This is a genomic window from Sphingobium sp. GW456-12-10-14-TSB1, from assembly GCF_059424385.1.
Genome location: NZ_JBWKZI010000005.1, coordinates 1 through 57671, shown reverse-complemented (window position 1 = coordinate 57671; position 57671 = coordinate 1). Strand labels below are relative to the sequence as shown.

46 protein-coding genes and 3 pseudogenes (1 of these 49 running past the window's edge) are annotated in these 57671 nt (G+C 59.3%); 25 read left to right on the top strand and 24 right to left on the bottom strand.

The genetic code is table 11. From position 1 onward, the window contains the following. Positions 1-155: part of a tetratricopeptide repeat protein coding region (locus AC07X9_RS24165; RefSeq protein WP_495198010.1), annotated on the bottom strand (this coding region is incomplete at its 3' end). The annotated region extends 123 nt beyond the left edge of the window; the window shows 155 of its 278 annotated nt. Between the two features lie 454 nt (positions 156-609). On the opposite strand from AC07X9_RS24165, the gene AC07X9_RS24160 reads away from it, so the two are divergent. Next, a protein-coding gene (locus AC07X9_RS24160; RefSeq protein ID WP_140159657.1) for an IS5 family transposase occupies positions 610-1411 on the top strand; the annotation gives its coding sequence in 2 pieces (ribosomal slippage) (positions 610-798 and positions 800-1411; 801 coding nt in all). 57 nt (positions 1412-1468) lie between these two features. On the opposite strand, the gene AC07X9_RS24155 is transcribed toward AC07X9_RS24160, so the two are convergent. After that, positions 1469-2395 (bottom strand): hypothetical protein, encoded by a 927-nt coding sequence (locus AC07X9_RS24155; RefSeq protein WP_140159658.1) that lies wholly within the window; start codon positions 2393-2395, stop codon positions 1469-1471. A 129-nt stretch (positions 2396-2524) separates the two neighbouring features. Between AC07X9_RS24155 and AC07X9_RS24150 the strand changes: the two genes are divergently transcribed. Then, positions 2525-3802, top strand: a complete 1278-nt coding sequence (locus tag AC07X9_RS24150; protein ID WP_495198009.1) for a hypothetical protein — start codon at positions 2525-2527, stop codon at positions 3800-3802. 80 nt (positions 3803-3882) lie between these two features. Here the strand turns inward: AC07X9_RS24150 and AC07X9_RS24145 are convergent, their stop codons facing one another. Continuing rightward, on the bottom strand, positions 3883-5265 hold the full coding sequence (locus AC07X9_RS24145; RefSeq protein ID WP_140159652.1) for a DUF6492 family protein: 1383 nt from the start codon (positions 5263-5265) through the stop codon (positions 3883-3885). Positions 5266-5531: 266 nt separating this feature from the next. On the opposite strand from AC07X9_RS24145, the gene rfbC reads away from it, so the two are divergent. The 5 genes from rfbC to AC07X9_RS24120 are packed head-to-tail and all read left to right on the top strand — an operon-like array spanning position 5532 to position 9814. Continuing rightward, complete coding sequence (gene rfbC, locus AC07X9_RS24140; RefSeq protein ID WP_495198008.1) at positions 5532-6110, top strand: dTDP-4-dehydrorhamnose 3,5-epimerase; 579 nt, start codon at positions 5532-5534, stop codon at positions 6108-6110. 13 nt (positions 6111-6123) lie between these two features. Next, positions 6124-7179, top strand: coding sequence for a dTDP-glucose 4,6-dehydratase (rfbB, locus tag AC07X9_RS24135; RefSeq protein WP_086486462.1), 1056 nt, complete (start codon positions 6124-6126; stop codon positions 7177-7179). Beyond that, a complete protein-coding gene (rfbD, locus tag AC07X9_RS24130; RefSeq protein ID WP_086486463.1) occupies positions 7176-8078 on the top strand; it encodes a dTDP-4-dehydrorhamnose reductase in 903 nt (300 codons plus the stop codon). Before rfbB ends, rfbD begins: the two co-directional genes overlap by 4 nt. A 4-nt stretch (positions 8079-8082) precedes the next feature. Further along, positions 8083-8958, top strand: coding sequence for a glucose-1-phosphate thymidylyltransferase RfbA (gene rfbA / locus AC07X9_RS24125; protein ID WP_086486464.1), 876 nt, complete (start codon positions 8083-8085; stop codon positions 8956-8958). Between the two features lie 37 nt (positions 8959-8995). Continuing rightward, the gene (locus AC07X9_RS24120) at positions 8996-9814 is read left to right on the top strand and encodes a class I mannose-6-phosphate isomerase (protein ID WP_086486465.1); all 819 of its coding nucleotides are present in this window, start codon (positions 8996-8998) and stop codon (positions 9812-9814) included. A 155-nt stretch (positions 9815-9969) separates the two neighbouring features. Here the strand turns inward: AC07X9_RS24120 and AC07X9_RS24115 are convergent, their stop codons facing one another. The 4 genes from AC07X9_RS24115 to AC07X9_RS24100 all read right to left on the bottom strand — a co-directional run bounded on the left by AC07X9_RS24115 (position 9970) and on the right by AC07X9_RS24100 (position 13676). Next, a complete protein-coding gene (locus tag AC07X9_RS24115; RefSeq protein WP_086486466.1) occupies positions 9970-11463 on the bottom strand; it encodes a phosphomannomutase in 1494 nt (497 codons plus the stop codon). Positions 11464-11497: 34 nt separating this feature from the next. Next, positions 11498-12583: a mannose-1-phosphate guanylyltransferase/mannose-6-phosphate isomerase gene (locus AC07X9_RS24110; RefSeq protein WP_086486467.1), complete on the bottom strand. Its 1086-nt coding sequence runs from the start codon at positions 12581-12583 to the stop codon at positions 11498-11500. A gap of 182 nt (positions 12584-12765) precedes the next feature. Continuing rightward, the gene (locus tag AC07X9_RS24105) at positions 12766-13245 is read right to left on the bottom strand and encodes an RES family NAD+ phosphorylase (protein ID WP_086486468.1); all 480 of its coding nucleotides are present in this window, start codon (positions 13243-13245) and stop codon (positions 12766-12768) included. Next, positions 13242-13676, bottom strand: coding sequence for an Xre family toxin-antitoxin system antitoxin (locus tag AC07X9_RS24100; RefSeq protein ID WP_086486469.1), 435 nt, complete (start codon positions 13674-13676; stop codon positions 13242-13244). The genes AC07X9_RS24105 and AC07X9_RS24100 overlap by 4 nt, the downstream gene beginning before the upstream one ends. Before the next feature lie 297 nt (positions 13677-13973). Here AC07X9_RS24100 and AC07X9_RS24095 point away from each other — a divergent pair, with 297 nt between their 5' ends. After that, entirely contained in the window at positions 13974-14786 is an 813-nt protein-coding gene (locus AC07X9_RS24095) for an IS5 family transposase (protein ID WP_086485423.1), read from the top strand. Positions 14787-14795: 9 nt separating this feature from the next. Here AC07X9_RS24095 and AC07X9_RS24090 read toward each other — a convergent pair. Both AC07X9_RS24090 and AC07X9_RS24085 read right to left on the bottom strand, forming a co-directional pair. Continuing rightward, positions 14796-14930, bottom strand: a pseudogene (locus AC07X9_RS24090) (conjugal transfer protein TraD); the annotation flags it as partial. A 37-nt stretch (positions 14931-14967) separates the two neighbouring features. Next, positions 14968-15270, bottom strand: a complete 303-nt coding sequence (locus tag AC07X9_RS24085; protein ID WP_086486494.1) for a conjugal transfer protein TraD — start codon at positions 15268-15270, stop codon at positions 14968-14970. A 176-nt stretch (positions 15271-15446) separates the two neighbouring features. On the opposite strand from AC07X9_RS24085, the gene traA reads away from it, so the two are divergent. The 3 genes from traA to AC07X9_RS24070 all read left to right on the top strand — a co-directional run bounded on the left by traA (position 15447) and on the right by AC07X9_RS24070 (position 20396). Continuing rightward, positions 15447-18602, top strand: coding sequence for a Ti-type conjugative transfer relaxase TraA (traA, locus tag AC07X9_RS24080; protein WP_086486470.1), 3156 nt, complete (start codon positions 15447-15449; stop codon positions 18600-18602). Positions 18603-18615: 13 nt separating this feature from the next. Then, positions 18616-19326 (top strand): DUF6118 family protein, encoded by a 711-nt coding sequence (locus tag AC07X9_RS24075; RefSeq protein WP_086486471.1) that lies wholly within the window; start codon positions 18616-18618, stop codon positions 19324-19326. A 257-nt stretch (positions 19327-19583) separates the two neighbouring features. Next, entirely contained in the window at positions 19584-20396 is an 813-nt protein-coding gene (locus AC07X9_RS24070; RefSeq protein WP_086486472.1) for a phosphotransferase family protein, read from the top strand. Between the two features lie 143 nt (positions 20397-20539). Here the strand turns inward: AC07X9_RS24070 and AC07X9_RS24065 are convergent, their stop codons facing one another. Further along, positions 20540-21499, bottom strand: a complete 960-nt coding sequence (locus AC07X9_RS24065) for a tyrosine-type recombinase/integrase (protein ID WP_441347674.1) — start codon at positions 21497-21499, stop codon at positions 20540-20542. A gap of 586 nt (positions 21500-22085) precedes the next feature. Here AC07X9_RS24065 and AC07X9_RS24060 point away from each other — a divergent pair. The 6 genes and pseudogenes from AC07X9_RS24060 (at position 22086) to AC07X9_RS24035 (ending at position 30354) form a co-directional block, all read left to right on the top strand. Beyond that, on the top strand, positions 22086-22874 hold the full coding sequence (locus tag AC07X9_RS24060; RefSeq protein ID WP_176342174.1) for a hypothetical protein: 789 nt from the start codon (positions 22086-22088) through the stop codon (positions 22872-22874). A gap of 171 nt (positions 22875-23045) precedes the next feature. Next, positions 23046-24120: pseudogene (locus AC07X9_RS24055) on the top strand (IS5 family transposase). Between the two features lie 73 nt (positions 24121-24193). Next, entirely contained in the window at positions 24194-25252 is a 1059-nt protein-coding gene (locus AC07X9_RS24050) for a GDP-L-fucose synthase family protein (RefSeq protein ID WP_369596880.1), read from the top strand. A 108-nt stretch (positions 25253-25360) separates the two neighbouring features. Next, on the top strand, positions 25361-25945 hold the full coding sequence (locus AC07X9_RS24045; protein WP_254908190.1) for an NUDIX domain-containing protein: 585 nt from the start codon (positions 25361-25363) through the stop codon (positions 25943-25945). A 157-nt stretch (positions 25946-26102) separates the two neighbouring features. Continuing rightward, on the top strand, positions 26103-27767 hold the full coding sequence (locus tag AC07X9_RS24040) for a glycosyltransferase family 4 protein (protein ID WP_086486475.1): 1665 nt from the start codon (positions 26103-26105) through the stop codon (positions 27765-27767). Between the two features lie 43 nt (positions 27768-27810). Beyond that, complete coding sequence (locus AC07X9_RS24035; RefSeq protein ID WP_086486476.1) at positions 27811-30354, top strand: glycosyltransferase; 2544 nt, start codon at positions 27811-27813, stop codon at positions 30352-30354. Between the two features lie 133 nt (positions 30355-30487). Here the strand turns inward: AC07X9_RS24035 and AC07X9_RS24030 are convergent. Both AC07X9_RS24030 and AC07X9_RS24025 read right to left on the bottom strand, forming a co-directional pair. After that, positions 30488-30678, bottom strand: a pseudogene (locus AC07X9_RS24030) (integrase core domain-containing protein); the annotation flags it as partial. A gap of 41 nt (positions 30679-30719) precedes the next feature. Further along, positions 30720-32975, bottom strand: a complete 2256-nt coding sequence (locus AC07X9_RS24025; RefSeq protein WP_495198007.1) for a coiled-coil domain-containing protein — start codon at positions 32973-32975, stop codon at positions 30720-30722. A 383-nt stretch (positions 32976-33358) separates the two neighbouring features. On the opposite strand from AC07X9_RS24025, the gene AC07X9_RS24020 reads away from it, so the two are divergent. Beyond that, the gene (locus tag AC07X9_RS24020; protein WP_254908191.1) at positions 33359-34174 is read left to right on the top strand and encodes an ABC transporter permease; all 816 of its coding nucleotides are present in this window, start codon (positions 33359-33361) and stop codon (positions 34172-34174) included. 775 nt (positions 34175-34949) lie between these two features. Here AC07X9_RS24020 and AC07X9_RS24015 read toward each other — a convergent pair. Both AC07X9_RS24015 and AC07X9_RS24010 read right to left on the bottom strand, forming a co-directional pair. Next, positions 34950-35507: a hypothetical protein gene (locus AC07X9_RS24015; RefSeq protein ID WP_004213004.1), complete on the bottom strand. Its 558-nt coding sequence runs from the start codon at positions 35505-35507 to the stop codon at positions 34950-34952. Then, entirely contained in the window at positions 35504-36133 is a 630-nt protein-coding gene (locus AC07X9_RS24010; RefSeq protein WP_004213007.1) for a recombinase family protein, read from the bottom strand. The genes AC07X9_RS24015 and AC07X9_RS24010 overlap by 4 nt, the downstream gene beginning before the upstream one ends. A gap of 94 nt (positions 36134-36227) precedes the next feature. Between AC07X9_RS24010 and AC07X9_RS24005 the strand changes: the two genes are divergently transcribed. From AC07X9_RS24005 to AC07X9_RS23995, 3 genes are all read left to right on the top strand, one after another. Next, the gene (locus AC07X9_RS24005; protein ID WP_086486001.1) at positions 36228-39125 is read left to right on the top strand and encodes a Tn3 family transposase; all 2898 of its coding nucleotides are present in this window, start codon (positions 36228-36230) and stop codon (positions 39123-39125) included. A 122-nt stretch (positions 39126-39247) separates the two neighbouring features. After that, the gene (locus tag AC07X9_RS24000) at positions 39248-40150 is read left to right on the top strand and encodes a replication initiator protein A (protein WP_086486478.1); all 903 of its coding nucleotides are present in this window, start codon (positions 39248-39250) and stop codon (positions 40148-40150) included. Between the two features lie 504 nt (positions 40151-40654). Further along, positions 40655-41509, top strand: a complete 855-nt coding sequence (locus tag AC07X9_RS23995; RefSeq protein ID WP_086486479.1) for a helix-turn-helix domain-containing protein — start codon at positions 40655-40657, stop codon at positions 41507-41509. A 475-nt stretch (positions 41510-41984) separates the two neighbouring features. On the opposite strand, the gene AC07X9_RS23990 is transcribed toward AC07X9_RS23995, so the two are convergent. The 5 genes from AC07X9_RS23990 to gmd all read right to left on the bottom strand — a co-directional run bounded on the left by AC07X9_RS23990 (position 41985) and on the right by gmd (position 45857). Further along, positions 41985-42350 carry a hypothetical protein gene (locus tag AC07X9_RS23990; RefSeq protein ID WP_086486480.1) on the bottom strand — a complete coding sequence of 122 codons (366 nt, stop codon included), beginning with the start codon at positions 42348-42350 and terminating at the stop codon, positions 41985-41987. Further along, positions 42347-43045 carry a nucleotide-binding protein gene (locus AC07X9_RS23985; RefSeq protein ID WP_086486481.1) on the bottom strand — a complete coding sequence of 233 codons (699 nt, stop codon included), beginning with the start codon at positions 43043-43045 and terminating at the stop codon, positions 42347-42349. Before AC07X9_RS23985 ends, AC07X9_RS23990 begins: the two co-directional genes overlap by 4 nt. Positions 43046-43240: 195 nt before the next feature. Continuing rightward, a complete protein-coding gene (locus AC07X9_RS23980) occupies positions 43241-43900 on the bottom strand; it encodes an ABC transporter ATP-binding protein (protein ID WP_086486482.1) in 660 nt (219 codons plus the stop codon). 71 nt (positions 43901-43971) lie between these two features. Then, on the bottom strand, positions 43972-44808 hold the full coding sequence (locus AC07X9_RS23975; protein WP_176342175.1) for a GDP-mannose 4,6-dehydratase: 837 nt from the start codon (positions 44806-44808) through the stop codon (positions 43972-43974). A gap of 11 nt (positions 44809-44819) precedes the next feature. Then, complete coding sequence (gene gmd, locus AC07X9_RS23970) at positions 44820-45857, bottom strand: GDP-mannose 4,6-dehydratase (RefSeq protein WP_086486484.1); 1038 nt, start codon at positions 45855-45857, stop codon at positions 44820-44822. Positions 45858-46096: 239 nt separating this feature from the next. Between gmd and AC07X9_RS23965 the strand changes: the two genes are divergently transcribed. From AC07X9_RS23965 to AC07X9_RS23955, 3 genes are all read left to right on the top strand, one after another. Continuing rightward, a protein-coding gene (locus AC07X9_RS23965) for an IS5 family transposase (RefSeq protein ID WP_140159655.1) occupies positions 46097-46854 on the top strand; the annotation gives its coding sequence in 2 pieces (ribosomal slippage) (positions 46097-46436 and positions 46436-46854; 759 coding nt in all). A 24-nt stretch (positions 46855-46878) separates the two neighbouring features. Continuing rightward, positions 46879-47130, top strand: coding sequence for a hypothetical protein (locus AC07X9_RS23960; protein WP_086486485.1), 252 nt, complete (start codon positions 46879-46881; stop codon positions 47128-47130). Positions 47131-47391: 261 nt separating this feature from the next. Further along, positions 47392-49536: a glycosyltransferase family 4 protein gene (locus AC07X9_RS23955; RefSeq protein WP_086486486.1), complete on the top strand. Its 2145-nt coding sequence runs from the start codon at positions 47392-47394 to the stop codon at positions 49534-49536. Positions 49537-49556: 20 nt separating this feature from the next. On the opposite strand, the gene AC07X9_RS23950 is transcribed toward AC07X9_RS23955, so the two are convergent. Beyond that, complete coding sequence (locus AC07X9_RS23950) at positions 49557-50468, bottom strand: FkbM family methyltransferase (RefSeq protein ID WP_086486487.1); 912 nt, start codon at positions 50466-50468, stop codon at positions 49557-49559. A 377-nt stretch (positions 50469-50845) separates the two neighbouring features. Between AC07X9_RS23950 and AC07X9_RS23945 the strand changes: the two genes are divergently transcribed. Beyond that, positions 50846-51976: a KpsE/RkpR family capsule polysaccharide export protein gene (locus AC07X9_RS23945; protein ID WP_176342176.1), complete on the top strand. Its 1131-nt coding sequence runs from the start codon at positions 50846-50848 to the stop codon at positions 51974-51976. A gap of 46 nt (positions 51977-52022) precedes the next feature. On the opposite strand, the gene AC07X9_RS23940 is transcribed toward AC07X9_RS23945, so the two are convergent. The 4 genes from AC07X9_RS23940 to AC07X9_RS23925 form a co-directional block, all read right to left on the bottom strand. Then, positions 52023-53108 (bottom strand): polysaccharide biosynthesis/export family protein, encoded by a 1086-nt coding sequence (locus AC07X9_RS23940; protein ID WP_254908192.1) that lies wholly within the window; start codon positions 53106-53108, stop codon positions 52023-52025. A gap of 200 nt (positions 53109-53308) precedes the next feature. Beyond that, positions 53309-54619 carry a glycosyltransferase family 4 protein gene (locus AC07X9_RS23935; protein WP_086486489.1) on the bottom strand — a complete coding sequence of 437 codons (1311 nt, stop codon included), beginning with the start codon at positions 54617-54619 and terminating at the stop codon, positions 53309-53311. Next, a complete protein-coding gene (locus tag AC07X9_RS23930) occupies positions 54616-55761 on the bottom strand; it encodes a glycosyltransferase family 4 protein (protein WP_086486490.1) in 1146 nt (381 codons plus the stop codon). Before AC07X9_RS23930 ends, AC07X9_RS23935 begins: the two co-directional genes overlap by 4 nt. A gap of 34 nt (positions 55762-55795) precedes the next feature. Continuing rightward, a partial coding sequence (locus tag AC07X9_RS23925) for a glycosyltransferase family 4 protein (protein WP_495198006.1) occupies positions 55796-57671 on the bottom strand: 1876 nt, incomplete at its 5' end.

Below are 57671 nucleotides of genomic sequence, written 5' to 3'. Positions count from 1 at the left end.
CCCAGCTGGACCCAGATGGCCTGATCCCCGCTATTCTCTTCGAGATGCTTGGTGTAGGCGCTGACCGCATTGGGCCAGTCCCCTGCGTCGCGATACTGGTTGCCCTTGCGGCGATAGTTCACTTTTTGTTTGTCGTTCAGAAACTTGGAAAGCATTCTGTGCTCCATACAAGACCTGGAAAGATCATGTCTTTGATCACCCCACCCAAGGCTGGCCCAAGTCACCCGCAAAGCTGGGGTGGCTGGTCATGCATGGGACTGTGGCAGCGATTATCGCAGTGGGATGGTTTTTGCCAGTCATAGTCGGGATAATACAGATCGCACCTGATGCGCAGGCGGTGCCGTCTTCTTGTGCGCGGATTGGTGAATTGCCGCAACGGACCGCGATTTGGGGCCGGTGCTTCAGGCCTGTTTCAACGCCACGCCCGACGGCGGGACGGTGGCAATTGTGCCTGGGTGGTATCGGATCGCAACGCCCCTTCGCATAAACCGTCCCATGACCGTGCGGACGCAGGGGGTTTGGCGCAGCCGCGCCCTCCTGCGCCACGGACGAACGCCGCTGCGCATCGCTGCATCTTGCCATCCCCCCTGATCGCAGGCGGGGGCCGTCATGCCGTTCGACATCGACAGCAATGCCGTTCATCTCGACGGGCTGGTCTTTGTAGGGACTAGGCACAGCAATCCGGCGCCGCCTGCCTCGCGCGTGGGCCGGCCGCGCAAGTGGCCGATGCGGAGGATTGTCGAGGCGATCCTGTATCTGCTGCGTGGCGGCCTGCCCTGGCGTATGCTCCCGCCATGCTTTCCCGCCTATTTCGACGGTGCGACGCTGGTTCTACCTGTGGCGGGACGATCGCCTGTGGCTGGCGATCAACCATACCCTGCTGATGGGGGCTCGTGCAGCGCAGGGTCGCGAGGCCTCGCCCAGTGCCGGTGTGATCGACAGCCAGAGCGTGAAAACCACGGAAAGCGGCGGCCCTCGGGGCTATGATGCGGGCAAGAAGATCAAGGGGCGCAAGCGCCACATCCTCACCGACACCCAGGGCAATCTCGTCCACGCCATGATCCATACCGCCGACATCCAGGATCGCGACGGAGCGCCGCTGGTCTTGGCCGAGATCGTACATCGCTTCCCGTGGTTGCGGCATGTGTTCGCCGATGGCGGCTATGCCGGCAACAAGCTCAAGGATGCCCTGCGCCGCATAAGCACGTGGACCATCGGCATCATCAAGCGATCCGACGCAGCTCAAGGCTTCGAGGTTCTCCCCCGGCGCTGGGTCGTCGAGCGCACGCTGGCTTGGCTGAACCGAAACCGGCGCCTTGCCAAAGACTTCGAGCAGACCATCGCCTCAGCCACCGCTTGGCTCTTCATCGCATCAATCCAACTCTTCATCCGCCGCGTCGCAAGATCATGAAATCTCGCCGGATAATTTCGAATCAGGCTCTATGACACGTGAAGCTGTATTGCGCCGTCAGCTCGCAATCGGCACCCTGTCTAAATAGTCAGCGAAATTTGCTGCCTCATGAGAGGCAACGAAGGGCCGAAGATTGCTGCTGGCTATGGCTGACCGTCCGAAGTGATCGAGCACCCGCTGTGCTTCGCGAGCGTTGGACTCTTCATACTCTGCAAATTCTGAAACCTGCCATTTTCTGTCATCCCCCAAGTGATAGGTCGCATGAGCTCCGGTGACCATGAGAAATCGTTGACATGTACTCACCAAATTAAAAAGAAGACTGCGCATGACGAGACCTGCGCCGCAGCAGCTATTGGTCTTGACAAATCTGGAGTAAAGACTTACAGGGAAGATGAAGCAGTCAAAACCTGGATGCGGTTTACCAGCATCGACAGAATAAAGTGCTCGGTTTCTGCGATCATGTTGATCTACTTCTATTGTGCGGCGGTTGACGGTAGCAACGTCATATCCCATCCCAATGATCTCCGCGGCAAACCGATAAAAGTTCGGTTGAACATGAATGTCGGAATTGGTCAGGATAACAAATTCCTCAGCAGCATTCTTTTCGAGAGGTGCGGACAAGCCCAAATCGATGATGTCGTAGAGTAAGGGCAAGGGGCGCCGTTTGGAGACATCTATGATATCGCAAGCGTACCGGGTCAGCGGTGGGCCGAGCGTGATATGCTCTGGTACGAGATGGGCGTCGTCCGGGTAGGTTATGGCTACACAGGCTACGTCTAGCGCTGATTTGCAAAGGATTACCGCGTCATTGACGGTATCGAACGTGACAAACTGTAGCGCTGTGTTCTCAGGCAGTTCTTTGTCATCATAGACATGAATGATGTGACGAAACCTTAAATTTTTCGCAATTGGATCAAACCTGGGAATCGAGCTCAGAGGCTGATCTGGACCTTGCCTAAAAACATTGGGAGATATCCAAGTCATTAATTCCCTCTCCGTAACGGCCTACCGTTGACAAGCGAAGATGTACGCCATCATTGAAGAAGCAATTATCGCGGGGAACGGCAAGTCCCTCACTTGCGTATAGCCTTAATCAGGCGAGGCGGATATAGGATGAAAGCATTGGTCATAGCGGGTGTTGCAGCACTAGGTGCGGCAGCGGCGGTGACGATGGCTCCATCAAGCGAAAATCCCCTAGCGCCACAACGGGCCGCGTCAACTTCGCAAGCGGGTAAGCCTGGCATGCCAAGAAAATTGTCAATAGATGCGGCCGAGCCGCTTGCCGAACCAGCCTGCAACGCGACATCCTTTGCACAATTGCCCGGCAACCCCAGCATGTTCATCGGCCGGAGGCTGGTGACGATCGAAGGCAAGCTGGCAGGCGTGTCCGGCGCAAACGACTGTAGCGGCGGCGATCCGGCGAACGAGGCGAAGGGGCGTCCATTCAACCGCTGGGGTCTGGTGCTTGACCGCTTCGACTGGAAGACACATCGCTTCATCAGCGCCACGGCGCTTCTCGACACCTCGATCGATCCCCGCACCGGCCAGACTCATGCGCTAGTAACAGGCGGTCCCATGCGCGGCCTTCGCATTCGTTCAGCCTATGATCCGACCGTCGCGTTGCATGATAACACCACCTATGTCGCCTTTGAATGCACCGTAGAGAACGGTAGCAAATTCAATGTCGATCAAACATCGTCCTGTATCAGCGTCTACGACCCCAACACCGGCAAACTAGACATGGATCGTACGCTGGTCATTCTCGGAGGTATTCAAAAGGGGGCCATCGGCGAAGTGGCAGCGGTGCCCCGACTACTGGCCTTCAAAGGACGCCTATATCTTTATTGGTCGGCGCTGAAGGTGGGAAAAGCCGTCATAAACAGCTCAGCGGTCCGCGGCGCTGAACTGACTGTGGTGAACGGGATTCCTCAAATTAAGGGAGCCGTAGGGATGGTCCGCCCGTTCGATCCATTGTCTACCGAGGTGTGGACACTTGGCCGGGACAAGATGAGCAACCAGATCGCCAATCTCATGGGCTTCTGGGTCGATGGCGACTCCATAATTGCGTTCGCCGCCCTTGGCGGGAGAGGCTGTAACGATCCTCTTGGCAAGGTTCGTGGCTGCTATCGCCTCGCTGCAAAGCGTAGTTCCGCTCCACTAGGCCAAAACACATTCGGCGGAGGTGATGATGTCGATCTTGGCCTGCCCACCAATCCTCAGGAATATGCCGCGCTGGTTGTCGATCCCCAAGGTCGTCGCTGGTTGATGGGGCATTTCATCCGCCCACCCAGCAATGGCTTTGCCGATCGCATCCCGGCGCCGCCGGCTGCTTATTGGCGGACGAATAAACGTCAATCGGCATTGGTGTTGGTGCCCATAAAGGGGTCTTAACACGAGTTACAATGAAGCATCACGGCGCGCCAATATTCGCCGCCCGTGCATTTTCTGCGCCTCCCCGCTAATGTGGCTGTTCACGTCGCTAAGCAAGCTAGGTAGGTCTGCATCGGCTGCAGGTCGTCGCAAGCCGGTTTCTGGAAAAGATAGCCGAAAAAGCCGTCGTCTCCGGTCGGCGGCGGTTCATTAAATAGGTGGTCTGCCTCGACGATCGGGCGGAATATGCAGGGTTCGATCGGTTTGAACAGATCGGGATGGCAGTAGGTGACGAACGCCCCATACCAAGCAAATTCATAAGGGCACAGATTGATCAGGCCAACGAAATTGCCATAGCCAAAATCGGCGGCCTTCGCTTCCAGAGCATGGCAGATATCGACATCGAATATGCCGTTGCAACCGATATAATGATATTTGAGCGGCTCGCGCCGAGATGTGAAATGCGCATCAATGGCGTCGAATGCCACGCTGGCGGAAACAAGTTCGCCCTGTAGCCAGCATTGTTCTCCGGTATTGCTGAAATGGCGCTCTATCTCATCTCGGTCCTGCGGGCGGGCGGTCGTGCACAGGATGCCGTCACGGAACATCGCCGTAGTGAAATCGAAAGGCCGCGTGAAGAACTGAGCCGAATCGCAGGTCAGATACTGACGGCAGAGGCCGAGCCTGGAAAAGGCCAGCTTGACGACCTGCTGGACCTGCCAGCCCGTGAACCCAGCGGGCGTTATATTGTCGCTTTTTGCCAACACCCAGTCCTCGTATAGGGTAATCGGCAATCTATCGATGAAACCAATGGCATGGGCGCTGGCAAAAAGCCTGTCGAACAGCCCTTGATCGTCCTTGGGGATAACAAGGTAGAAGGGAATGTCGGGCTTCACATGGGACAGGCATGAACCAAAAAGGACAACCGACCAGTGCGCATCGCTGGCATAGCTCTTGTTCAGCAGAGCATAGTCTTTGTCTGCGTCGCGTTCCTGGATATGAACACCCTGGAAGGCGAGCCGCGTGTCCGCCGCGACGGCCAGTCGGATTTCGAGATCATTAACATCCTCCGGCAGATGGAGCGAAAAAATGCTGATGATGCCGGGTCCGGCCTGGGTTGTGATGTCGCTCTTCGCCAATTGGCGTGCGCCGCTATCGCAGGCCACATCGACAAAGGCGAGCATGCCGCCATCGTCCACCTCGCCTAATATGGCGATGGTGTAGGTGCCGGCCTTTAACGGACGATAGGGGCCGCAAACCAGGAAACCGGGCCGGTCGATCGTTCGAATCCGCTGATCCTGGCGCTCTCCGTTCAATATGTAGCCGACATAGTCATCGATCGTCAGCACCATGCTGTGAAGAGGGCGCCTCGGAGACTTCGGATTTGGCATGATCATATTTTGAGGGGGCTGTCCTCGAGAATGACGCATTGTTGTCGCCCAGGCTTTCGTTATTGCGGATAGTCTCGCGAAAACCTGTGCCATCCGTCTTTCAACCAGCCAGGGACGCAATCATGCTTGCAATGCCGAAGAAAGGCGAATGTGACAACCATTATTGAGGCGGGAAGCCATGGGGGCGAGATAGTCGGCTGAGCTGTTCCACCGCGAAAATCCTGACCCTGTGGCGCAAAAGCGGGATATCATGGGATCGTCATCGTTGGCAGACCCGGCAGAGAGCCACAACGCTTGGCTGCGTACGGTCTTTCCGGTAATTTGAACGGTGGGCGTCCAAGCTGGGGATGCTTGCGATAATGCACTATGATATGTCACCACTCAGACTAATAAAGCCCATGCGGCATATGGATGCGCGTGGGTGGTTCACAGAAGTTTATTCCGAACCGGCTTTTGCCGCTTTGGGCATCGAATGTCGGTTTATTCAGGATAACCACTCCTTGTCCGCCCCGCGTTTCACTTTACGGGGCTTGCATTTCCAGACGCCACCTCGCGGTCAGGACAAGCTGGTGCGCTGCATCCGCGGTCGTATTTTCGATGTGGCCGTGGATATCCGCAAAGGGTCGCCGACCTATGGGCAATGGGCCGGCACCGAGCTGTCCGCTGAAAACGGCTTTCAGCTTTTCATCCCGATCGGCTTTGCCCATGGATTTCTGACGCTCGAGCCGGATTGTGAAGTGAGCTATAAATGTTCCGATACTTATGCACCGGATTATGATGGGGGCGTTCGCTGGGATGATCCGGCGATCAGTATCGCGTGGCCAATACCTGACGGCATAGTGCCGGAATTGTCCTCCAGAGATGTGATGCATCCTCTACTGGCCGATCTTGACAGCCCCTTCGCTTATGACGGCCATCCACTCCTGTCGCTTGATTGAGGAATGTAGACCCATGCGCGTGATCGTCACCGGCGGCGCCGGCTTCATCGGCTCGGCCCTCGTCCGCTATCTGGTGCTGCGAAAGGACTATGATGTCCTCACCATCGACGCGCTCACCTATGCCGGCTGCGAGGCGTCTCTCCAGGAAGTCGAAGGGCGCAACAACCATCGCTTCCTGCACGGCAATATCTACGACCGCGCCGCGATGGACCAAGCCATCGCCGAGTTCCGGCCCGACCGCATCATGCATCTCGCCGCCGAAAGCCATGTCGATCGCTCGATCACCGGCGCGGCCGACTTCATCCAGACCAATGTGGTGGGCAGCTTCACCCTGCTGGAGGCCGCCCGCGGCTACTGGAATGGCCTGGACCCACAAGCTAAGGCCGCCTTCCGCTTCCTCCATGTCTCGACCGACGAAGTCTATGGCTCGCTGGGTGACGAAGGCCTGTTCGACGAAACCAGGCCCTACGATCCTTCCTCGCCCTATTCGGCGTCCAAGGCCGCGTCCGACCATCTGGCGAAAGCTTGGCAGCGCACCTATGGCCTGCCGGTGGTAGTGTCGAACTGCTCGAACAATTACGGTCCCTATCACTTCCCCGAAAAGCTCATTCCGCTGACCATTCTTAACGCGCTCGAAGGGCGCAAGCTGCCGGTCTATGGCAAGGGTGAGAATATTCGCGACTGGCTCTATGTTGACGATCATGCCCGTGCGCTCGACCTCATCATCGAAAAGGGCGAACCGGGCAAAACCTACAATGTGGGCGGCCGCAACGAGCGCAAAAATATCGACGTGGTCAAGCGCATCTGCGCCGTGCTCGACGAACTGCGCCCTGCGGACAAGCCGCGTGCCGATCTGATTACATATGTCACCGACCGCCCTGGTCACGATGTGCGCTATGCGATCGACGCCACCAAGCTGGAAAATGAGCTGGGCTGGCGGGCGCAGGAGAATTTCGACACGGGCATCGAAAAGACGGTGCGCTGGTATCTCGACAATGAATGGTGGTGGCGTCCGCTGCGCGACCAGTATGACGGCCAGCGCTTGGGCCTCGAGAAAGCCAAGGCATGAGAATCGCTGTCACCGGGACGGCGGGGCAGGTCGTCACCAGCCTCCTTGAACGGGGTAAGGCCGCCGGGCATGAGGTGATCGCGATCGGCCGCCCTGACCTCGATCTGGCCGATCCCGCCTCAGTCATCCGCGCGCTGGAGGCGACGAAGCCCGACGTGATCGTCTCGGCCGCCGCCTATACTGCGGTAGACAAGGCGGAGACGGAACGCGATTTCGCTTTTGCCGTCAACGGTGCCGGCGCCGGCGCGGTCGCACAGACGGCCAAGAAGCTCGGCGTCCCCGTCATCCACATCTCGACCGACTACGTGTTCGACGGGACGCTGGACCGTCCCTATGTCGAAACGGATCCCACCGGCCCCACCGGCGTCTATGGCGCCTCGAAACTGGCGGGTGAGCGGGCGGTGCTGGCCGCGAGCGACAACAGCGCGGTGCTGCGCGTCGCTTGGGTCTACAGCCCGTTCGGCGGCAATTTTGTCAAGACGATGTTACGCTTGGCGGCCGACCGCGACGAGCTGGACGTGGTCGGCGATCAGGTCGGCAATCCCACCAGCGCGCTGGCGATCGCGGATGCTATCCTACAGGTCGCTACCAACATGGTATCCGACAGTAGCCTAGAGCGGCGCGGCGTCTTCCACATGACCGCGTCGGGCGAGGCGAGCTGGGCCGATTTTGCGCAAGCGATCTTCGCCGCATCGGCGGCGCGCGGCGGTCCGTCGGCATCGGTGCGGCATATCGGCACCGCCGATTATTCCACACCCGCCACTCGGCCCGCCAATTCTCGCCTCGACTGCACGCGGATCGCCCAGGCCCATGGCGTGACGCTGCCCGACTGGCGCACGTCGCTCGATGAAGTGATGGACCGGCTGCAGCCGGCGGCCAACGGTTATTGGGAACTTTGAAGCTATGAAGGGTATCATTCTTGCCGGGGGCAGCGGCACGCGTCTCTATCCCATGACGCTGTCGACCTCCAAGCAGCTCATGCCGGTCTATGACAAGCCGATGATCTATTATCCGCTGACCACGCTGATGCTGGCGGGCATCCGCGAGGTGCTCATCATTTCGACCCCGCGCGACCTGCCGGCCTTCCAGTCGCTGCTGGGCGATGGCTCGGCCTGGGGCATGACCTTGGACTATGCGGTGCAGCCCAGCCCCGACGGCTTGGCGCAGGCCTATATCATTGGTGCCGATTTCGTCGCGGGCCAGCAGTCGGCCCTCATCCTTGGCGACAATATCTATCACGGCCACGGCCTGCCCGAGATCCTCGCCAGCGCGTCGTCGCGCAAGGAAGGGGCGAGCGTCTTCGCCTATCATGTCAACGATCCCGAACGCTATGGCGTGGTCAGCTTCGACGAAGCGATGAAGGCTGAAACCATCGAGGAAAAGCCCGAGCAGCCAAAGTCCAACTGGGCGGTCACAGGCCTCTATTTCTACGATGAAAAGGTCGTCGATATCGCTGCCAACATGAAGCCCTCGGCCCGTGGGGAGCTGGAGATCACCGACGTCAACCGCGTCTATCTGGAACGCGGCGACTTGCATGTTGAAATCATGGGTCGAGGCTATGCCTGGCTCGACACCGGTACGCCCGACAGCCTGCTTGACGCCGCCGAATTCGTCCGCGTTCTCGAAAAGCGCCAAGGCCTCAAGGTCGCCGCACCCGAAGAAATCGCCTTCCGCCAGGGCTTCATCGACGCCAACGGCCTCGAACAGGCGATCGGCAAGCTCGGCAAGTCCGACTATGGCCGCTATCTTCATGGGATTATGTTGACAGCGGTAAAGTGACTCGAAAGAGAATCCGTGCCTGAAATATCGGGATACTCTGTCGATGCAAAAGCTTGTTCCCCATTATGTCGAAAAGCCATGGGGCCGAACCGACCTTCCGCCGATCTTCGCGGCCGCTGGCGCAGGCCGCCAGATCGGCGAAGTCTGGTTTGAAAGCGGCGACGGTCGCGACCTGCCCTTGCTGGTCAAATATATCTTCACCAGCGAACGGCTTTCGATCCAGGTGCATCCCGACGATGCGCAAGCCTGTAACAAGGGGCTGGCGCGCGGCAAGGAGGAAATTTGGTATATCCTCGATTGCAAACCTGGCGCGACGCTGGGCATCGGCCTCACTGCGACCATGACCCCGGATCAGTTCCGCGCCGCCGCGCAGGATGGATCGCTCGAACAGTGGATTGACTGGAAGCCGGTCAAGCCGGGCGACTGCTACTTCATCCCGGCGGGCACTGTCCATGCGATCGGAGCTGGCATCACGCTCGCTGAGATTCAGCAGAATGCCGACGTCACCTACCGCCTTTATGATTATGGCCGCCCACGCGAACTGCATCTCGACGATGGCGTCGCGGTCAGCCGCCTCACGCCCTATGAGCGCGCCCTGATCCAGGCGCGGCCTGGCGCTGAAACCCGCCTCATTGGCGAGGACGAAGCCCCCTTCTCGCTCGACCTCGTCCACTGGAGCGAAGACCAGAGCCTCAGGGTGCCAGAAGGCAAGCAGATGTGGTTTACACCCCTCAGTGGTGTGGGCCAGGCGAATGGGCTGGTTTGGGGAAGGGGGGATTGCCTGCTGCTGGAGGGGAATTGCGATTTCACGATCGCGCAGGGACCGGTTTCTGCCCTGCTCGCCATTCCGCGCTAGCGACGTGCACGGCAAGTCCCTAAAGGGGAATAGAATAGTGTGCGATCATCCCAAATCGCATGCGTGCGAACTTGATATTTGTAATGGCTTGCAAAGCGCAATGTTGCGAATAACTGCCTCACTCGCTGTTGCTTTCGCCGTCCGCGCCGCACCGGTCAGCCCGGAATAGGATAATCTCGCACCAGCACTAGCGCCTGCCCGTTGAGCACCGCCGCCCGTTCCGCGCTGTCGCTTTCGGTGTAGCAGCGCAGTTCCGGCGCATTGCCGCTAGGCCGTAAGTGTATGATGTCGCCGCCGTCAAAATGGATGCGCAGCCCGTCGGTTCGGTCGATCCTGTCCGCCTCGCCCGCGATGTCCCCGAACATCGCTGTCAGCCGCGCGAGGACATCGGCCTCGTTGCCCTGTTCCAGATGGGCAATCAGTGCCTGGCTCTGCGCCGTGGGATAGGCCTGCAACCGCTCGCTGAACGTATAGCGTTCGGGCAACTGCGCCAAGAGGGCGGAGAGCGCCACCCCTTGCCGTCTCGCGTCGATCAGCGTCGCGAGGATCGGCAACACCGCATCCCGGGTTGGCAGCGCGCCCAGCGTCCCACCCGCCGCCACCACCGGCGTCGCCAGCAGGAAGCCGCCATTGGCCTCATAGCCGCACACGCTCTTCTGCCCCTCGGCTGCGAGCGCATTCATCGCTTCGATGACGAAGGGCGATCCGATCCGGGTGCGGCGCACCGCGTTGAACAGACCCGATAACTCGACCGCGCTGTTGCAGCTCACCGGCGTCGCCACCGCGCCGATACCCAGCGCCCGCGCGCACAATATGCCCAGCACGTCGCCGCGCATCCAGGCGCCGCTTTCATCGGCCAGCAGCGGGCGGTCGGAATCTCCATCGGTCGATAGGATCGCGTCGAGCTTCAGGTCCACCGCCCATCGCCGCGCGAGTTGCTGGTCCTCGGGCCGGACGGCTTCGGTGTCGACGGGGATGAATTTGTTCGAACGGCCCAGCGACACCGCTTCCCCGCCCAGCGCTTCGACCAGAGCGATCAATATGTCGCGCCCCACTGCCGAATGTTCGTAGACGCCTAGCCTCATGCCTGAAAGTGCCTGGCTTCCGAACGCATCGACATAGCGCGCAATATAGGGCGTCGCGGCATCAACTAGCGGCGCGTTAGGCGCGGTGGGCGCCAGCATCCCCTCGCCATCGAACAGGTCGGGCAGATCGACGATTTGCGCACGGATGCCCTGTTCGTCGGCCTTCAGTACCTCGCCATCGGTGCGGTTGAACTTGATGCCGTTTCGGTCGTCGGGGATATGGCTGCCCGTCACCATCAGCGACGGAATGCCCCGACCGAAGCCATAGGCGGCTGCCGCAGGCGACGGCACGAAGCCGCAATTATCCACCGCGCCGCCCATATGTTCGATCGCCGTGGCGCAAGCCGCCATGATCCGGGGACTCGACGGCCGCAGGTCGCCGGCGATGGCGACATGGGTTCCCGGGCCGAACTGGCCGATGACGGCAAGATGCTGTAGAAAGGCCTGCGTGTAGGCAAAGCATACCCGATCCGTCATCGCCGTAACAAGGCCGCGCGCGCCACTGGTGCCGAACGCGACGCCGGACTGCGCCATGAGGTCGGCGATGGAAACTGTCTGGGTCATGGCAATCCGCTGCAATGGGAGAAAGACGGTTGGGTCAGCTGGCGGCTTTGGCGGCGTCGAGGGCCTTGAGAGCCTCCGTCACCTTGCGGACCTTCTGAGATTCGCCTCTTTTCAGGATCATGATGTCGCCCTGTGCTACGACGACGATCAGATCATCGACATCGACCAGCGTGACGCGTGGCCCATCGCTATGGACCAAGCAGTTGCGCGCGCCGAGCAGCAGCGCGTCGCCGCGCACGGCATTTTCATCGGTGCAGCGGGTACTGACGGCGTGCAGGGAATCCCAGCTCCCGACATCCGACCAGCCCATACTGACCGGCACGCAGGCCACCTGTGTTTCCCTTTCCATGATCGCATAGTCGACCGAATCCGACGGGCAGGCGTGGAAGGCCATAGCGTCTGGAAAGATATGCGCCCCGTCCCGCTTCGCCTGCGCCATTGCGGTCTTGACGGCCTTCAGCATGTCGGGCTGGTGCGTCTCCATCGCGGCCAGATAGGCATCGGCGCGGAACAGGAAGATGCCTGCATTCCAGGCATGATTGCCCTCGTTCAGCATTCGTTCCGCATTGGCGACGTCAGGCTTTTCGACGAAGCGCGCGACGGCATGCACACCATCGCCGCACAGATTGCCCATCTGGATATAGCCATAGCCGGTTTCCGGCCCGTCGGGTGTGATCCCGAATGTCACCAGCCAGCCCTGCGCGACCAGCGGCAGAGCGCGGGCGATTGCTTCATGAAAAGCGGGCAGGTCGGCGATGACATGATCGCTCGGCATCACCAGCAGTGCATCATCGTTCTGCGCTTCTAGGGCGGCGAGCGCGATGGCGGGCGCGGTATTGCGACCGATCGGTTCCAGGATGACCCGATAATCGGCGATGCCGCTCTTTTGCAGTTGCCCGTCGATGATGCCGGCGTGAAGCGCGTTGGACACCAGGATCGGACGACCGACCAATGCGTCCTCAAACCCTCGCGTCCGCACCGCTGTTAGCTGTAACATGGTTTCATCCGCCGTCAGAGGCAGCAGCTGTTTGGGACACTCAGGCCTGGAAACCGGCCAAAGGCGTGTGCCCGATCCACCGGACAGGATGACGGGGACGATATTCACGGAATCGCTGGACATATCTCGCCTGAAATTTGAGAGCCAATTTTCTGTATGCGGTGCGCCCCCGCAATAGTCTCGAACGTCATGGGCAAAAACAGAAAGCTTGCCAAGTCTTTAAAAAAGACATGTCGCAGAACGGTTACAAGGTGAGATGGACCTGCTTTTCGGGCGTTAAAGCTTCATCGCACAGCCCTTCGCTCTCATCCATAAAGCCGCTCGTCCCACCAGACCGGTTCGGGCAACTCATGGATGATGCCGGCAGCGTCGGGATGCAACGGGTTGATCAGAATGTTACGCTCCACCCGCGCCACCATCGACGGCACGATCAGAATGGCGCTGCGCTGTTCCGCATACCAGGCCTGCCCGAACGCCTTGCACAGCCCTTCATCCTTTCCGTCCCAGCCCGGATGGGCGGCGGTCTGAAAGATTTCATAGCGTATACCATTGGGGATGGTGATGCGGATATGATGCTGGTTGGGCGGCAGCACGCTGCCCGCATGGACCAGCTTTTCCAGCATCGCCGTCGAATAATGTTCGGACGTGTAGATGATGGGGCTGAGCGACGTGTTCCACCGGCCCGGATACAGCCGCGCTCCTTCACTGTCGTAGATGGGGTGGACGCCATCGGGATCGCCGATGCGGTAGGCGGTTAGGATCCTATCCGTCCGACTGCCGGTCACACGCCCCCGCCATAAGCGGCGCGGCCAAGCAGATTGATGACGAGGTCTGCGCCCGGACTGGTCGCCAGCGCCACGTCGAGCGGGGCTTTCCCGTCCAGCATCGGATGCGGGCGGCCGAGAAACTCGCGTGCGCGCTCCGGCTCGCGATAGATGTCGAGCGCGAAGCTGAACACCTTAGCTAGGCGGGCGAGCCGGTCCCCCTCCTCGCTCGTCAGCCGCTGGGTGGCGGACTTGCGCCGACGTTCCAGCGTCGCCTTGGGAATGAGGCGAAATTTGAAGCGCGCGTCGCCCGGTGCTACGCTGTCGGCCAAGCGATCAAGCGCCGCGACGGGCAGCCCCTTCTCGATCGAGGATGGCAGCATCAGGCGTGAAGAATGGACCCCGGGCTTGACGCCGAGCAGCGTTTCGATGCTGTTAGGCTGCATCGCCATTTGCACTCCTGTTTCAAATGAGGAAAATATAAGCATCATATGATGCTAAAGCAAGTGGAGCAAGCAAGATTGGATCACGGCGCTGCTCAGCGTCAGCCGGCAGAGCAGCCCTTTCGGCTTTTTAGTCCGGCTTGCGCCTCGGTCCCTTCCGCTTCCGCGTCGAACGCGTGTTTGCCGCGCCGCTTCCAAAGCGCGAGTATATTGCCGTCCTCGCGCGCCTTAGAGGCCGTTTCGAAAGGGGTTGAGCAGCTGAGGCACATGTGATTCCGGGAGTTTGCAGACATCTCGGAGGCAGGTATGTGGACCCCAGCCACCCGCGCGCAGCATACGCGGGTCTCGAAGCGATACCAGACGGATTTGATCGACGCGGAGTGGCAGTTGATCGCAGTTTTTCTGCCGATGCCCGGTTCGACCGGACGACGGCGCGGATGGCCGATGCGTGAGATCGTGAACGCCATTTTCTATGTTCTGCGCGGCGGGATCGCATGGCGCTTGCTGCCGAAAGACTTTCCGCCATGGCAGACGGTCTATCGCTGGTTTGCCCGTTTGCGGGACGAGGCCGTGTTCGAGCGGATAAACCACGCGCTGGTGATGGCGGATCGTCAACGCGTGGGGCGCGAAGCCAGCCCGAGCGCGGCCATCATCGACAGCCAGAGCGTCAAAACTACGGAAAGCGGCGGCCCACGGGGCTACGACGCCGGCAAGAAGATCAAGGGCCGCAAGCGCCATGCCTTGGTCGATACCGATGGCAGGGCGCTGCTGGTCGAACCCCACACCGCCGATGTGCAGGATCGTGATGGCGGCGGCGCAGTGCTGCAAATCTCCCGCAGCCTGTTCCCGTTCATCGAGAAGGTCTGGGCCGATGGTGGCTACAACCATGAGCGCGTCACCCAGGCCACCAATATCAAGGTCGAGATCGTCAACAAGATCACCGGTCAGACCGGCTTTGTCGTCCTGCCACGACGCTGGGTCGTCGAACGCTTCTTCGCATGGATCAACCGAAATCGCCGCCTGGCCAAGGATGTCGAGGCTACGCTGAAATCCGCAGCGGCCTTCCTCTACGCCGCCGCCGCACTGCTCATGATCCGCAGACTGGCACGGTCAGCATGAGTTTCGAAACCGACTCTTAGCCGCCAAATCGAGCATTGCGCCGTACAGGGTAGCGCGATCATCGTCGGTGAGATCGACGAGGCCGGTTTTCTGGATGAGACCGCCCAGCTCGATCAGGTGGCGGGTGCGTTCGCGGCGAGCCAAGACCCATCCTCTCGTATCTCTGCGGCGCTGTCCGGCCTCAGCCCTGTGAACCGCCTGTGTCAGCTTCGCCTGCGCCACCATCGTTGCTCGCAGCGCTACGGCCGCCCTTGCGCCCACGCCGTTGAAAGAAGGCACCGCCCTTCGCGCGCCATGCCTCCTTTCCTTCCGCGTTCGCTTCGACGGCGGCGACGAGCGCGCCTGCCAGTGTCTCAATGTCGAGGGCATCGGCGCCGGTCGCCGTGACCAGCTCACCGAGTTGCTGGACCTTCTTCGCCTTGATCGACTTGGCCTTGTCGTTCAGCGCTCGCAGCTCGGCGTCATAGTCGCGCGTCTTTCGCATCATCCTCTCCCTCGCGCCCGCCCAAACAGATGCCCCAGCGTAACACGATCGCGCTTGCAAGACAGCGGTTCCATTCAGAAATGCGGCGAAGTCAATCACGCGAACGACAGAAAGTGTGAGTGCGCGCTTATACGTCGTTGCCGACATGCACTCAGAAAGGCATTATAGCGGCCGTCATGGCGATCTACCATTTCTCGGCCAAGGTCATCAGCCGCGTTAACGGATCGAGCGCGGTTGCGTCGGCCGCCTATCGTTCGGCATCCGAGCTGTACGATGACCGGCTCGGACGTACCCAAGATTTCTCGAATAAGGCCGGAGTCGTTCATTCCGAAATCATGCTGCCTGCGGGCGCACCGGAGCGTTTAAACGATCGCACGACCCTGTGGAACGAGGTCGAGGCCGACGAAAAGCGTAAGGACGCCCAGTTGGCGCGCGAAGTCGAGTTCTCGATTCCGCGCGAGATGAACCAGCAACAGGGAGTTAGTCTCGCCCGCGATTTCGTCGAAAAGCAGTTTGTCGAACGCGGGATGGTCGCGGACCTCAATGTGCATTGGGACATGGGCAAGGACGGGCAACCGAAACCCCATGCCCATGTCATGCTGTCGATGCGCGAGATCGGCCTGGAGGGCTTCGGCCAGAAGGTGCGCGAGTGGAACAGCACGGCGCTGTTGCAGGAGTGGCGCGAGGCATGGGCCGATCATGTCAACGAGCGCCTGGCCGAGCTGGATATAGACGCCCGCATAGATCATCGCACGTTGGAGGCGCAGGGCATCGACCTTGAGCCGCAGCACAAGATCGGGCCGATGGGGGTGCGGCGCGAGCTAGAAGGCGAGGATCATCGCCGCGCCGACGATCATCTTCGCATCGCGCGCGAGAATGGCGAGAAGATCATCGCCAATCCGCAAATCGCGCTCGACGCGATCACCCGGCAGCAGGCCACGTTCACGCGGCGCGACCTGGCGCAGTTCGCGTTCCGGCACAGCGACGGCAAGGACCAGTTTACCCGAGTGATGAGCGCGGTGCGGACCTCGCCCGAGCTGGTGGCGCTGGGGAAGGACGGGAAGGGCGAGGACCGCTTTACCTCGCGCGACATGATCGACACGGAGCAGCGGTTGGAGCGCGCCGGCGATCGGCTTGCCGATCGGGCCGGGCGTGGTCTCTCGGCGGCGTCTCAAATGGGGGGGCGAGACACCGCCGAGAGTGGAAGCCTTGCGCTGGGAAGCCAGCAGAAGGACGCGCTGGCGCATATCACCGGCCAGAACGACCTGGCAATCGTGGTCGGCTATGCCGGCACCGGCAAATCGACCATGTTGGGCGTTGCGCGCGACGATTGGGAGCGGGCGGGCTATCAGGTGCGCGGCGCGGCCCTGTCGGGGATCGCGGCTGAGGGGCTTGAGGGCGGTTCCGGCATCGCCTCGCGCACGATCGCCAGCATGGAATATCAGTGGGGGCAGGGCCGTGAGCTGCTGACCAATCGCGACGTGCTGGTGATCGACGAGGCCGGCATGATCGGCACGCGCCAGATGGAGCGCGTGCTGTCGGAGGCCGAGAGGGCAGGGGCCAAGGTGGTCCTCGTCGGCGATGCCGAGCAGTTGCAGGCGATCGAGGCCGGCGCTGCGTTCCGCGCGCTTGCCGAGCGCCACGGCGCGGCCGAGATCAACGAGGTTCGCCGGCAGCATGAGGACTGGCAGAAGGACGCCACGCGCGCGCTGGCGACGGGCCGGACCGGCGAGGCGATCCATGCCTATGCCGAGCATGGCATGGTCCACGCGGCCGAGACGCGCGAACAGGCGCGGGCAGAGCTGGTGGAGGGCTGGGATCGCGCTCGCGTCGCTGACCCCAACAAGACGCGGATCATCCTCACCCATACCAATGCCGAGGTGCGCGACCTGAACCTGGCCGCGCGCGATCGGCTGCGCGGCACGGCCGAGCTGGGGCCGGACGTGCGCGTGTCGGCCGAGCGGGGCGCGCGCGAGTTCGCGACCGGCGACCGCATCATGTTCCTGAAAAACGAGCGCGGGTTAGGGGTGAAGAACGGCACGCTGGGGAAGGTCGAGCGCGTGTCGCCCGACAGCATGACCGTCCGCCTCGACGATGGCCGCAGCGTCGCGTTCGACCTGAAAGATTATGCCCATGTCGATCATGGCTATGCCGCAACCATCCATAAATCGCAGGGCGTGACGGTCGATCAGGGGCATGTGCTGGCGACGCCGGGGATGGACCGCCATTCGGCCTATGTGGCGCTGTCGCGGCACCGCGACGGGGTGCAGCTCCATTACGGCCGCGACGACTTCGCCGATCAGCGCCAGCTCTCCCGCACGATGTCGCGCGAGCGGGCGAAGGATATGGCGTCCGACTATCCGATGTATCGGGATCGTGACGACCATGATTTTGAGAGGCGCGCGCAGTCGTTCGCCGATCGGCGCGGGCTATCGGGCGAGATTTGCTTGGCGGATGCGCCCGAGCGCAAGGGCGTGGAGATCCTCGCGCCCCGCGCGGGAACCATGCGTCCTGCAGGCGACCATGATCGCGCGCCTGGTGATGCTGGCGACCGCATCGGCGCCGCGGCGAAGGCCGGGGCCGAGCGTCAGCCGCGGCGTGGTATGTTCGAGGGCTTGAAGCTGTCGGCCGAGCCGGCGAAGGCGACCGAATCCGCGCAGGGCGCGAAGGAAAAGGCGGCTCCCAAGCGGGGCATGTTCGATGGGCTTAAACTGTCGTCGCGTACGCCGACACCGGAGAAGGAAGCCCCCGCTCGCGCCGATCAGGGCCATACCCATGATTTCCGGCGCGCAGTCGAGCGCGCCTCGCGTTCGGCCGAGACGGTGTTGCAGGCGCGCGCGTCGGGCGGGCCTGTTCTCGAGCATCAGAAGGTCGCGCTCGAGCGCGCGACCGAGGCGCTGGACCAGATCAGGCCGGGAGCCTCGCGCGATATGGCGTCGGCGATGGAGCGCGATCCCGGCTTGTTGCGCGAGGCGGCGGCGGGGCGCAGCGGCCCGATGGTCGCGGCGATCGGCGAGGAGGCGCGCGTGCGGGCCGATCCTAACCTGCGCGCCGATCGGTTCGTGGAGCGCTGGCAGGGGCTGAAACAGGAGCGCGACCGCCTTTATCGCGCCGGCGACATGGCGGGCCGCGAGAAGGCGGGCAAGGACATGGTGGGCATGGCGAAAAGCCTTGAGCGCGATCCTCAGGTGGAATCGATCCTGCGCGGTCGCACCCGCGAGCTGGGGCTAGAGATCGGCATGAACCGGAGCCGCGACGTGAGCGGCGGCGAGCTGGGCCGCCAGTTGACGCAGGAACTTGGCATCAGCCGCGACCGGGGCATGAGCCGTTAGGAAAGGGACACGCATGGATGAGGACGACGGGCAAGGTGAGGATGGCGCGGCGCGGGCGTTCGCCCAGCTCGGCCGCGAAGTGTCGTTGTTGCGCGCCGCCGTCGAAGGTCTGACCGCCGCCCGCGAGAATATCGACATTCCCGATTACGAGCCGACGCTTAAGCGCACCGAAAATGTGCTGGGAGTGCTGGCCCAGCAGATCGCGGCAATGCGGAAAAGTCCTGCCTTGGCGATGGACCCGGCGCATATGGCGGGCGAAATCGCATCGGCCGCAACGGGCGCGCGCCGCGAGGATCAGCGCCTTATCGCCGAGGCGCGCACGGCGTTGGACCAGACCGCGCGCGAGATCGGGAACCGGCTCGCGTCAGCGCGGCGGGGCGACGAGCAAAATCGCCGGCTCTATCTGTTCGGCGGCAGTGGCGTGGTGCTGGGGCTGGTGCTTTACGCCGCCTTTGCGGGTTGGCTCGCACGAGCAACGCCGGATAGCTGGCGCTGGCCCGAATACATGGCGACACGAACGCTGGGTGCGGCGACGCAATGGGATGCGGGGCAGCGTTTGATGCAGAGCGGCGCGCCTGAGAGCTGGGGATTGATCCTCGCGTCCAACCCGCTCGCCGAAGGCAACCGCGAAGCCATCCAGCGGTGCCGCGAGGCGGCCGAGAAAGCGAAAAAGCCGGTGCGCTGCACGATCGAGGTGAAGGGTGGTGATCCCGTTGCGCCATAGCCCATCAATAATCGATCGGAGTGTGTCGGTTTTTCCAGCTTGTTAGGCAGCAGTCATTTGCTCGCAACGAGGTTAGGATGACCGGGGCACCTATATGATATCTCGCCAATGGGGCTTGAGATGATCCACTGCCACCGTTCAGCGGAAGTGAGGTATGCGGCAAGCGAAAGAAAGCAGGAAGGGTAAGGCAATTTGTCGTGCCGAGTAACAATGCATCGAGACTGTTTGAGGCGGGCCTGCTCTGTTAACAAAATAGGATGAACGATCAGGCCTCTCAGCTGTCCTTCCTCGCCAGCGGTACGAGTGCAGATTTGTTCGACATTGGCGGGGATCAGGTGGTCAAGCTGTTCCGCGACAGCGTCTCGGACGAGATGATCGCACGCGAAGCTTTGACATCCGCCCAAGCGGCAGCCAGCGGCGTGCCGACCGCAGCGGCGATCGGACGAACGACATGGGACGGGCGTCGGGCCATCATTTATCCACGGCTGCACGGTCCGACATTGATGGACTGGATCCGTTGTAATCCGATAAGGGCTGGATGGGCGCTCGACCGCATGGGTGCGTTGCACGGCGCGATGCACCGGGTGCGAGGCGGGACATTGCGATCACTTAAACAGGTGCTGGCGACGGATATTACCTATGGCCCTGCATCACATGCGCTGCAACGGTCAGCTATCGCCTATCTTGACCGCCTGCCGTATGGCGATGCGCTGACTCATGGCGACTTTCATCTCGGCAATGTTATGATGACCTCAGGGGGCCTAGTAGTGATCGACTGGTCGAAGGCCGCAGTGGGCCATCCGGCGGCGGACGCGGTGCGATCCGAGATGCTGATGCGCTTTGGCATCGGGCCTAATGATTGGGTGACGAGACTGTGGCGAGACTGGGCGGCGGCTCGATTGCGGAGGAGCTATGCGGCGGCGTCCGGCGTGACCGCTAGCGACATTTCTCAATGGCGGCCCATAGTCGCGCTAGCTTGGCTGCGCGCCCGAGACGCTGGACGGACGCCGGCATTCATGCGCTATCTAGCCAAGGCTCTGGCACAGGCAGGGTTGCCATCGCTTCGTTAACGAAGGCAGGCTGGGGTGCGGCGGCGGGCCGAGCACTTTTTTCCGTCTCGCCTGAGCGATCCGGTGGCTTTGCAGGAAGGCATAGGTGTCACCCGGCTTACCTCAAGGTATTGCTGGGATTGAGGAACTTCTAGATCGGGCGCTCAAATCCGTACCCGCTCTACTTCGGCAAGGCTGATCTCGTCGCGCCGCCGGTCATAGAGCTGGGTCGTACGGGTCGAGCTGTGATTGGCCATAGCGGCGGCGTTTTCGAGGCTCCCGCCATTCTTTAGATAGGTAGTGATGCCGGTCGCACGGAAACTATGGTTGCCGATCTGCGTCCCGATCCCGACGTTGCGGGCGCGGCGGCGGACCATGGCATGGACTTCGGCCTGCCGCAGCGGGGTGGCGCTGAGCGCTTTCGTGCCACGCGCGATCGTGCGGAACAGCGGTCCCCTGCCCTCGTTGATTCCGCACGTCTCTATATAAGAGAGCAGATAGTCTTCGAGGATGTGGTGGCAGGGCATCTCATGCCGCTTGCCGCCCTTTTCATGCAGGCGCAGCCAGAGCCGTCGCCCCTGCACGAATACATCGTCCCGTTTCATCGCGAGCGCCGCGCCCACCCGTGCGAAGCTGTAGATCATGATCCCGATCAGCGCCCGGTCGCGCAGCCCGGCCGGCGTCGAAATGTCGATGGCGTCGAGCAGCGCGCGTGCCTCCTGCGCCTCCAACACCGGTGTTCGGCCTCTCCGCGCGCTATGCGCCGGGCCGCGGACACTGGCGGCGGGGTTGGTCGCGATCACCTGCCCCGTCACCAGCCAGTCGAACAAATGGCGGATCGCGGCCAGGCGCTGCTTGACACTGGGCGGTGCCAGCGATTGCCCCAGCTTCTCCACCCAGGCGGCGACATGTATGGGCACGATTTCTTCCAGGTGGCGTACGCCATGGCTGTGGCACCAGCCTAGAAAGTCCCGCGCCGCCTTCGCATAGGCGCGCCTGGTATTGGCATTGCGGATATTGGCGGCGAAAAATTCAAGGAAGCGAATATGCACATGCGGCTGCGCCTCCGCGACGATCGGCGGTAGGGCGAGCGCAGGCGGTGACAATAACGGCAGCATAAGGATCGGACCTAGACAGAATATGTGATAATGTCCTTTATCACACATTACAAGGAGTAACGACATCTTGAAGTCTGCCCGGGCAGACTTTTTTGAAAAAGAGCCTGCCGATTGGAAAAAAGAATGAGGGAGACGTGAGAGAGGGATAGGCGTGACGCTAGGGATATACATGGAACGCCCGGCGGTATCATTTCATTGCCGCGCGACAGTCGTGATGGATGAGTAGCTCGAAATCAGCGATCGCTGTCTGTTGCAACGTCCCCGTCATTATGAAGCTGGCAATTTGAGGCTGTCTCCGTCCTGAGCAGGTCGCGGACCTGCCTGGAATGCAGAGAGGGTCGGATCTTCCCGGCGGCTTTTTTTGGAGGCTCATGGATCGCCCCTGCTCAAGGCAGATTGACAGGTTTAAGCTCATTAGGTCATGTGGCGGGCTACAGGTGTCAAGGCATAGCACCGAATATATTTCGTAATCATTGCAAATAATCATCAAATATAAATTCGGATGAATTACATGCATACAGATTCATGGTCCGTATATTTACATGGAAATAGCTACGTCTCGACTGAAAAAGGATCGAAGCCGATTCGTGCCTTGTCTAGGAACGATATCATAATTTGCAATGGAAATAGAATTATTGTTTCAGGAAACAATCAAGTTGCAAAAAATCCTGGAATAAAATCTATGGCAGTTGTAGAATTAACCAAAAACTCGGTTGATGAAAATTGCCCAGACGAAACTATATCTATTCCCAGCGAATCTATTTTAGAATTAAAGGGTGTAAAACTTAAAGCAGGCCAGATTGTTAATTCAGCAACGATTTCTCAGAAATTCGTTGATTGTATAAACGTTTATAAGGTCGATCTTGTAGGAGTCAGAGACCTATCTATTGGGGGAATAAAAATTTATTTACATGGATTTAATAAAGAATTATTCGAAAAAAATAATATTGATATTCTTAAGATAAGACAAAATAATGTGCGGCGAGCATTGCATGACGGGTGGAGTTATATAGAGGACAAATCTATCCAAGTTGCAATAGAAGATGCAATTATTTCTCCTTCTGCAGGGGACAATATTTATGAGCTTAATCATCCGCAGAAAATATTCAGGATATTTTCCAGATCTGGGATTGTCACGGAGCAGCATCCTGAAAGTGAGGATGTTCGACGGCTTGGAGTGGCCATATCCGGAGTTCGCGCTGATGAAAAATATATAGCAATCGATTCCAAATGTTTTCGCTCGGGTTTTTACGATATCGAACATTCCGAGGATGGGCCATTCAGGTGGTCAGATGGAAACTCTGTATTGGAAATGCCATTTTACATAAGGAAACTACAGTTAATTGTTAAGTCTGGACTTCCTATACTAGAAAAGAATTAAATATTAATATGTAAAATTTAGGGTATATATCGAGACACATTTTTGATATCATTCCACTTCAGTGGGGCGCTTTAATTTGAGCCGGGGCTCATGGAAGCTGGGCGCCTCCATTTACCGCTCGCCAAATTCGCTAAGGGATGATTCACTGGCTCCGGGCAGTGGGAGCGAACGATGCGGCAATCGGGGCTTTTCGGGTTATCGGACCACATGAAGCGGCTCTCGGCGGACGGCGATCCGCTGGAGGTGTTGGCGCGGGTGGTGGATTTCGACGCGTTCCGTCCGACGCTGGTTGCCGCGCTTGCCTATTCGGACGGTGCCAAGGGCGGTCGCCCACCCTATGATCCAGTTGTGATGCTGAAGGTGCTGGTGCTGGCGGCACAGCACAACGTCTCCGATGCTCGCATGGAATGGCTGATCCGCGACCGGCTGAGTTGGCTGCGTTTCCTGGGTTTTGACCTTGACGCGGCGACGCGGATGCGAACACGATCCGCATGTTCCGTGAGAGGCTGACCTCCGCCGGCGCGCTCGACACGCTGTTCACCGATTTTGACCGCCAGTTGAAGGCGCGCGGCTACCTGCCGATGGCGGGCAGATCGTTGATGCCACGCTGGTGGCAGCCCCAAAGCAGCGGAACACCGAGGCCGAGAAGGCGGCGGTGAAGGAGGGCAAGAGCGCCGCCGAGATCTGGGCGGACGAGCCTGCCAAGGCGCGGCAGAAGGACACGGACGCACGCTGGACGCTCAAGTTCGCTAAGGCTCGTCCGACCGCCAATGGCAGGCCGCAGCCGGACATCGCGATCCCGAGCTTCGGCTACAAGAGCAGCATCTCGATCTGCAAGGCCTTTGGTTTTATCCGCAAGGGCAAGACGACGGACGGCTCGCGCTACGACGGGCGCATGCTGCGCGAGGTGGTCACCAACGACAATACAGCCTCGGATGTCTGGGCTGATACGGCCTATCGGAGCCAGAGCAACGAACGCTGGTTGAAGTCCCAGGGCCGGGTCAGCCGTATCCATCGCCGCAAGCCCAAGGGCCGCCCGATGCCCGAGAATGTTCGGCGCGGCAACGCTACCAGATCCAAGGTCCGCGCCCGGGTCGAGCATGTGTTCGCGCATCAAAAGGCGGTCATGGGCCTGTTCGTCCGCACCATCGGCCTGGCCCGCGCCGAAACAAAGATCACGCTCGCCAACCTGGCGTTCAACATGCACCGCCTGATCTTCCACGAGACACGGGCAGCAACAGGATAACTGTGTCCCCGATTACCAGAAAACCCCGGAAATTCGCCAAATCGAGAGGAAAAAAGCCCAAATCGCGCCGTGCATGGCCCTCGAACCCATCAATCCGTTCAAACCAGCGGGTAAATGGAGGTGCCCAGATTTCATTGACCCCTCTGGTAATGATGATAATGACAGGCTGCGTTTTGGGGCACAATCGGAACATTGCATGGGACATAAGATCTGGGTTGCCGGACATCGCGGAATGGTTGGGAGTGCCGTTGTCCGTGCGCTGGAGTTCCAGGGCCGGGAAGTTCTGACGGTTGATCGGCGGGACGTCGACTTAGGTGATCAGGCGGCGGTCCATGAATGGGTTGGTCGCTATAAGCCTTCTTCGATCATCTTCTGCGCGGCAAAGGTCGGCGGCATCATGGCCAACGACACGCAGCCTGTGGATTTTCTGTATGAAAATCTTCTGATTCAGAACAATACGATTCACGCCGCCCACCAAGCTGGCGTCGACCGCCTTGTCTTTTTGGGCTCGTCCTGCATTTACCCAAAGTTTGCCGAGCAGCCTATTCAGGAAACCAGCCTCCTGACAGGGGCGCTGGAACCGACCAACGAATGGTACGCGATTGCGAAAATAGCAGGCATAAAATTGTGCCAAGCCTATATGCGGCAGTATAATCGCAGTTATGTTTCTATTATGCCATGCAATCTTTATGGTCCTGGTGATAATTTTGATCTCAGGAGCAGCCATGTTCTGCCGGCGCTCGTCAGGAAAATATTAGCGGCCAAGGCAAGCGGGCTGAAGAATGTCGAAATCTGGGGTTCGGGCACGCCTCTTCGTGAGTTCATGCATGTTGATGACCTCGCATCAGGGATTATTTTTTGCCACGATAATTATTTTGGCTACGAGCATATCAACTGTGGAAGTGAAGCGGAGGTTTCGATCAAGGAACTGGCCGAAACCATTGCCGATGTTGTAGGCTATGATGGTCAGTTTATCTTCGACGCAAGCAAGCCGGATGGCACGCCCCGGAAAGTAATGGATTCTAGTAAAATCCGCGAATTGGGCTGGGCTAATAAAATCGACTTGCGGGACGGTATCCGCTCGACCGTCACCTGGTTTCTTGAAAATCATCCTGACGCTCCGGTCGTGTGATAGTGGCCAGACCGGGTTGTACGACTTGACCGGTTAAGTGGGCTCAGGCGAGCCGGATATTAATGGGTGCGATGCATCTTCCTGTGCTCTGACGTCTTTGGACAAGCCATGATGGAAAATCCGTCAGCCGCAATAATTGTCACGGCGCAATCCGTTTTGACGGGCTGGGTAAATGTCAGCCGTGTTGAAGTCCGTATGCCGGACGGCGCAACGGTCGAACGCCATGTGGAAGATCATGGTGATGGGGCGGTCGTTCTCCCCTATGATCCCGAGCGCCGGATGGCATTGCTGGTCACGCAACCCAGAGCGGCTGTCCTTCTGGCTGGAGGCACTGCGCCTGTTGAGGCGATTGCAGGACGACTAGACGGGGAAACTCCCGAAGCCTGTGCCTTGAAGGAGGCGTGGGAAGAAGGCGGCGTCACACTCAAATCGCTCGAATTTGTCGTGCATTTATGGTCGATGCCCTCGATTTCGACCGAGCGACTTCATCTGTTTCTCGCCCCCTACGGCCTCAGCACGCGCGTCGGTAGTGGAGGTGGATGCCTTCATGAGCATGAAAATATCAGTGTCCACGAGATTCCGTTGATCGATCTTGCTAGAGACGCATCCAATGGTCGCATATTGGATGCCAAAACGTTGATCCTTATCCTTTCGTTAAAAGATAGGTATCCGCATTTATTCACGACCAGCTAAAATTTGAAAACTGGTAATAATATTAGAGCGAGGCAATACTACAGTGTCATATAATCAAACTCGTGATGATGCGACATATGTTAGGCCTCGTGTTCTGCTGAATATTGTTCGCTTACTGCCAGAGGGCAAGGGAGCGGGTGGAGCTGGCAGGCTGGTGATGGCGCTGCTTACGCATCTGGCCGAGTATGTCGACCTGCGCGTCGCCATTGCACCGCATTCGGAATATTTGCTGCCCCGGTTTCCCGATCTTGCATTCGTCATCGTGTCGAACGACTCCAATGCCCAGCTTGAGGAGCATCTGGAATGGTGCGAATGTTATATCGATCCGCTTAATGGTCTAAGGCCAATGCATATTGATCCGAAAATCGCCGTGATCAGTATGGTGCTTGATCTTCAACATATGGAAATGCCGTGGTTTTTCTCTGAATCAGAGATAAAATCACGTATCGCAGAATATAGTTATGCGATTAATCGATCCGATCAATTGGTCGCCATTTCGGAATATGAACGAAATAATTTTCACAAATTTTATGGTGTCGACCGTGTAACCGTAATGCATCTTGCCGGCTTCATGGCTGAGGACAGCGGTGTATCGCGAGACGAGGTAACTGCCTGGGAAATCGAGAAGGATAACCCCTATCTGATTTATCCAGCCGTACCTTGGCAACATAAAAACCATGAAATCCTGATTCAGGCGGTGGGTGTGCTGAACCGTCGCGGGGTGAAGGTTCCAGTCGTCTTGACAAACACCGGCGGCCGTACGGACATGAAGAAGAAGCTGGCGGATGTCGCGGCGGCGCATGGGGTTAGAGACCTTGTCACGTTACAGGCCTATCTGCCTGAATCCGAGCTTTTTGCGCTCTTCACGCGCAGCACGGCTATGGTGTTCCCCACACTTTATGAGGGGTTCGGCATTCCTCTGGTAGACGCGATGGCGCTGGGCGTGCCGGTGCTCACCACCAGAACCTCGGCCGTTCCCGAAATATGCGGAGAGGCGGCGTCCTATTTTTCGAACGCCAACAATGTACTTGCGATTGCCGACGAACTGGAAGCTTTCTGGACAGACCCCAAGCGGTGGTCTGAGCAACGCCAACGGGGATTTGACCAAGCTGACCGCTTTTCTTCCAAAAAGATGGCGATCAGCCTGTTGGAGGCGATTCACGCCGCGCTTGCGCGGAAGAAAACAGATGATCAGATGCTGGCGCGCCAAGGCAAATTTTTATCACCGCGCTACAATCCTCTCTCCGTGCTGATCCTGTATGGTGATCTTTCACAGGAGGATCGTGTATGGCTATATTCATTGCCTGATCTTCATGCCTGGCATGTCAGCAAATTCGGGCATGATGCAGACATCACCGTCGCCCTCGATTTATCATTATTGACTGATGATGCGTTAAAGCCGCTGTTCAAAAAGCTTCCCAAAGTCATACTTTATAACGCAAGCGATATGAAATCAATAAGCCATGCGGTTCTGGATTTCAGTACGCGATATGATCAATCGGAAATGCAGATTGTCGTTAAATTTGATAAAGAAAGACTGAACAAATATAGCGCCCCTCGCGTAAATTTGGCGGTTCTGTGCATCGGCCTTCATGCCGATGCTGGATATGCGGTTTTCGACGACAGGATCGAAGATTGCATTCTCGATGATGTTCCGTCCGAAAGCCGGGGCGTCTATCTGTACGATTCCATGTATCGGTATGGCACGGTGATATTTGATACATTTATTAGAAGATCGCACAGCGCTGAATTGAAGAACGGATCGTCCCAATATCTTTCCAGACTGTGCACAGAGCTACGGCGCCTGCGCGTCCCGGCCTGATGCTTTTGCTCCTGGGAACTGATTTAGATCGGCGGATATTTTCATGGACAATTTGATGCAGTTACCCATTTCCTCATCCTCCGATCAACAATCTTTTCCGGTAGTCGGGATTGTAACGCCCGTGCGCAATCGACGGGAATGGACGCTGGGCTTTGCGAATATGGTAGCGCGGCAGGATTATCCGATCTTCAATCTGTACATCGTAGATTCGCATTCCACCGACGGTACACCAGAAGCGCTAGCTGATCTTAATCTACCTTTTTTACGTGTCATTTCCGCGCCCGATTCTAGCTATTGGAGCGGAGCCACCAATTTCGGTGTCAAACAGGCCCTGCTGGATGGCTGTGAATATATTCTCACGATAAATGACGACGCGATAATCATGGATGATTATCTTTCGCGCCTGATTGCGTCTGTCGTGAAAACCGACGCGAAGATTATCGGTAGTGTCGTGGCCTATGTCGACAATCCGGGGCGGCTATGGGGCGTGGGTGCTCATAATGGCTGGAATGATGGCGCATTCCTGCAACTGTCTATGGCCGGTCTATGGGATGACGCCGTGCCGTTTACAAGCGACAGCGCCCTGTTGCCGGTTAACTACCTATGTGGCAATGGCAGCCTCTTCCATCGCACCGTTTTCGAACAGATCGGTCTGTATGACGATAGATGGACCCCCCATTATCACGGCGATAGCGAACTGACCATGCGCGCGGAGCGGGCTGGTATTGCGCGCTGGGTGTCGCCGGCGGCCCGTGTCTATAACCGCTTTTCCGAGGTTGCCGATGGCGGTTTTGCGAAGAGGAATCTTCGGTTCTTTTCGCTCAAATCCGCAAATTACGCCAAGGCTACACTTTATGTACTCGATAAATACTGTCCGCCCGACCTTAAGATAAAGGCATTGGTGCGATATTATGCAAAGTACATACATCAGCAAGATTGGCGGCAATGGTCAAAAATGCTGCGTGTCGCCGCATTCATGTCGACCGATCAAGAACGTAGGTCGGCGTCTTTAAGCCATTTTCTACCCTCCACCGACCAGCATCTCAGCATCATTGCCGACCTAGAGATATTACTCAGCCTTCCAGACAGGGAATTTGTGGTGATGGCATATGCCTATCTTCTGCGGCGTGCTGCGTCTGATGAAGAATATGCCGGCTATATCCATGCCTTGGCTGCAGGGCATCCCCGCGAGAACATAATTGAGGGCTTTCTCAAAAGCGGCGAGTTTGACAATATTCATGGCTCGCTACGTACATTCATGCTCACGCTGCTACGACTGCGTGCTAGCGAAGAACTTGTGGCTGACGGTCTGCTGATGTCGTCAAAGGAAGACTGGATAGTAAAGCATATTCTAGAAAATCGGTTGCCGCCGTCATTGTCCGATCTTTTAGTGTGGATGGCGGCGGACAAACCTGTTCTGGAAAAGCAGATGGTGTTGGACAAACGCCTGAAAATATATATGAATATTGATGTGCTGTGCATGGCCATGGTCGACCCGAAGGCCGCGACCGGGGTGCATCGCTATGTATCCAATCTGTTGTGGACCATCGCCGACGACGATGGTGTTGATGTCATACTCTTCCACTCGCCCAGGCTCGCGGAAAGCTGCGCGCAACTGATACGACGCAAGGGCATCCCTGCGCACCTAAAATTTGCAGCGCCCTGGGAGAAGCCGGAGATGGGGCTTGTCTTTTATCCCTACTTCCCGCTCGAAGGCTGCGACCAACGGTTCAGCGCCCTCCGCACGGTCATGACAGTCTGCGACATCTTCCCGCTCACGAACCCTGAGTGGTTCTCAAGTGAGGCTGTAGCCGCCTTCAGGCGCCAAATGCATGGTTTGAGCGCGGCCGATCATATAATCTGCATATCGAAAGCGACCCAAGACCATATCCGCCATATTCTTCCAGGCCTGTCTGCAACGATGTCCTTCGCGCATCTGGGGGTTACGTCACCTCCCAGCCGTGAGGCGTCGACATGGGCTACCGGGCAATCGAAGCCTTATTTCCTGTGCGTTGGCACCATCGAGCCCCGGAAGAACCTGTCCTCGGTCATCTCGGCTATGAAATTGCTTTCCGAAGAGGGTGTGAATGATCTAGAAATGCTGGTCGTCGGGCAGGAAGGGTGGTCTATCACCTCGTCTGAGCTAGGCAAGTTGGCGGGACATGCCGCGCCAAAGATAAAGTTTCTGGGGCGGGTCGATGACGATACGCTGTGGCACCTTTATGCGGGGGCCGTTTGTACCGTTTTCCCCTCTCTTGCCGAAGGTTTTGGGTTTCCGATCGTGGAATCTTTCGCGGCAGGAACGCCTGTAATCACCGGTAACGGCTCAAGTATGGCTGAGATTGCTGCGCAAGGTGCAATTCTGGTAGATCCCTTAAATGTCGAGGAAATTGCGGCGGCCATCCGTTTGCTGTCTACGCGTGACGATGTGCGCACCTCTCTTGGCCGAGAGGCGGCGCAGGTCGTCGGAAATTTTACCTGGGAGAAATGTGCGGCCGAACATCTCACCGTTTTCAAGACCTTGCCGCCTTTGGACGTTGACTGTGGGAGCGAAGATGGGATCGCTGCTGGGGCGGTCGGCGGTTAACGATGCGAGCCCCCCGGGTTAACGCTGCAGCTATAGCTAGAATGATTTCCATTCAATCTGGTTCATAGACGCATGATCTGAAGTAGTTGGTGCATTCGGTGTGACGTGACCCCCAGATTTCCTCCAGCTGGGATTAGAGCCGGGCAGCTTTGCTGCGCATGAGCGCGGATGAAGCAATGGTCTGTGGAGCGGAGCCCGTAGGGCGCAGCGGAGCAGGCCATTGCTTTTGCAGTTCGGAGGCGAAGGCCGCCGGGGTCTCGTATCCAAGGGATGCGGTCTCTGCTGGTTGTAATCCTCTGCCCAGGCGGAGATCACCACACGGGCAGCCGATCACCGCAAGGCCGTCCTCACAGGAGCGATACGGATTAGCGTCCCCAGAAACGTGACCAGCCATGTGAGCTTTTGGCATTGTCGGCCGCCGCGACAAGCTCGGCATGGAGCTGGTCGCGCTCTGCTGTAAGCACCTGGGCCGTCTGCTCAGCGGCTGCGCGCGCTTGCGCCAGATCGGTGGTGAGCTGGTCGCGCTCTGCTGTAAGCGCCTGGGCCGTCTGCTCAGCGGCTGCGCGCGCTTGCGCCAGATCGGTGGTGAGCTGGTCGCGCTCTGCTGTAAGCGCCTGGGCCGTCTGCTCAGCGGCTGCGCGCGCTTGCGCCAGATCGGTGGTGAGCTGGTCGCGCTCTGCTGTAAGCGCCTGGACCGTCTGCTCAGCGGCTGCGCGCGCTTGCGCCAGATCGGTGGTGAGCTGGTCGCGCTCTGCTGTAAGCGCCTGGGCCGTCTGCTCAGCGGCTGCGCGCGCTTGCGCCAGATCGGTGGTGAGCTGGTCGCGCTCTGCTGTAAGCGCCTGGGCCGTCTGCTCAGCGGCTGCGCGTGTTTGCGCCAGATCGGTGGTGAGCTGGTCGCGCTCTGCTGTAAGCGCCTGGGCCGTCTGCTCAGCGGCTGCGCGTGTTTGCGCCAGATCGGTGGTGAGCTGGTCGCGCTCTGCTGTAAGCGCCTGGACCGTCTGCTCAGCGGCTGCGCGCGCTTGCGCCAGATCGGTGGTGAGCTGGTCGCGCTCTGCTGTAAGCGCCTGGGCCGTCTGCTCAGCGGCTGCGCGCGCTTGCGCCAGATCGGTGGTGAGCTGGTCGCGCTCTGCTGTAAGCGCCTGGGCCGTCTGCTCAGCGGCTGCGCGTGTTTGCGCCAGATCGGTGGTGAGCTGGTCGCGCTCTGCTGTAAGCGCCTGGGCCGTCTGCTCAGCGGCTGCGCGTGTTTGCGCCAGATCGGTGGTGAGCTGGTCGCGCTCTGCTGTAAGCGCCTGGACCGTCTGCTCAGCGGCTGCGCGTGTTTGCGCCAGATCGGTGGTGAGCTGGTCGCGCTCTGCTGTAAGCGCCTGGGCCGTCTGCTCAGCGGCTGCGCGCGCTTGCGCCAGATCGGTGGTGAGCTGGTCGCGCTCTGCTGTAAGCGCCTGGGCCGTCTGCTCAGCGGCTGCGCGTGTTTGCGCCAGATCGGTGGTGAGTTGGTCGCGCTCACTTACAACATGCGCGAATTCAAATGATTTCTGCTCAGCATGAACTTCTAAACCAGACAACTCTTTTTCATAGAAAGAAATAGTATTGCATGTCACTCTACTATGATAAGACCATGCAGAGATAAAATCGTCTCTTGACTTGATTGAAAAATCAACACTGGTTTGGCTATCGCAACTCGATATTATAATTTTAGTGAACTGATCAACAGTATCGATAAACTTCTTTTTGTCCTTTATCAAAATAACAGATGAGCCGAAATTAACTTCAATATCAGAAAGGTCTATTGAAGACAACAGCATTTTTGATAGCTCTGATTCTGCATCATTTCTAAGTTTATCGTCACTTGCAATTGCGGAAGTGTCTATAACAAGATCAGAATAATCTATGCATTTTGAATATAAATATATATGCATTATCACAAATAATAAAAATAAACTCTCATTTTTTGGTGACAATTGAGCATCTGAAAAAAAATCTCTTAAGGAACTAATGAACTTATCATTTTTACTGGATGTATTAACAGTCTCTAATATAGTGGATATAAAGTATTCGTTTCCTTTCAGGCTTTGTCCGCAATACGATGCCCACTGATCGAATATGTTTCTATAGACTAGCACATTATTGACGGGAATAGACTTTTTTATAGAGCGAATTCTTCCCAAGGTTCTGGTCTCGCTCAGTACTGGGATCTTCCTACTTTTATATCCTTGCTCTATCAGAAGTCTTAAATATGATATCTCTTGCAAAGACAATTCGCCATTTATTCCTCCTTCGGGAATAAATCTTTCAAAAGACATATTTGAGTCAAATAATTCTATGCCGCCACCTTTTTTTAAAAAAGGCAAGAACTCCAAGAAATAGGGTGCTTGCGCAGGATGTCCGGATGACCAGCTAGAATGGCTATTAAAATTTAAGGATTTTGCATCAACATTAGCCAAGGACTCGTGAAATACCTCATAATATGCTAAAACATTAGGAAGTTTTCTAATCTTACTCCATAGCCAAGTGCTTGAAGTGCGAAAACTAGAATGAATAAATACTGGAGTCGGTAAAATATTAGCATTTTCTGCACTAAATTCATTCTGTGAATTAATTATAGATGTATTCTGGTTTGCCATTGCTATGTTTCTTTCTGTTCGGATTCACCAGAAGCAGCAAATTTCAATTCGTGTATGCAGGATTCATGGCCTTCCGCGCAAGGCTTGCGTTTATGGCCGTGCAATCAATGCAGGGTTTGGCAAGGATGAATTTTCAAACGCCGTGCCGGCGCATCAGGGTATCGCAATGGAGAGGCTCGGACCCATTCGCCTCCGCGTCAATGCAGAAGCGAACGGTTGTCCCTGTTGCCCGCGACAAGGTCAGGAATCGTGGGCGTTTTATTGCTGTCTCCTGCCCGCGCTGGGCCGATAGGGAGTGCGCGTCATGGGGGCCAGTAGTCTCCCGCCTGCCAGGAGAGCGAGAGATCTTTTCTTGTCACGGTATCCGGCTTAGAAGCCCTATTATGACGATGATTTCAGATGTTTCAGGCTCGACCGGCGACCGGGGATTTTGGTACGGCTTGAGAGTTCAGGGCAATGTCATCGGCGCCTTGCTGATGCGTGAACTGCACACCCGCTATGGTCGTGAAAATATCGGTTATCTGTGGGTGTTTCTGGAACCCCTCAGCCTAGCGAGCGCCGTTGCATTGCTGCACGCTGGGCACGGGTTGCCGCATGGCGGCATTCATCCTGTCCCATTCGCCATCCTGGGTTACACGATGTTCCTTATGTTCCGTGGCATGGTCACCCGCGCTGATGGGGCATTGGAATCCAACATGCCCCTTCTGTATCATCGTCGTGTGACGATATTCGATATGATGCTGGCGCGTGGGCTGCTTGAAACTGTCGGCTCGATTATGTCATTTGCGGTTCTCATGAGTTTGATGGGGATATTGGGCCTAGCTGACAGTCCAAGTCGTCCTTATGAACTTCTGCTTGGAATTTGGCTTCTGTTCTGGCTGTCATTCTCGCTGTCGCTTTTGATATGCGCCTGGACCCATGATAACAGGCTGGTTGCCCGCTTTGTTCATCCCATTACCTATATTCTGATGCCGTTGTCGGGGGCCTTCTATCAGGTTTCATGGGTTCCCGAACCCTATAGAAGCTGGCTGGGTTGGTTCCCCCTGACAGGCATTTTCGAACTGTTGCGCTACGGCCAGTTCCATATGGCGAAGGATACCTATGTGTATGTTCCCTATATCGCCGGCTGCTGTCTGCTGTTGAGCTATGCGGGGCTGGTATCCATCAAGGTGACCAGGCGCCATATCCACCTCCAATAGGGCGACACCGTGTCGTCCTCTGCGGGCGCCACGGTGACGGGGTGGGGTGTTGCCTCTCCTTCGATCTGCCGACTGCCAAGCCGGGTAAGGCTTTCCTGATCCCGCCCCGTCCCCACCAACGCCAATATAGCGACGGAAGGCGGGCGTGCGGCGTCCTGCCCTTTCCCCGCCCCTCCTACCACTGTCGGGCCGCTTTCTATGTCGGGCTGGCGTCCCCCTGTCTTTGGCACAAGGATATCCATAAGATATCCATGAGATACTCATAAAGTTGTGGGCCTGGAGTGGCGATTCCGCGGCGCGGGCGTCTGTTTTTTGCCGTATGGAGAGTCTATGATGGGGTCGGTTCCGGCTGAGGGCGAAATGACACCCTAAGCGAAACGGCAAGAAGGGGTGGGGAGCGGACATCGCGCCCCCGCCTTGCGTCATCCTGAACTTGTTTCAGGATCCATCGGGCGATTGGTGCCGGAGCGTGGTGGCTCGTGCCGCCATCTCGGTTGGCCGATCATAAACTGGGCTTTCGGATTGATGGACCCTGAAACAAGTTCAGGGTGACGGCTGATTTGGGGTGGGGCGCGGTCATCCGTCATCCCGGCGCATGCCGGGACCGTGGGCAAGTCTTGAGGCGATAGCTATCGCCAGGGCGCCCGGACGTGAGGCTGCTTCTAAAGACAGCCCACGGTCCCGGCATGCGCCGGGATGACGACCATTGGGAACGTCTGCAACGGGGCGGATGCTGCCCTTCACCATTCCGCCGGATGGATGTCGATCAAATGGATCAAATGTCAGTGAGATCCTCAGGGTACATCCCACCGCGCTGGCAGAAGAGAGCCCATGTTTCCTTCCCCTGTGCGGTTACGATCATGCGAACCGGTAAATCGACTGCGAGCGCGATAAGGCCGAGGCGGACAAGCGGGCCAATGCTCCTATCGCTGATCACCCTGTCAGGGGTGTACCCTCCTGCCACGAGTGTCCATCCGGGCGTTCCGCGTTCGGTAATAGCCGGAGCGAGATGGCCGTCACGTGGGAGATCGGTATCGCGGCCCAGGGTGTATAGGCAGATACTCCAGAAGGCATCTCGCGGTCGTGGTGGGATCAACGCCCATTCCAGCGGGCCGGCATCATCCTGTTCGGGCGCTTGAACGGCTGCGGCCGGGTCGTCCCGGACTCCATCGCGGTACGCGCGCTCTAGCGCCTGCGCGATGGCGCCAGCAGTGTCGACGGCGATCCCGTACTTCCGATTGTAGCGATCCTTGGCGACAATGCCTCGGGCGATTTCGCGAAACCGCGCCTTGCGCCGGGGATCGGGACGCAGCCGTCCAGACGCCCCGGTCATGTCGTCACCGTGACATCAGGGCTCACGTTACCCCGTGCGCGAGCCACGATCCCGGCGACCGTGTTCTTGCTGAGTCCCAGGTCGCGAGCGATCCAGCGATAGCTCCGCCCCTCGGCGATATGCGCCAACACTTTGGGCGCGAGGCGGTCCGACTTGGGTCGCTCCCCCAGTTGCCGGCCGAGTTTGCGGCCACGTGCCCGCGCTGCAGCAAGGCCAGAGCGGACCCGCTCGCTCAGCATGTCGCGCTCAAACTGGGCTATACCTGCGAGCATCGTCGCCATCATCCGCCCATGCGGCGTATCGACCTCGAACGTCATGCCGCTCATCGCGACCACCGACACGCGCCAGCCCGACAGCCGGTTGAGTGTATCGAGCAGGTCCTGGGTCGAACGCCCCCAGCGACTGAGTTCGGTAACGAGGATCGCATCGATATGGCGTGCCTGCGCCAGCTTCATCACCTCAGCCCGCGCCGAACGGTTTGCCTTCATGCCCGACGCGGTTTCGCGGAAGACCTCGACCACTTCATAGCCGCCACGCTCGGCAAAGCCGGCCAGGTCGCGGAGCTGCCGTTCGCACGACTGGTCGGCTGTCGAAACCCTGGCGTAGATGGCGGCGCGCTGTCCCAATTGAACCCTTCTGGAATTAGGCCTCGAAAAGCCTTGATTTGCGTGGGGTCAGTGTTGTCCAAAACAGACTTCTGTTCAACAGGGACACTGCCACATGCCGAGACGCCACATCCTGAGCGCCCGGCAGCGGTCGGCGCTGCTTGACCTGCCGACCGACGAGGCGTCGCTGCTGCGGCATTACATTCTGGCGGATGACGACTTGGCTCACATCGACCGGCGGCGTCGGCCGGAAAACCGGATCGGCTTCGCCCTGCAACTCTGCGCACTGCGCCATCCGGGCCGGATGCTGGTGCCCGGCGAAGTGATCCCGCTCGCGGTATCCACCTTCCTGGGGGCTCAACTTGGCATCGCCGGCGATACGCTCGTCCGCTACGCCGTCAGGCGCCAAACCCGCCAGCAGCACATGGAGGTGCTGCGCTCTGTATATGGGTACAGGACGTTTCCCGGACAGGGTCCGCGAGCGCAGGCTTTTCGTGAATGGCTGTTCGCCGAAGCCGAACAGGCACGCTCCAACGACGATCTCGCCCGGCGTTTCATCGCTCGCTGCCGTGACACTATGACCATCCTGCCCGCGATCACGACTATCGAGCGGTTGTGCGCGGATGCGCTCGTCGCGGCCGAACGCCGGATTGAACGGCGGATCGCCGAGCGGCTCAGTTCCGCGACCTGCGCTCGGCTCGACGAGCTGACCACTGAAATGCTGCCGGGCGCGATCAGCCGTTTCATCTGGCTGCGCCGGATCGAGCCGGGCAACAATTCCGCCGCGGCGAACCGGCTACTCGATCGATTGGAGTTCCTGCGTGCGATGGACCTCGATGCCGGCCTGCTTGCCGGAGTCCCACCGCATCGCGTCGCCAGGTTGCGGCGACAGGGCGAACGGTACTTTGCCGATGGTCTGCGTGATCTGAGTGCCGACCGGCGTCGCGCCATCCTCGCGGTCTGTATCATTGAGTGGGCAACCGCGACTGCGGATGCGGTGATCGAGACGCATGACCGGATCGTTGGCCGCACCTGGCGCGAGGCGAAGCAACTGCATGACACACGGGTCGCAGACAGCAGGGGTGGGGTCACTGCGACGCTGGCGGGCTTCGCGGCGCTCGGCGGATCGCTGCTCGAAGCGCATGGCGACGGTGCGTCGCTTGACGATGCGATCGCGCGTGCGGCGGGATGGGAGCATCTGACCCGCCTCACCGCTACGGCCCGGACGTTGACAGACACGTTGGGCGACGATCCGCTGGCCCATGTCGATCAGGGCTATCACCGCTTCCGTCGCTATGCCCCGCGAATGCTACGCTGCCTCGACCTCGAAGGCGCGCCGGTCGCCCGGCCCTTGCTGAACGCGGTGACCGCCATCGCCACCAAAGGCACGCCCCCGGCGACTGACGATTTCCTGCGGCCGCATTCCAAATGGCGGAGACAGTTGCGAGCGAAGGGCGACGATGATGCCCGTCTCCGAGAGGTCGCGGTCATGTTCCACCTGCGTGACGCGCTACGCTCGGGCGACATCTGGCTCGACCGCTCGCATCGGTATGGTGACCTGCGCAACGTCCTGGTGTCGATGGAAGTCGCGCATGCTGCGAAGCTGGCCGTACCGTCTGATCCGCATGTCTGGCTCGCCGATCGCAAAGCCCGTCTTGCCGATGGCCTTGCCCGGCTCGGTCGCGCCGCGCGTAACGGCACGATCCCGAAAGGCAGTATCGAGGACGGCACACTGCGCATCGATCGCCTCACCGCTGACGCGCCGGATGGGATCGATGACTTGGTGCTCGATCTCTACCGCCGTCTGCCGTCCGTCCGTATTACCGACCTGCTGCTCGAAGTAGATGCCGCGCTCGGCTTCACCGAGGCCTTCACGCACCTGCGCACCGGCGTTCCGTGCGACGACCGGACCGGCCTGCTCAATGTCCTGCTCGCAGAGGGTTTGAACCTGGGCCTGCGCAAGATGGCCGAGGCTTCCAACACCCATGATTACTGGCAACTCTCTCGGCTCGCGCGCTGGCACGTCGAACGCGAGGCGATCGATCAGGCGCTGACCCATGTGGTCGCCGCACAAGGCGATCTGCCGATGGCGCAGGTCTGGGGTATGGGCACTACCGCATCCGCCGATGGTCAATTCTACCCCGCCGCGCGACAGGGCGAGGCGATGAACACGGTCAACGCTCGCTATGGCAACGATCCCGGCATCAAGGCCTATACCCACGTCAACGACCGCTTCGCGCCGTTTGCATCGCGGACCATCCCTGCGACCGTCAGCGAAGCCCCATACTTGCTCGACGGGCTGACGATGAATGAGGCCGGGCGACGGATCGAGGAGCAATACGCCGACACTGGCGGGTTCACCGACCATCTGTTCGGGATCAGCGCCACGCTCGGCTACCGCCTGGTGCTGCGCATCCGCGACCTTCCGTCCAAACGGCTCTACGTGTTCGATCCCGCCGCTACGCCGAGCGAGTTACGTCCGCTGGTGGGCGGGAAGGCGCGCGAAGCGCTGATCGTCTCCAATTGGCCCGATCTATTTCGCTGCGCAGCCACCATGAGCGCAGGGCAGGTCCCGCCAAGCCGCATCCTGCGCAAGCTCGCCGCCTATCCGCGCCAGAACGATCTGGCGGCCGCACTGCGCGAGGTCGGCCGGATCGAACGGACGCTATTCATCATCGAATGGATCCTTGATGCCGGCATGCAACGCCGCGCGCAGGTCGGCCTCAACAAGGGCGAAGCGCACCACGCGCTGAAGAACGCCTTACGGATCGGTCGCCAGGGCGAGATCCGCGACCGTACGACAGAGGGGCAGCATTACCGCATCGCCGGCCTCAACCTGCTCACCGCCGTCATCGTCTACTGGAACACCCTGCATCTCGGCCATGCCGTCGAAGCCCGGCGACGCGAAGGGCTCGATACGCCCGACCACCTGCTGGCCCATATCTCACCGCTCGGGTGGGCGCACATCCTCCTCACCGGCGAATACCTCTGGCCGAAGGGTGCCGAGGCTTAGGGTGTCATTTCGCCCTCAGCCGGATTCGACCCCTATGATGCGCAATATTGCCGGCGACTGCGTACATTCGTGCTTTCGAGTAGAAATAGCCAACATGACCTGATCGCGGTAAAGTCGGCGCTATGGCCAACCCCCAGCGCGAACTCTTCCAGCTCGATAGCCCGCTTATGGGCGAGATCCGGGGCGAGCGGTCGCTCATGGCCTTCCCCTTCTTTGCGCTTGCCAAAAATGCGTGGATGAAGCCGCTCGCCTATTCCACCCCCACCGTCCAGATCGAGGTGCGCCCCTCGGCGCGCGGCGTCGCGACTATCTATGACAAGGAAATCGTCCTCTACATCGCCAGCCTCATGGCCGCGAAGATCGAGGCGGGCATGAGCGTGAGTCAGGACTTCACCTTCACCGCGCACGACCTCTTCACCGTCACCGGCGCCAACCACAGCGCCCGTTCCTATTCGCGTCTGGCCGATGCGCTAGAGCGACTGCAGGGCACGCAGATTCGCACTAATATTGAGGCCGGGGGCGAGGGCGAGGAGGGTTTCTTCTCTTGGTTGTCCGAAGCGCGGCTGCAATATGCGCGCTCGGGAAAGGGCGAAAAACGGTTGAAAGCCGTACGTGTGCGGCTGTGCGACTGGTTGTTCCGCGCGATCCTGCGCGATGGCCAGGTGCTCGACTATGCCAACACCTATTTCCAGCTTGGCCCGATCGAGCGGCGCATCTACGAGGTCGCGCGATCGACCTGCGTGGAGGGCGCGCCGCTCGACCTCGACCTAGACCTTTTGCGCCATCAGATCGGCTTCCAGAACCCGTTGTCGAACTTCCGCATCGCCATGCGCCAGGTCGCGGCGACCAACGCCATTCCCGATTATGACATCCGCCTGATAGAGGACGCCCCTGCCCCGCCGCCGGCGCAAGGAGAAGAACGTAAGGCCGGACGCCGCCCCGCCAAGGGAAGGGTGATCATCACCCGCCGCCCCCCTGCCCTGCCCGAGGGGAACGAAGCGGGGGATGAAGACACGCAGGCCTGAAAACCTGTCTGCGGTGATTCGCGTGAACCCGGCAAATTTTACTCGAAAGCACGAATGGACGACCGAGTTTCTACTCGATAGCACGAATGGAGAACATCCATTCCTACTCGAAAGCACGAATTTTTCCCTTATTCCTACTCGAAAGCACGAATGATTTTCTGCATTCCTACTCGAAAGCACGAACCGGAAGGCCTTTTAGAACAGGAAATTAGCTGCGATCATATGCCCGCCCGTAGCGCTGTCGCTCTGCGGGCATGAAGAGGCCGGCGATACCGGTCGAAGGGATCATGGAAAGGGCGGCTGTGACCACATAAAAGAATACCCGGCACGAAGGCCGGGCATCCACTGGAGGTTGGAGCGACGTCGCCAAACGTCGAACCGGGTGCCTCAAAAGAGGTCAATCACCCCCCTCTCCTACTTCAGTTCTCCAATGGTTTCAAGGATGCGCGCTTCGCGCCACGCACTCTTTTTGTCTGGTGACGGCCTTCCTCGATGGAGGGACGAATGGGAACACTTGCCTTTGGCGAGGCGCTGGTCGGCGCGCTGGGTGGTCATGTCGCACGGGTGAAGGGGCATGGCCCCCGCAAAACCCGATCCGGCGCGCCCCACCCCACTGGCGCGCCGGTGCTGCGCGACAGCGTGGAGGAAGGGACGTTTGAGCATCTCTTCTTCACCCCTCCCGCCAAGGGTGAAACCGACCGGCTGCTGCGCGCCGCGCGCCGGATCCTCGATGCCGGGCGGCAGCTGCGGCGCGAGGCGCGCTGCGACGGTCGCGTCCTGACGCCCGGCGAACAGCGGCTCATCACGCTCACGGCTGCGAGCGTGCGCGTGTTCGAAGAGATTTTGACGCTCGCCCGCCTCAACAAAGGCCGCGTGTTCCCTAGCTACGACTATCTTGCCGACGCGACGAGCCTGGGCCGCGCCACCGTGGCGCGCGCGCTGCGCATCCTCGAAGGCATCGGCTTTCTCGTGCGACAGCGCCGCTTCAAGAAGGTGGAGGGCGATGGCCCCGGGCCGCGCTATGCGCAGACCTCCAACGTCTATCGCGCCTTCTTGCCTGACCTCGTCGCGCGCTATTTGCCACGCTGGATGCGCCCTGCCCCCCTCCCCGACGACGAAGTCCAGCGCGAGGCTGACCGGCAGGACGAGATGGCCGCAATGCGCGCCACACTCGACCCCCGCGAGCGGCGACAGGCAATGGAAAAGGGCGCGCTCGCCAAAGTGCTGGCGCGGATCGAGGCGATGATCGACCGGCAGGAGGTAGTCCCCAAGCGTGAGTCTCAAAATCATCCACAACCGCTCTCAGATTCCTTTATAAAAGAAGCAAACGGAGTTGGCCTCAACCGGCCAACACGTTAACTATGATCGGAAAAGCCAAATGCCGAGCCCACCACCGCACTAACCTCCCAAACCGTCAGCCTCAGACGCACCGCTTCGCGGCGCGAATGCTCCCCAACGGGAGCAAGCGGCTTGGGCAGCGCTTCAACGCGACTATCGGAACAATCGGGAGCTCATCCAGAGAACGATATTGGATAGCTACCGGATACCATCTGACATTACGCCTTTCTGACAGGTCGCGATAAACCACCATCGTCAGCGCCCTTGTCGAGGGCAAGCCTGCCTAGCGCGCTTTGTGCCCCAGGCATGACTGTGCTCGCCGCTATCCACCAACCGAGAGATGTGAAAGGAAGCCGGCACCGAAATCGTCCGACATGTGGGGAGGGCGAACCATTCCCATCAGAGCGAAGCCGCCAATAACGGACGCCTCATGATGGAAGCGATAAGCCGCGATAACTGAAAGCTATCCTATAGCTACACAGTAGCTATAGGATAGCTACTCGATATCCTTCGCCAACGCCGTCAGCGCTCGCTCCAGCACAGCGCCCAAAGGCACACCCATCTTGTCCGCGATCCGGTAAAGCGCCTCGATCGTCTCTTCGGTCGCCTTGATGTTGATCTGCCGATTGCGTCCTGTGGTGTGCCGGCGCGGGGCACGATGCGGACCGGAGGCCGGGACAGGGGAAGGGACGCGCGCTTCAGCTGTCCACGTCGCTGTCTCGCTTGCGGCTGCTTTCCCGGCTTTGCGGCTCGGAAAACCGACATTTTCCGCAATCTTGTTGATTGCGTCGGCAGGGACAGGCTTGGCCGTGCCATCGGACGCGAAATCGTCAAGGTCGCTGAAAGGATTGGCCCGGCTCATGCTGTTGCATCCTCCTTGTTCGCGGCCTTGCCGCGGCTCTTGCGCAGCCGCTCGATTACCTCGACCGCGAATTGTTCGGCATTGGCAATCGCCTTGTCGAGATTGGCGACCTCCCTAGGGTCAAGGGCTTCCAGCGTCTGGCGAAAGGAAAAAATCGCCCGGAACGCCTCGCGCTCATGCAACTGCGCCGTAAACATCGGCACGCCCGCGTCGGTCAGGCCGTCTTGGATATGCCCCATGGTCCGCGTGCGGATGATTGGGCTCGTCCGCGACAGCAGCACGCCATAGGGCACGGCGCGGCCCGTCATCTTCTCATGCTGTTTAAGTACCCGGATCGCCCGGCTCGCTTGTTCCGCATCGAGCTGCGATCCCTGCATCGGGATCACGACCAGGTCGGCCTGACTAACTGCCAGCAGCACGATCTTGGCCGCAGTGCCTTCTAGGTCGACGATGACGAAGGGGGTCTGCGCCGCTGCATCCTCGATCTTGTCGAGGATAGTATCCTCGTCGACATCGGCGATGATCGACAGATTGCCGGGCAGAGCTGCGTCCTTGCCCCACGCGGCAATGGGATGATTGGGATCGGCGTCGATGACCGACACTTTGGCCCCACGCGCCAGTTGCGAGGCAAGGAGCAGGGCGGCCGTGGTCTTCCCCACGCCCCCCTTGGGGCTGATGAACGCGATGGTTGGCATGGGACAGCGGTGTAGCGTTTGGATAACCGGGAAGCAATCCGATAGCTATCGGATACTACATCGATATCATTCAAACTATGACCGGATTGCTTTACATCGATGCATTCACCGCTTCTGTCGCGCCGCTAGCGGTGTGGCTCATTCCCGTTCCAGCGCAGCAGCCGATTTAACCAGGCACCCTGACAGCGAAATGTCTCAGGCTGCGGCTTGATTATGCATGTGAACGTCGATGGCTTCGTCGATGCTGTCGTAGAATGTCAGTACACCTTTGTTGAGGACGGCCCCGCGCGTGCAATAGGATCGCAAAGTATTGGGGTCGTGGCTGATCATGATCAGCGTTCCAGTCTCGCGCCGATAATGAAGTGCTTCCTCGCAACGCTGGCGAAATCTGTCGTCACCTGCGGCGGTGACCTCATCGACGAGATAGCAGTCAAACTCAATCGCCAGCGATATGCCGAATGCCAGCCTAGCCAGCATGCCCGCTGAATAGGTGTGTATTGGCTGATAAAAATAAGGGCCGAGCTGAGCGAAGTCTTCGACATAGGCGCACAGCTCTTTGATGTCTTTATCATAGATGCGGGCAATGAACCGGGCATTATCGGCCCCGGTGAGGCTCGACTGGAAGCAACTGGCATATCCTATGGGCCAGGAACAGGATACCGTTCGCTCGATGCGTCCGGAGGTCGGTGATTCAACACCGGATATTAATCGCATCAAAGTCGACTTGCCGGCGCCGTTTGCCCCGCAGATGCCCAGGCTCGTGCCTGTCGCAATCTGGAAACTCAGGTCGCTGAAGACGGTCTTGTGGAACCGCCGGATATGATATGTCTTTGATACATTTTGGAATGAAATCATTGTCTTTTCGCAATATTGCGTTCAGCAGAGCGATGTTTCAGGAGACGTGCTGACAGTGCCCGACATCGTCATCAATTCATGGCCTCATACAGCCATTGGATCGTATCGTCGATCGCATGTGGACTCCAGTTGGGAAGCGTCTTGCGAAGAAGCGTAGAGTCGCCGCCCAATACTTCCACATCGCCCTTGCGGACGAAGGCAGGATTAATCTTGATGTCGATCTGATGTCCGCTGAGCGCCGACAGCGTTTCGATGATGTCGCCGATCGATGACACGCTGCCGGTCGCGATGTTGACGACACGCGGGACGTCCGGGGCCATGACCAGGCCGACATAGGCGTCGGCGACCGAACGGACATCTCCGAAGTCGCGCTGCACCCATGTGTTGCCAAGCTCGATCACAGGGGCGCGACGGCGGAAATGATCGACGATCTTGGGCACCAGATATTTGGTGTCCTGTCCTATGCCAGTGTAGTTGAACGGCCGCGTAATGACGATGTCCAGCTTGTCGGCCCAGAGCTTGGACCCCAGCTCCATGCCGTATTTGCCGATAGCATAATGGTTGGCGGGATTAGGCGTCGCTTCTTCGGTAATTAGGCCCTGGGCATTGGGACCATAAATCTGGGCGCTTGATGCTAAGATGCATCGTGTCCCTTCCGTCTTGCGCGCCACCGCATCGAGCAGGTTGAGCGTGCCGATCTGGTTGACCGTGTAGAAGGGATGCCAGTCGGCGGCATGGACGAAGGCATGCCCGGCGAGATGGATCACATGGTCGAAATCCGCTGCCTGGATGGCCAGATCGGTAGCGTCAGGATTGGTAAGATCGACCTTGAGCGGGAGCGGCGTCGCTCCCGCCCGTTCAAGGGCGTCGGCAACGAAGCGACCGGTAAATCCAGTTGCCCCAGTCAACGCCACCCGCATTAGAAGGACCAGCCCGCAGAATTGCGACGCATGTCCGCCTCGACCATCAGCTTGGTCAATTCCTCTAGCTCCACGACCGGCTTCCAGCCCAGCTCACGCTCGGCCTTGCCGGGGTCGCCGATCAGCAGGTCGACCTCGGCAGGACGGTAGAAGGCCGGATTGATGCGAACCCGGGTCTTGCCGCTCTTGGCATCAACACCGATCTCGTTCTCGTCCTTGCCCGACCATTCGAGCGTGACGCCGATCTGCGCGAAGGCGAGCTCAACGAAATGGCGCACGGTCTCTGTACGGTTGGTCGCGAGAACATAAGTGTCGGGCGTGTCATGCTGCAGCATCAGGCGCATGCCTTCGACATAATCCTTGGCATAGCCCCAGTCACGCTTCGCATCGAGATTCCCCAACTCGAGCATCTCGGCCTTGCCATGGGCGATCTTGGCAACGGTGTCGGTGATCTTGCGGGTTACGAACTCACGGCCGCGCAGCGGCGATTCATGATTGAACAGGATACCGCTTGTGCCGAAGATATCGAAGCTTTCGCGATAGTTGACAGTCAGCCAGTGGGCATAGAGCTTGGCCACGCCGTAGGGGCTGCGAGGATAAAAGGGCGTATCCTCCTTTTGGGGGATCGCCTGCACCTTGCCAAACATTTCTGACGTTGATGCCTGGTAGAATCGAATTTTCTTGTTCACCGTACGGATCGCTTCTAGCAGATATGCCGCGCCGAGGCCAGTGATCTGGCCGGTGGTGATCGGCTGATCGAACGATACGCCTACGAAGCTCTGGGCAGCGAGGTTGTAGACTTCGGTCGCTTCCGACGTTTCGATCAGGCGGATCGCGGAGCCCATATCGGTCAGGTCGTATTCGACCAGCTTCAGATTGGGATTATCGGTGATGCCTAGTTCGTCGATACGCCAGAAGTTGACCGAACTGGTGCGACGATAGGTGCCATATACGGTATAGCCCCGGTTTAGAAGATTTTCCGCCAGATAGGCACCGTCCTGGCCGCTGATTCCGGTAACTATAGCACTTTTCGTCATGTGATGGATCCCCTACTGAATCGCCCGTCTAGTAGAGAGAATATGGATCAATGCCTAGGCAGTAACTTATGCGGGCCGCGCCGAAATGCTTATCGGTACAAGACAGACGTTCCATCCTGCCGAAAGGGACAGCTATAGTCGCATGTCAGCGCAGTTAGGGTCAAAACCCAATCAGCCTCTTGAAAATGCGCGTGTAGGTTGATTCAAGGTGGCTTCAAGCTGGATGGAGGCTCCGCTCGATGTCGCGCTCGTTGTTCTGGTTATCGGATGCTGCCTGGCAGGCGATCGAACCACACCTGCCAAAGAACCAGCCTGGAGCCCGGCGCGTCGATGATCGCCGGGTAATTTCGGGCATTCTGCATGTCCTGAAGTCCGGCTGCCGATGGTGCGACTGTCCTGCGGACTACGGGCCGTCCACGACGATCTATAACCGTTTCAATCGCTGGTCACGGCGGGGCTTCTGGACGAAATTGCTCGACGCCTTGGCCGAGGCGGGTGCGGTCACGAAGAGCACCGCGATCGACAGCACCTACATCAAGGCCCAGCGCTCGGCGTTTGGCGGAAAAGGGGGCGCCCGACGCAGGCCATCGGCCGTTCTCGTGGTGGCTGGACAACCAAGGTCCACGCCCTGACTGACGTGCTGGGCCGACCCTTTGCCCTGATGCTGACCGCCGGCAATGTCAGCGACGTGAAGGCTGCGCCGGCGCTGCTCGAACACGCGGGCCGTATGCGCTACCTGCTTGGCGACAAAGGCTACGATGCCAATAGCTTGCGCAAGACCCTGCGCGAGAACGGCACCAGTCCTGTCATCCCCGGTAGGCGCAATCGCAAGCGCACCATTCGCTATGATCAGCAGCGTTACCGAGGGCGTCACCTCATCGAGAACGCCTTCTGTCGCATGAAGGACTTCCGCCGGATCGCCACTCGCTACGACAAGCTCGCCGCCAACTTCCTGTCCGCCGTGGCGCTGGCCACTGCCGTCGCGTTCTGGTTATGACGGAATTAGAGGACAGCGCAGTTCATGAACGACGACCAAAACACGTCTGGCCCATACCTGCCACCCGGCACGGCGGTCCGCTACGACGGCCTTGAGGAGGGTGTCCCCGAGTATGGGACCGTCGTCCACTGCTGGTTCGACGACGAGATCGGCGCTCACGACTGCTATGTCGCCTTCTTCGGCGACAAACAGCCGATGGGGAAGCCAATCAAGAAACGGTATATCCTGCGTTATACGTCCACATCGCTGACGGTCATCGATACAGCCGCTGATTGAGTCCGAACCCTAGATGCACCCCATGGTGGTGAGCGTGCGGCGTAGCGCGACAGCATCGACGAATAGTCAGATCGCATTATCTGGGGCGATGTCGCCATCGGTCCGGCCCAGATAAAGATAGGTTCAGTCCGGAATGAAGATGGGGTCGATTTGTGCCACATATCGGCTGCTTTCGTGGGGGAAGCAATCAGTCCGGCTGCAGGGTCGCGCGCCGGCCAAAAACTAGTGTCATCTTTGCCCCATGCGCTCTAGGTCGGTTGCATGCAGACATGGAAGACATGGCGGGGGAACCTGATCCGCTGGATCAGGCCAAAGTCTAATGGCATGCCGGTACGTCGCCGCACTGCCGCACAGATACGTGCTGGCGATACCGCGCGGGCAGGCCAGAATTGGAGCAGGGCGGCGCATCATTATCGCCAGGCGCTGTCCAGTGAGCCGCGTCTTTATCATCTGTGGGTGCAGCTTGGGCACATGGAAAAGGAGGCCGGCGCCATAGACCGCGCCGCCGCCGCCTATGAAGAGGCGGCGCGTCTTGGGGCAGGCCAGGCCGAACCGCTTCTGCACCTTGGGCACATGGCGAAGGCCTGGCAGCAGCCCGATGAGGCCGCCCGCTATTTCGTGCGCGCCTTGCAACGCAAACCCCAAGATTTGGAGGCAATTTCCGAACTCGCGCGCGTCATGCCCGATCGTGAGGCCGTCGACTCAACTTTCTGGGCCGCCGCGCTCGCCGCGCTCGGCATTGCTCCAAACATGGTGCTGGATCAGGAGGTTGTAACGTTGTCGAACGCGCCGGTTCTGTTCGATGTCACCGACCTGCTGGCCTTTTTCGGCCGATCGCGCCTCCCCACCGGCATCCAGCGCGTCCAGATCGAAATATCGCTCGCATTGCTGGACGATGCCGCCGCACACAGGGCGGTCTTCTGTGTCTATTCAAGCAGCCGGCGCAGCTGGATCATGCTGCCAAGAGACATGTTCTTCGTGCTGTGCCGCCTCGCCAAGCAAAGTGATGACGCAGGCGATCCTGCTTGGGTGGCCCAGCTTGTCGGTATCTACCGGGCGATGGCCACGGCGCGCACCTTGCGCTTGCTCGCCGGCACCACGCTCGTCAATCTGGGCACATCCTGGTCGGATCGCAATTATCTGCTCGACGTGCGCACGTTGCGCGCCCGCGCAGGCATGATCTATGTCCCGCTGGTATTCGATCTCATTCCGCTGATCGATCCGACCTGGTTCATCGGTTCGCTGGTGCGCGACTATCGGGCTTGGTTTACCTCGCTGCTCCATTCGGCCGACGGGTGTTTGGCGATATCGCGAGCGACCCGGCAGGATCTGCTGGACAAGTCGGTCGAACGCCAAGCCGCCATCCCGCCCGAGACGGTGTCTGTGGTCGCGCTTGACGGTGATTTCCGGCAGAATGCCGCCGATCGATCGATCCTGCGAGACTATGCGCTTGGCACGCGTCCCTTCGTCCTGCTCGTGTCCACACTCGAACCGCGGAAAAATCACATTGGCGCCTTCCAAGCATGGGTGATGCTGCGCGACAGGCTCGATGAAGCCGACATGCCCGATCTAGTGTGTGTGGGCGGGCGAGGTTGGCTCAACGACGCGATCCACCGGACATTGCGCCATGACCCTGCCTTGCGCCAACGGGTGCATATCCTGCACGGCGTTCCCGACGACAGGCTGGCCACCCTATACGAAAACTGTCTCTTTGCGCTCTATCCCAGCTTTTACGAAGGCTGGGGCCTGCCGGTGTCCGAAGCATTGTCCTATGGCAAGGTGCCGGCCATCTCTGCCGTCTCCTCGCTGCCGGAGGCCGGTGGGCGCTTCGCGCGCTATTTCGATCCGCACGATCCGGCCACGATCGCCGATGCGGTATGCGCCCTGCTGGACAAGCCCGTGCGCGACGCGGCCGAAGCGGCGATCGCGGCGGGTTACAAGCCCCGAACATGGCACCACATCGCCCATGACCTGCTGGGGAAGGCAGTCACCGTTCAGCCACGGGGGGAGGCGGGCCTGCCGCTGGTCGGCGGGCCGGGTATCTGGTCCCTCCTGTCGGACAGCGGGATGCAGCATGACGATGCCCCGGGCGAAGTCCTGCGCCACGGGCATGGATGGGGCCTTCCGACCGCCACGGGGTGCCGGATTGCCGGCGACGATGTGTCGCTGTGGTTCCGCTGGGCCGGATGCGCTGGTGGGATCCTGCATATCCATGTTGCCGCCGACCATGGCGGCGCGCCGATCGGGATCGACATCCATGGCCATTCGTCGTGCTTCGAGGGACGGGCGGGCGAACCCCTTGTCCTGTCCCTGCCGCTTCCGGCCCGACCCGGCCCGGTCCGTATCGGCCTAGCGCCTCCCGGCGGGGGATGCGCCATCGCGAAGCTGTGCTTTACCTGCGACTGAGGATCAGGGCGGCGAGGGTATCACCGTACCAGCAGCAGCATGACATCGTCCTGCGGAGGCGCGGCGAGGATACCCTCCCGGTCGATGGGCTGGACGCCGCCGTCAAGCATGATGACCGACAGACTGAAGCCATCGGCCAGGATCCGGTCGATGAAGGCACCCGGATCGGCATAGCGGATCCGCGCAAATTCTAGCACGATCGTCAGCGGCCGCCCCTGATCTAAGATGGCCGACATGCCGTACCAGATCGTCATTTCGGACGTGTCGGCATCGATCTTGATGATGTCGGCGTCATAGAGTTCGGGATAGCTGTCGAGCCGCCTTGTCCGCATCAGCCGGGTTTCGACTGCGTCATCGCTCGATGTGGGATGATCAGCGGGCAGGAGGTGGCCATTTTTCGGTTCGTTTTTGGGGACAAGCAGAACCACGTCGGTTTCGGCATCGGCCAAAGCCTGTTCATGAACGGTCGCGATCCTAGAAAAACCGTTGAGCGCCAGGCTCTGCGCCATGCGATGGGCAAGATCGACATTGGGTTCAAAGGCATGGACCTGACCTGTTGGGCCCACAAGGTCGGCCATCAGCAGCGAGAAATAGCCCAGATTGGCGCCGACATCGACGATCTTCATGCCCGGCTTCACCAGCGTGGCGAACAATTCGGTCAGCCACATTTCCCAATAGCCATCAAGCAGCAGGTGGCTTGACAGGCCGACATCACGAGTGTCGATAATCATCTTGTATCGGCCCAGCACCCGGCACAATGATCTTTCCCCACCCAGATAGGCGTTCGCACAGAGCTCGCGAATGACCGCTTCGTTGCGTTGGCGGGGATAAGAGAGAAGATGTTCGAGATGGAACAAGCGGATACCAGCATCTTGCGCATGACTACGGCGGATGCGCTGCAAGACGCCGGCGATGAGGGAAGGCAATTTCATAGGGGTGGACCTATAGGGCAAAGCTGCCGGCAATGCGACCATGGCTTTGCGATCGCACGTACCCCGCGATATGATAGGCGGCCTGATGACAGAACATCGACGGGAGTGACGATTTTATATTCTAAGGTGCAGCGTCCCGCTGTAGAAGCGCCGCGATGACGATCGTTTCAGACATTGGGGAGTGTCGGCGTGGCCAAAGCTTTGGCCGACATACACGAGGAGGCTTGGTTGCTTATACTGCCCGGAGGCACACGGCCTGAAAACGTCGTACTTCGTTGACAGATAGAATCGATTTCACGCCCCTATTGCACGCAGCCAGCTTTGTTGCCGAATCAAAAAATCTCTAACATTTTCCCTTCATCGTAAGGTCTTGTATTTTGGATAAATTATACTCAAAAGCTGGATCGCGGCTGATTGAATGGACTAAAGAACATCGCAGCTGGTGTATCATCGTTCTTTTTCCAACACTTCTGGCGGCCTTGTATTTTTACTTAATCGCATCCAACCAATATCAATCGGAAGCGCATTTCGTCGTGCGTACGTCACAGACGCCGACATCCGCACCGAGCGGATTGAGTCAGGCGCTGACCATGGTAGGCGGCGCGTCGTCGGAGCGCGACGCGCTAGTAGTCGCCGACTATCTAGAGTCACATGATGCCGTGAATGCGCTGGAAAAGCGCATCGGCCTGATCGACCGATTCCGTCGGCCCGAAGCGGACCCGCTGTCACGGCTGTGGTACGCCAATCCCAAGCCCGAGCAGCTGGAGAAATATTTCAAAGCCAAGGTTGATGTGGACGTCAGCACAGAAACGGGCATTACGACGCTCAAGGTGCGTTCATTTCGGCCAGAGGATTCCTACCGGATTGTCCAGGAACTGTTGCGATTGAGCGAGGCGCGGGTCAACACCCTCAACCAGCGCAACTATGCCAACGCGATCCAGATGGCGGAACGCCGCGTGCGCGAGGCGGAGAACAATCTGGCGCAGACACAGCGCCAGATCACTCAGTTCCGCCGCAGCGGGCAGGACTTCAACCCCCAGGTGACAGGTACGTCGCGGACCAGCATGGTGTCTGAACTACAGGCTCAGTTGGCCGCTGCCCGCGCGCAGGAAGCTTCCATGGCCGCCGTTGTCGGGCGCAACAGCCCGCAGCTAATTGCTTTGCGGAACCGTGTCGCGGCGCTGTCGCGGCAGGTAGCCGCAGAGCAAGCCAAGCTGTCGCAGGGGCCGGGCAATGTCGCGGCGGGTCTGGGGGAGTATGAAGGCTTTAAAATCCGCCAGGAGATGGACGGCAAGCAGCTGGAAATGGCATCGGCCGCGCTCCAGCGCGCACAGGACGAAGCCCGACGCCAGCAGTTGTTCGTTGTGCCGGTGGTCGATCCCAACATGCCGGTAAAGGCGCTGTATCCTGAACGGACCAAGACGGTGGCGACGATCTTCTTCGCCTTGCTGCTGATCTATGGCATTGGTTGGCTGTTGCGAGCCGGCGTTAAGGAACATGCGGCCTGATCGATAGAGGGGGGTGCCCACCGCTGGTTCCAGCAGGCACCCTCACTTATCGCGTGGCGTTCTGGACACTCAGCACAGGCGCAAAAAGCTGACCGAGTGCTTGGACTAGCTTCAGAGGCTGATTGGCCGAAGCATTGCCGATATAGATCAAATCCTTGTCCCGCATCGTGAAGCGCTGCGACAGGAAGTAGTTTTCCGCCTCCATCATGTTGATCCGGTAGGCCACCGGATAGGCGATGTCCGTCGTCGAAGCGGGAATGCCCTGAGCCATCAGATCGGTGGCGGGGACCATGCGGAATATAAACACCGCCTTGGGATCGGCCCGATTGTCATTGGGGCCGCCCGCTCGGGCCAGTGCTTCCGCCAAAGTCAGCGTCCGGCTCTCAAAGGGAACCTGCGCAACGCGGTCGAGCGCGCCGAATACGGTGAAGGTGCGCGGCTGACGGATCAGTTCAATCCGGTCGCCGCTCAGCAGGACCAGATCGTCCACTGATCCCGCAACGATGCTGTCCAGCGCTTGCTCAGCCACGCGGCCGCGCCGAGTGAAGCGCACGATGACGTCCTGCGCGCCGGTGCCTGTGGCTGTCGAGGAGCCGGTCTGCACCATCCGATTCATTCCACCCCGTTCGGCGATTGCGTCCAACAGCCGTTCGCGAGCCAGTGTCAGCGGCATCCGGCCAGGGTTGGTCACGTCCCCCATCACGACGACGGCATTGGAGATGTTGCGGCGCAATGAGACAATGACCTGTGGGCTTTGCGACTTACCCCGCAGCGCCGCGACAATTCGGTCCTGTACCTGCGAGGTGGTCAGGCCGGCAACGGAGAGGGTTCCTGCATAAGGCAGGCTGATATTGCCATTGCGGTCCACCACGACACCGCTGCCACCGACGGTTTCGCTGCTGGCCGACATGCTGAGGTCGTTTTCCAGCATGGTGCCGGCGACACCTATATTCGCGCGTCCGCCAAACAGCGTAACGCCCACTTCGTAAATCTCGATCGCCAGCACGTCCCCAGGGCCGATCAGGTCAATGTTGCCATCTGCGGCCAGCGCGGCCAAGGCCCCGGCCTGATTTTGCGTGGTAGACAGGGCGTCAATATTGTCGGGCGCAATATCGATGATTTTGAAGCCCATTGCGTTGTGCTTCGCACTCCGTTCGACCTGGGCTCCAGTCGGGCCATTGCGCGGCAGGGTCGCGCACCCGCTCAGGCACGTCGCCGTAAGTAGGATGACCCCTGGACGGATCCATTGCGTCCCGCGCTTAAGATACATGCTATTACTCCAATGCCGTTATCAGGCTATGCTTCGCCCAAGGTTAAAAGCGCTTGAGGCGTCTAGCGTCTGCAGATGCCTTGGTAAAGTTGGCCTATGCGCTCTGAAAATCTGATCAGGGAAAACTTGTCAGCCTGTATGGGCCCATGTTGCGTTAGCCTGTTGCGCAACATGGAATCGCCGTCCAATCTGCGTATTCCGTCAACCATGGCATCAATGTCATAGGGGTCGATGGTCAGGGCCGCACCACCGGTGATTTCGGGCAAGGCTCCGGTCGTGCTGGCCAGCAGCGGCACCCCAGCAGCCAGCGCTTCGAGCGCGGGTAGGCCGAAGCCTTCATAAAGACCCGGAAATAGACATGCCTTAGCACCGTGTAACAGATCAGTTAGCAGGGTGCGCGGGATGTAGTCGATGCGCCGGATACGATCGACACCGGGCAGCTTTCTGCCATGGGCGGCGCCTAGCAGCTTGAGTTCCCGGTCGGCATGCCAAGCCTCGGCCCCGACGATCACCAGGGGGGTGGCGATATTCGCTTCGAGATAGGCCTGAATGAGGCGGCCGAGATTCTTCTTGGGCTCAATCGCGCCAAAATATAGGAGATAATCCTTCATCTTGAGGTCGAACAACTGATGCAGGCGATTGGGCAAGGCAGCTGGATCGCGCAGCGCAGGCATGTCGCTGCTCTGGTAGCAGTTGGTGATCCGCGCCGGATCGGCCTGAAGCAGTTCGATAATGTCGGCACGGGACTTTTCCGACACGGTGACGATATGGTCCGCCTGCCCCACGCAAGCACGGACCAATTTGTCATAATAGCGCTTGTCCTCCAGACTGGACTGCGGCAGCCGCAACGGCACCAGATCATGCAGGGTGTAGATATTGCGCGCGCCAGCCAAGCGGATGGGCAGTGGATAGGTCCAGTGCATGATAGCGGGCGGATCGGGCACTCTGACGGTCATGAACTTGTCGTAGCGGCGAAAATGGCGGGCGCAGATGTCGAACAGTTCCGCCCGGTTGAATAGCCGGTCAAACGACGGCAGGCGATCGCTGCCTTGCTGCGACACGGTGCGTCCGGCGACGGATATTCGGGTCATATCGTGGGTGAAGGGATGTACGCGCCAGCGTCGTATCCGCCGCCGCATGGTCAGGCGATGAGGCGGATCAGCACCCAATTGCCCAAAGAATAGCGACTCCCGCAGCTCATCGCCCGCCTTGCGTGGGATGTTCAGACCGAACAACAGGTCTACTCGATATCCAAGCACAGCGATTGCCGCCGCCAGGTTCCGTCCATAGGTCGCAACGCCCGTACCTTGGGGCAGTGCCATATTATAGCCATCAATGCCAATGCGCAGCTTGGCTGGTACAATCTCAGTCATGCCATTCCATACAGGTTCGCGAGCCGCTGTGCATAGGATTCCAGTCCAAAATATCGCGATCTTTCCAGCCCGGCGCGGACTAGCTTCTCCCTTAGCGCGGCGTCGCCATCGATCGTGGCTAAGCCATGGCGCAGCGCCGCCGGATCACGCGGATCAATCAGCAGCGTCGCGCCGCCGCCTACTTCGGTGAGCGCCGGGATGTTGGCGGACAAAACGGCCGTTCCCAGACCCATGGCTTCGGCAACCGGAACCCCGAAGCCTTCGGCCAGCGATACTAGGATGAGGGCGCGCGCCGAAGCGATGAGCCGGAGCACGGCATCCCGCGGTTGCAGCCCTAGGCGGATCGCCCCGGGGGTGTCCTGTATCCGGGCGGTGATATGTTCGGCATCTAGGCCATCAGGACCGGATATGACTAGTGGTGTCGTGATGCCGCTCGCCCGGTAGGCATCGAGCAGGGCGACCAGATTCTTTCGGGCTTCTACCGCGCCGACATAGAGCAGATAGCCGCCCGCCTGCAGTCCGGCGGGCAGGGTGTCGCGCCCTTTCACCGCCATATCGTCAATGTCGACGCCCTGGTGACAGATTGCCACCTTGCCGGGTGGCCAGCCGGTGGCTTCCACTATGGCCTGGCGCGCGGCGTTCGACACGGTGACGAAGGAGCCTCCTGACGCCGCCAAGCCGTCCAGTACCGCCCGCAGCCGACGTCCGTCGACAGGCGTCGGGATGTCGGAATCAAGCGGCATAGCATCATGCACGGTGTAGATGTTGCGCCACCCGCATATGCGCATGGGCAAGGGATAGCTCCAGTGCATGATGCCCGTTGGTCCAGGCAGGCGCAGCGGCATGATCCGCCCATAGATACTGAAAAACACATAGGCTTCACGGAAAATGTCGTAGGCCCGGTAGCCGCCCGGCGTGATGGTGGCTCCGCGGGGCCAAGGACGCAGCGCTGCCGCCCATTTTGCGGGGCGTGACCTGCGCGCAGTGCGTTCGCCGTCGCTCAGGATCAGCGGCGCTCTGCCTGCCAACCGCAACGCCTGCACCAAGGTCCGGGCATATTGCCCGACCCCGGTGCCCGCGCCGCCATCTTCCAGCAGCCTGCCGTCGATGCAGACAGGGACGTCCGTTGATCCAGCCATCATGATCGTCGCAGCGCCGTGTTGCGGGAATGCGACGTCAGGATGTCAGGTCCACCAGGCTCATGGCTTCGTACAGTTCCTGTCGCGCGACCAAATTCTCCGGGGTCGCATAACCGATGGAGCGCAGCCCGATGACGAAATCACGATTGTCGCCCTCATATCGAGGGTAGGGGCCGGTCACGTCGAAGCGCAACTGGATCGCGCCGTCGTCACCCGCCTTGGTCACCAACCTGATGACCTGGCCCGTGGCCACTTCCTGTAGCCGGATCGCTCTCATCGCGTCATTTTCTGCGTTGAAGATCGTCAGCATGCAATCTTGGCTACTTGGTGCCACCGACACCTGTAAATAGACCAGCAGCGAGGCGCCTGCCGTCATGCCGGTAAGGATACTGAAGCTGGGATTGGAACCTTTCATCCAAACCCCATGGTCTTCCGATCCGTAGAGATGGGCGGATTCGATCAGGATGCGCCTCGGGATGTCGAAATATGATTTGATATCGATTGTACTGCCGGCCTTGGTCCGTAGCGAAAGCACTTTGCCTTCCTCCAGACTGGTCTGAAACGGTATGATATCAGCGGCTTGATAGAATTTGACCTTACTAAGAAAATTACTACCTACATCCTGCCATGTTGTTGGAACGAACTGGTCGCGGATCATCTTGGCACGGGCATCGCGATAGCCTTTGTCTGTTATCATCCGCCGGAATATCTCGATGCCTTGGGTCAGGTTGAAGGGATCGACATATTCAACCAAGTCGCCGCCGACTTCCGGAATGGACGATGTGTCAGAAGCGATGCAGGGTCGGCCATGCAACAGGCTTTCGCCCACCGGCAGGCCCCAGCCTTCGACAAAGCTGGTGAACACCGAAAACTCGCAATTAGCATATACTGCGTTCAGTTCGCCGTCAGACAGGTTGTGGGCAATATGCAGGCGGCCATTCAGGTTGTTCGTGGCCTTGAGCACATCCATGAGACCGCTGATCTTCCAACCATGCCGCCCCACGAAGACGAGATCGGGAACATCCACCCCCTCGGCCATCAGGCGCCGCCAGACATTGACCACATAGAGATGGTTCTTGCGCGCTTCGATCGTCGAGACATAGAGAACATAGCGCTTGCCCTTCACCTGGCGCAGCTGCTCGGGCCACTCAACCGCGTCGTCTGCGGATTGGGTCAGGTGATGGGCCAGCGGCACGGTCTGCATCGGTATGGGACGGCCGCCATTTTTAGCGATAAACTCCGCTAGAGCAAAGCGTGACGCATCGGAAATGGTCAGAATGAAGTCGGCAACCGCGCATAGCTCGCAGATCGCCATCGAAAAATCGGTGACTAATGCCTCGTCGCAGAATTCGGGGTGGGTGACAGGGATGATGTCATAGACATAGGCCCCGATCCGCACGCCATCGCGTTTGGACCGGATGAATTCCCGGATGCTGTTGCCCAGTCCCCAGAAGGCGCCCAGCAGGATGATCGTGCTGCCATGCGACGGGCGCACCCGGACGGCGTCATTCTCGCAGGATAGTATCATGGCGCGCAGGATGTCATGGTCAACCTGCTTGCCCGACGCATAGTCTATGATGCGCAGCACTTCGGCATTGTCGGCCATCCAGAACTCGCCGGCGGGCAGCACATGTTCAAGCGCATTGCCGACGATGAAGCGGGCATCGACGCCCTCATCCTTGATGGCGTGCAGCGCGATGCCGGCCTGAACCCGCTGAATCCCCGACATGGTGACATGTGCCTTCAGATAGCCGAATAAATCCTGGATCGCGAAAAAGACGGTCCCTTCACCTATTTCCTCGGCTGCGCTGACTTTGTTGTCCTTGCGCAGCAAGCGGATGTTGCGGATGGCTTCGGCGTTGGGCGTAACGTTGTTAACGCGTTGATAGGCGGCCAGTGCCTCCTCCAGGCGG

Bases quoted from the DNA above. Each gene is read 5' to 3' on its own strand.
- rfbD (WP_086486463.1), top strand. From the start codon at position 7,176: ATGAGAATCGCTGTCACCGGGACGGCGGGGCAGGTCGTCACCAGCCTC.
- AC07X9_RS24040 (WP_086486475.1), top strand. From the start codon at position 26,103: ATGGCGCTGCTTACGCATCTGGCCGAGTATGTCGACCTGCGCGTCGCC.
- AC07X9_RS23960 (WP_086486485.1), top strand. From the start codon at position 46,879: ATGAACGACGACCAAAACACGTCTGGCCCATACCTGCCACCCGGCACG.
- AC07X9_RS24095 (WP_086485423.1), top strand. From the start codon at position 13,974: ATGTGGACCCCAGCCACCCGCGCGCAGCATACGCGGGTCTCGAAGCGA.
- rfbA (WP_086486464.1), top strand. From the start codon at position 8,083: ATGAAGGGTATCATTCTTGCCGGGGGCAGCGGCACGCGTCTCTATCCC.
- AC07X9_RS23985 (WP_086486481.1), bottom strand. From the start codon at position 43,045: ATGCCAACCATCGCGTTCATCAGCCCCAAGGGGGGCGTGGGGAAGACC.
- traA (WP_086486470.1), top strand. From the start codon at position 15,447: ATGGCGATCTACCATTTCTCGGCCAAGGTCATCAGCCGCGTTAACGGA.
- AC07X9_RS24100 (WP_086486469.1), bottom strand. From the start codon at position 13,676: ATGGCGATGCAGCCTAACAGCATCGAAACGCTGCTCGGCGTCAAGCCC.
- AC07X9_RS24025 (WP_495198007.1), bottom strand. From the start codon at position 32,975: ATGGCAAACCAGAATACATCTATAATTAATTCACAGAATGAATTTAGT.
- AC07X9_RS23930 (WP_086486490.1), bottom strand. From the start codon at position 55,761: ATGATGGCTGGATCAACGGACGTCCCTGTCTGCATCGACGGCAGGCTG.
- AC07X9_RS24005 (WP_086486001.1), top strand. From the start codon at position 36,228: ATGCCGAGACGCCACATCCTGAGCGCCCGGCAGCGGTCGGCGCTGCTT.
- AC07X9_RS23940 (WP_254908192.1), bottom strand. From the start codon at position 53,108: ATGGGCTTCAAAATCATCGATATTGCGCCCGACAATATTGACGCCCTG.
- AC07X9_RS24000 (WP_086486478.1), top strand. From the start codon at position 39,248: ATGGCCAACCCCCAGCGCGAACTCTTCCAGCTCGATAGCCCGCTTATG.
- AC07X9_RS24150 (WP_495198009.1), top strand. From the start codon at position 2,525: ATGAAAGCATTGGTCATAGCGGGTGTTGCAGCACTAGGTGCGGCAGCG.
- AC07X9_RS23980 (WP_086486482.1), bottom strand. From the start codon at position 43,900: ATGATTTCATTCCAAAATGTATCAAAGACATATCATATCCGGCGGTTC.
- AC07X9_RS23990 (WP_086486480.1), bottom strand. From the start codon at position 42,350: ATGAGCCGGGCCAATCCTTTCAGCGACCTTGACGATTTCGCGTCCGAT.
- AC07X9_RS23955 (WP_086486486.1), top strand. From the start codon at position 47,392: ATGCAGACATGGAAGACATGGCGGGGGAACCTGATCCGCTGGATCAGG.
- AC07X9_RS24075 (WP_086486471.1), top strand. From the start codon at position 18,616: ATGGATGAGGACGACGGGCAAGGTGAGGATGGCGCGGCGCGGGCGTTC.
- AC07X9_RS24035 (WP_086486476.1), top strand. From the start codon at position 27,811: ATGGACAATTTGATGCAGTTACCCATTTCCTCATCCTCCGATCAACAA.
- AC07X9_RS24070 (WP_086486472.1), top strand. From the start codon at position 19,584: ATGAACGATCAGGCCTCTCAGCTGTCCTTCCTCGCCAGCGGTACGAGT.
- rfbC (WP_495198008.1), top strand. From the start codon at position 5,532: ATGCACTATGATATGTCACCACTCAGACTAATAAAGCCCATGCGGCAT.
- AC07X9_RS24110 (WP_086486467.1), bottom strand. From the start codon at position 12,583: ATGTCCAGCGATTCCGTGAATATCGTCCCCGTCATCCTGTCCGGTGGA.
- AC07X9_RS24050 (WP_369596880.1), top strand. From the start codon at position 24,194: ATGGCCCTCGAACCCATCAATCCGTTCAAACCAGCGGGTAAATGGAGG.
- AC07X9_RS24145 (WP_140159652.1), bottom strand. From the start codon at position 5,265: ATGGCACAGGTTTTCGCGAGACTATCCGCAATAACGAAAGCCTGGGCG.
- gmd (WP_086486484.1), bottom strand. From the start codon at position 45,857: ATGACGAAAAGTGCTATAGTTACCGGAATCAGCGGCCAGGACGGTGCC.
- AC07X9_RS24085 (WP_086486494.1), bottom strand. From the start codon at position 15,270: ATGCGAAAGACGCGCGACTATGACGCCGAGCTGCGAGCGCTGAACGAC.
- AC07X9_RS23950 (WP_086486487.1), bottom strand. From the start codon at position 50,468: ATGAAATTGCCTTCCCTCATCGCCGGCGTCTTGCAGCGCATCCGCCGT.
- AC07X9_RS24045 (WP_254908190.1), top strand. From the start codon at position 25,361: ATGATGGAAAATCCGTCAGCCGCAATAATTGTCACGGCGCAATCCGTT.
- AC07X9_RS24115 (WP_086486466.1), bottom strand. From the start codon at position 11,463: ATGACCCAGACAGTTTCCATCGCCGACCTCATGGCGCAGTCCGGCGTC.
- AC07X9_RS23995 (WP_086486479.1), top strand. From the start codon at position 40,655: ATGGGAACACTTGCCTTTGGCGAGGCGCTGGTCGGCGCGCTGGGTGGT.
- AC07X9_RS24155 (WP_140159658.1), bottom strand. From the start codon at position 2,395: ATGACTTGGATATCTCCCAATGTTTTTAGGCAAGGTCCAGATCAGCCT.
- rfbB (WP_086486462.1), top strand. From the start codon at position 6,124: ATGCGCGTGATCGTCACCGGCGGCGCCGGCTTCATCGGCTCGGCCCTC.
- AC07X9_RS24020 (WP_254908191.1), top strand. From the start codon at position 33,359: ATGACGATGATTTCAGATGTTTCAGGCTCGACCGGCGACCGGGGATTT.
- AC07X9_RS23935 (WP_086486489.1), bottom strand. From the start codon at position 54,619: ATGACTGAGATTGTACCAGCCAAGCTGCGCATTGGCATTGATGGCTAT.
- AC07X9_RS24015 (WP_004213004.1), bottom strand. From the start codon at position 35,507: ATGACCGGGGCGTCTGGACGGCTGCGTCCCGATCCCCGGCGCAAGGCG.